Below are 56,270 nucleotides of genomic sequence, written 5' to 3' on the forward strand. Positions count from 1 at the left end.
GAGCAGCACGTTGGGGCCCGGCGACAGCGTCGTCGCGAGATAGGCGGCGGCAAACAGCATCCAGGTCTGAATGGACATGCGGTGCTCCGGGAGACGGTTTCTGCGATCGGGGTGACGCCGTGCATGATGCCACGGCGCGAATCACCCCGATCGCAGCGTCAACGCGCGTCGCGCACGCAGTAGGCGGCGATCGACGACGGCGCATCGATCGCGGCGGGCCGCGTCATCCACGCGATCCACGCCGCCCACAACCCGCAGACGATCAGTACGGCGACATTCAGCGGCGTCCGGTAACGGACGATCAGGTCGGCCAGCGGCAGGCGTTCTTTCATGTTCGTCTCCATCGGTCGCGGTGCCGGCGGCGTTACTGGCCGGTGTACGACGGCGCCTTCGCGTCGCAGGTCACGGACACCGTCGAGCCGTCGGCGAAATGCAGCCGGAACGGGATCTTCGCGCCGGGCGTGACGTTCTGGCGCGGTTGTTCGAGCATCACGTGATAGCTCTTCGGCTTGAACATCACCGTGCCGTGCGCGGGCACCTCGACCGTGTCGACGTGGACCATCTTCGCGGTGCTGCCGGCCGTCTGCGTTTCGTGCAGCATGGCCATCCCGAATGCCGGCGTGTCGATGCCCGTGAGCGTCGCGGGGGTGTCGCCGTCGTTCTTCAGCGTGAAGTAGCCGGACGACGGCACCGTCGCGGGCATCGCGCGGATCCAGCAGGCATCGGCCTGTACGGCCGGCGCGGCGAACGTGGCGGGAGCGTGCAGCGCGAACAGTGCGGACAGCAGGGCGGCCGGAATCGAGCGTTTCATCATGTGTTCTCCTTATCGAAAGTACGGGATGCGGATGGCGCGGCGATGCGCCCCTGGCGATGCGGGCATGCGCGTGTCACTTCAGCGTGAACGCGTAGTGCCCCTGGGTCCGGTGGCCGTCGCTGGCCACGGCGACCCATGCGACCGTGTAGGTGCCGGCCGTCAGGCTCGTCAGCGCGACGTGCATCCGCTTGCGGTTGCCGTCGTCGACGACGGCCTTGCCGGTCGCGACCGACTGGCCGTGGCTGTCGGTCACGGCGATCGAGCTGAATGCGGGTTCGAGCGCCTCGTCGAAATCGATCGTGACGGCTTGCGGTGCGGCGGTGAGCGTTGCGCCGGCGGCCGGCTGCTGCGTTTTCGGAAACGCATGCGCGTGGGCGGCCTGGACGATGACGAAGGTCAGGGCGGCGATGGCGCCGCGGAAAAGCGTGGATGTTTTCATGGCTTGGGAAATGCGTTGTGGATCGGGTTGGGGAAAATGCCGTCGAGATGCACACGAGCCCGCAGCAGGGGCGCGATGTGACCGTACTGGAGGTCGAACGCATCGCCGACGCTCGGGTCGTCGATGGTCATCGTGACGGGGCGCGCGCGATTTCCCGCGCTCGCGCTCGCATGCTCATGCGCGGCGACGGCGACGCACGCGCACGGTGCCATGCGGCGCGCGGCAATAAGGGTCGACATGATCGTCCTCGTGAACGTGACACGGCACGGGCGCCGGCAGGGCGCGCGCGAACGGCGCGATGCGTTCGGGCATCGCGCGCTGTGGCTGCGGTTCAGGCGGAGGCGGGTGGGGCGCGCGGCTGCGCGGCCGTGAGCGGCAACGCGCGGCGCAGGCTTTCGAAGCGGGTTGCTTCGCGATGCTGGACGACGCGCACATGGGCCGCGAACGTCAGTTCGGGCGCGGGCAGCGCGGGCGTATGGGCGAGCAGGCTGCAATAGCCGCACGCCTGCAAATGGGCTTGCAGGCTCTTCGACGACGAACGGGTTTGATGGTCGCCGGCGACCGGGCCGGTCGTACAGTAGCCGGCGAGCAGTGCATCGACGCGGCCTTGCGTCGTCAGCGCCTGCGAGATCGTCGGCGCGAGCGCCGTCATCAGGATGGCGAGCATCCCGATCAGACTGCCGATCTTCCGGAGGCGACGACTGAGCATGCGACGAACAGCGGCGTGAGGACTGCGATGGGGCGGATTATGCCATGCACCCCGCGAGGCCGGCATGCGTGCGTCCGCATGCCGGGGATGGCGGGCAAGCGCCGGTTACGCGTGCGTTGCCAGATATTTCGTGATCAGCGTCATCTGCGCGGCCCAGCCGTGATCGTTCATTTCGCGTGCCTTCGCGCGACGCGCTTCGATCAGCTGGTCGAACCCCGTTTCAGTGACCGTGAGCCGGGTGCCGCCGTTTTGCTCGGCGATCGCGAACGTGACGAGCGTCATCGGCTCGGCCGAGTAATCGAAGTTCGGATCGATCGCGAACGGATGCCAGCGGAACGAGAACAGTTGCTTCGGTTCGACGCGCTCGACGACGATTTCGAATACAGCGCCCGCGTAGGGCTCCTGGGCCTTGGCGACGTCGTCGTCGACGCGCGTCGGCGTGATGCGGCCGAACAGCGGCTGGCCTTCCGTGAACGGCCCGTCGAAGGCGACACCGAACCACGTGCCGAATTCCCCGGAATTGCTGATGGCTTCCCACACGCGCGCCGGCGGCGCGGCGAGCACGGCCTGTTTCTCGATGCGATCGGTTGACTGGGTCATCACATTCTCCCGACGGGCTTGCCCGTCACGGTTGCAGGACGGCGCGCAACGGCGCGTCGCGTTCAGTCGATCATCTCCGCGTCGGGCACGTCGAGCACGACATCCGACGTTGCGACGGCCACGCACGGCAGCGTATAGCCGTCGGCCTTTTCCTCGCGGCTCAACCCGGGCCATTCGATCGTGTAGCGTACGCTGCCGCTGACGATCCTGCACAGGCAGCTTCGGCACGTACCGTTGCGGCACGAACGCGGCAGCCTGACGTGCGCGAACGCGGCGGCTTCGAGCAGGGTCAGCGAATCGGGTGCGTCGAACGTCGCGCCGAGCGGCTCGATGCGCACGAGAGGCGGATGGTCGGGATCGGTCATGGGGCGAAACGGCGGCGGCGAGGCAAGCGCCAAGCATACCCGAAGCCGCATGCGGCCGGCGCCCGCTGGCCGGCGCGTCAATGGCGGCGCAGGTAGCGGTACACGGTGTTGCGGGCGAGCCCGAGTTCCCGCGCGGCCGCCGACACGTTGCCGCCGTGCCGCGCGAGCACCGCATCGATCACCGCGGCCTGGTGGCTTTGCAGCGTCGTCGTTTCGCTTGCGTCGGCCGGCGCGGCGGGCGACGCCGATGCATCGTCGCAGTCGAGCCAGAAATCGTCGGGCAGATGCGCGAGCGCGATCTCGGCTTCGTCTTCGGCGAGCATGCCCGCGGTGCGCAGCACGTTGGTCATTTGCCGCAGGTTGCCGGGCCAGCGGTGGCGCATGAACGCGTCGAGCACGTCGGGCGCGAGACGGCACGGCATCGGCTCGCTGCGCGCGAGCCGCGCGAGGATGCGCTCGACCAGCGCCGGCAGGTCGGTGCGGTCGGCCAGTGCCGGCAGCGTGACCGCGAGGCCGTTGATCCGGTAGAACAGGTCTTCGCGGAACGTGCCTTCGGCGATCATCGCGCGCAGGTCGCGGTGAGTCGCGCAGACCACGCGCACGTCGACCGGCACCGCGCGCGCGCCGCCGAGCGGCATCACCGCGCGTTCCTGCAGCACGCGCATCAGCCGGACCTGCTGCGCGAGCGGCATGTCGCCGATTTCGTCGAGAAACAGCGTGCCGCCGTCGGCCTGCGCGATCTTGCCGGGGCTGCCGCGCTTGCGTGCGCCGGTGAAGGCGCCGTCCTCATAGCCGAACAGTTCGGCTTCGATCAGCGAATCCGGCAGCGCCGCGCAGTTCACCGCGACGAACGGGCCGTCCGAGCGCGGCGACGCCTGGTGCAGCGCGCGGGCGAGCCATTCCTTGCCGGTGCCCGTCTGGCCGAGGATCAGCAGCGGCAGGTCGCGTCCGCGGATCTTCGCGACGCGTTCGAGCACCGCGGCCATGCGCGCGTCGCCGGTGTCGAGCGTCGCGAACGTGATCGCGTCGGGGTCCTGTGCGGGCACGCGCACGGCAGGGGCGGGCGGCGTGACGGCGACCGTCGTCTTGTGCGCTTCCGCGAATTCGCAGCGCGCGAGCACGCGCACGCCGGTCGGCAGCGTCAGGCGGAACGATGCGCCGGGCGCGCGCGCCGCCTGCTGGGCGAGCTGGCCGAACTGCATGCCGAACAGCGCATCGCAGCCGCGATGCTGCAAGGCATCGAACGTTGCGCCGAGCTGGAATTGTGCGCTGCGATTCGCGGCGATCAGCCCGCCGTCGGGGCCGAACGCAACGAGCCCGGCGAACAGCGAGTCGACGCAATCCTCGTGGGCGTGAAAGCGCAGCCGCAGCGCCTGCGCGCACTGGTTCGCGAACAGATGGTTCTCGATCAGCTGCGCGGACATCCGCACCAGCGCGAGCGTATGCGAGCTGAACCCGCGCGGGTCGCCGCTGACGTCGAGCGCGCCGAGCGTGCGGCCGAACGGATCGATGATCGGCGCGCACGAGCAGGTGAGGATGTGGTTGGCGCGCAGGAAGTGTTCGGGGCCGTGTACCGCGACGGCCTGGCCGGACGCGAGCGCGGTGCCGATCGCATTGGTGCCGCGTGCGCCTTCGGCCCACGACACGCCGTTGCACAGTGCGACGCGGTTTGCTTTCTCGATGAAGTCCGCGTCGCCGATGCTGTGCAGGATCACGCCGTCGGCATCGGTGAGCAGCACGAGGCTTTGCGTGTCGGCGATCTGTGCGTGGAGGTCTTCCATCACCGGGCGCGCATGTGCGAACAGTGCATGGTTCGTGTCGAGCAGTTCGCGCAGTGCGAGCAGCGACAGCGGCGAGAAATCGGGGTGCTCGTTCGCGCGCAGGCCGACCGCGGTCGAACGCGCATGCGCCTGCGCGAGCAGGTCGATGCGGCCCGTGGTGGCGGGCAGCACGAAAGATTGAGGCATGTCTTGTCTCCTGTCGACCAGAGTTAGCGCTTTAGCGCTTGCTCTGGTTCCATGCTTCGCGGTCGGCTGGAATGGATGCTTCAGCGCTTGCTTGGCCCCGACGCTTCGCACTCGGTCCCGGCCAGCGCTTCCGCACCGCAACAACCCAAACCCCGGCCGCCGCCTTGATATCGCACCATCATACAAGCGCCGCGTGCGTTGCGCGACCGCGAACAAAATCCCCTTGCTTTTAAGCGTATGCCTGCAATGATTGAAGTGGAGCACGCACGCGCCGTGTTCCGCATCGCAACATGCATGCGACGTGACATGCATCCGTTCGGGAGACGCATCATGGTTCGAACGGAACTGAGAGTCGTGCTGGCGGCCATCGCCACCTTCATCATGCTGGGCGGCATCGCCGTGGCGATCCACGGCCTGCTGTTCGACCTGGGCACCGCGGTGCGATACGGGGCCGCCGCCATCGCGGTGGGCGCCACGACCGCGGCGATCTCGCTGAACATCTGGCCGACCGACCCTCACTGACGCCGTTTGGCCCAGGGTGCCGGATGCCGCGCAGGTCAGACGAAATGCGCGTCGGAACGACGCACATCGCAAATTTTGCCTCCTGCGCGAAACCGTCTAAAGTGGAATGCAACCGGCATGCATTGTTCGCGCCATACCCCCGCGAACGGTGTCTCTGTCGGCGAGCCCGCGTACATTCTCGTCCGGCCGGTAGCGGACGATGGACGCGGTCATTCGCTTTCTACCGGCGATAGGCGGCTCCCATGCAGATCCATTTCACGAACGAGAAGCCCGAATATTCGGGGCGCGACTTGATGCTCGGGTTCATGGCGTTGGTCAATGGCGAGCGTGTCCAATGTCAGATTACAGCCGAGGCGCTGGAGGACCATTTCGGTGCGGCATCGCCGCGCTTCGAGGACATGGTCGGTGCGTACGATCAGCATCGCGAACGTATCGAGGCGGCCGCACGGCGGCTGCTGTCCGAAACGCGTGCGCAATGCGTGACGCTGCGTAGCGGCTACGTGCGCTTCTATGAGGCGAACTGGCGCTGAACCGGACGACCGGGCAGCGACTGAGCGGGCGCCGGTTACCGGCGCCCGTGTCGTATCGGCGCATGCGTGCCGGGCCGGACGCGCGCGCGACGATGCGCGCGTCGTTTCCCTCTTTCTCTGTCAGTCCGCCCCGGTGAGCGCATACGCGCCACCGGTTTCGCCGTGCGCTCGCGCGATGCGCGCGAAGCCCGTTTCGGCGAGATGCATTCCCGCGATCAGCAGATCGTCCGAAGCTGCTTCGGCGAGCGTGGCCGCGCGCGTCGCGACAGCCAGCGCCGGATCGTGATCGAACGCGATCGACACGTCCGGACGCGCGACCTGAATCGGCGCGAAATGCACGAGATCGCCCCAGATCAACAGACGCTCGTCATGCGATTCGACGCGATACCCCGTGTGGCCGGGCGTATGTCCCGGTAGCGGCACCGCGACGATGCCGGGCAGCACGTCGCCCGCTTCGATGGTGCGCAGCCGGGCGCGACAGGCATCGAACGCGCGCCGCGCGATCCGGAAATTGCCGCGGGCCCGTTCGTTGGCCTGCTCGAACGCCGCGTCGTCCAGCCAGAACGCCCGTTCCCGTTCGTGAATGCGCACCTCCGCGTGCGCGAAGGCCGGTTGCCCGTCCGGGTCGAGCAAGCCGCCGATGTGGTCGGGGTGCGCGTGCGTCAGCAGGATCGTGTCGATGTCGCGCGCGTCGATGCCGGCTTGCGCCAGCGACGGCATCAGCCGGCCGCCCCAGTTGCGGATGCCGCCGGCACCGGTGTCGACGAGCACGGTGCGGCCATGCCCGCGGATCACGTAGCAGTTGATATTGACGCTCGACGGCGCGGCGATGCCCGCGCGGTGCATGATGCCGGTCGCGTCGTCGGTCTCGATGTTCGACAGCAGGTCGAGGCCGGCGGTCAGTGCGCCGTCGCTGATGGCGACGACCGAGAAATCGCCGACCCGGCGGCACGGAAACGGGGGGCGGGGAAGGAGTTCGCTCATGGCTCAATGTCGGGCGTGAAGGTGGGCGGCGTCGTAGCCGAAGCAGCGGATGCGCGCGACGCATCCGGTGTGGCGAAGCATCTCGCGATCCAGCGAGACCATGAAGCGATCCATCAATTCAGGGGTGCGAAACGGTTGGATGCGATAGCGGATTTCGGCGCTGACGGGATGCCCGTGGCCGTGCCGGACCGGAACGTGGATGACGTGGACCGTGCCGGGCGCGGCCTGCAACACGTCGGTGCAGAGCGTCGCGCAGGCCGACGACAGCGCGTCGAGCGCGGCGTTCGACGGCATGTTCGCCTCCGCGATGAAAATCGTGACGCTGGGCATGGCCGGCCCCCTCAGCGCGCGGCCGCGCTGACGAGCTGTTCGCCCATCGGCGCATAGAGCCGGATCGCGGCGCCGCACGCGTCGGCCGCCTCGGACGCATGCGGCGTCTGATCGCGATCGAGAACGGCCAGCCAACGGGATGCCGGCTGGCGGTCCAGCGCGACTGCGTGAATGGCCGTGGCGGCGATTCCCGCTTGCGCGAACGGGGCCGCGTCTTCGCAAACGGCCAGCCATTGATGATCGGCGACGACCGGCGCGGATGCTGCGCTGTCGTACACGTTGCGTCGCCACTCGACGATGTGCGGCTGCCAGCGCGCGAAGTTGCCGCCGCCGTTGTCGCGATACGCGGCCGACGCCAGCACGTCGGCGCTGTCGATCGTGTGCAGCGCGAGGTAGACGGGGCCGTCGCCGCCGACGGCGCGCAAGCGTTGCGACGTGCGAAAGCCCGGCACCGAGATCAGCGCGGGAAGCTTGATCCGGCTGTAGAAGTCGTTCCATTCGGCTTCGGTCGCGGGATCGGCGAAGCTGCATTCAACGGCATAGATCATGACATCTCCAACGGGGTAGCGAGCGGCCTTCGGCATCGATCGCCGCTCGACGGGTTGAGTTTTTGTCATGATAATTAGCCGGGGAACGGGTGAAAAACGATGATTCGTCACCGTTCATTGATCTTTGGTCAAGCTTCGGCCAACCACTGCAGAACCGGGAGCAATCGTGACGCGACGCAGGATTCCGAGCAATTCGGCATTGATGGCATTCGAGGCCGCGGCGCGGCACGGCAGTTTCGCGCGCGCCGCCGACGAACTGGCGTTGACGGAAGGCGCGATCAGCCGCCAGATCGGCCGGCTCGAGACGTTCCTGGGCGTCGCGCTGTTCGAGCGCATCGGCAACCGCGTGCGGGTGGCGCCGAACGGCGTGCGCTACGCGGCGCAGGTTCGCGAAGTGCTGGACCGGCTCGAGCGCGACAGCCAGTACATGATGGGGCAGCCCGGCGACGGCGGCAGCATCGACATCACCGTGACGCCGACATTCGCGACGCGCTGGCTGATTCCCCGGCTCAAGCGGTTTCAGGCGCGGCATCCGAACATCACGGTGCATTTCGCCGATCGCGCCGAGCCGTTCGTGCTGGCCGGCAGCGGTTTCGATGCGGCGATTCATTTCGAGCATCCGGCATGGGCCGGCATGCATACGTACCGGTTATGCGAGGAGGTGCTCGTGCCGGTCTGCCATCCGTCGCTGCTCGCCGGCGGGGATCCGGATGCGCTGCTCGGCACGCTGCCGCGCCTTCACAAGCGCCAGACGCCCGATGCGTGGTCGGCATACGTGCACGAAACGGGGTTGCCGGTGAGCAACCCGGCCGCCGGCGCACGCTACGATCTTTACTCGATGCTGATCGCGGCGGCCGTGGCCGGGCTCGGCGTCGCGCTGGTGCCGCGGCTGTACGTCGACACCGAGATTGCGCAAGGCTTGCTCGCGGCGCCCTGGCCGGACGGGCGGGACGTGGTCAAGCGTTTCTGTCTCGTGCTGCCGGATGCGCTGGAACTCGGCGAAGGGCCGCTGCAGACCTTCGCGCGCTGGGTGCTCGGCGAGGCGGACTCGTGACCGGGCATCGTCGGCGCCGCGCGCGTATCCCAACGAAAACGCCACCCGGAGGTGGCGTTGTTTCATCGTGCATCGCGCCGCGGCGCGCGCATCACTCGCTGCCGAGATAGAAGAAGCGGAACAGGAACACGGCCGCGATGATCCACACGATCGGCTTGACCGAGCGGACCTGGCCCGTCAGCAGCTTGAGGCCGCCGTATGCGATGAAGCCGAACGCGACGCCGTTCGCGATCGAGTACGTGAACGGCATCAGCAGCGCGGTCAGCGCGGCCGGCACGGCTTCGGTCGCGTCGTCCCACGGCACGTCGACCATCTCGCGCAGCATCAGGCACGACACGTACAGCAGCGCGGGCGCGGTCGCGTAGGCCGGCACGACGCCGGCGAGCGGCGCGATGAACAGGCATGCGAGGAACAGCACCGCGACGGTGAGCGCGGTCACGCCCGTACGGCCGCCGGCCTGCACGCCCGACGCGCTTTCGATATACGCGGTGGTCGACGACGTGCCGAGTATCGAGCCCGCGACGATCGCGGTGCTGTCGGCGAGCAGCGCCTTGTTCAGGCGGTTCATCTTGCCTTCGACGAGCAGGCCCGCGCGGTTCGCGACGCCCATCAGCGTGCCGGTCGCATCGAACAGTTCGACGAGGAAGAACACGAGAATCACGTTGATGATGCCGGTCGACAGCGCCGCGTGGATGTCGAGCTTGAACAACGTCGCGTCGATCGACGGCGGCGCGGAGAACACGCCGTGGAACTGGTTGTCGCCGAAGAAGAACGACAGGATCGTGACGCCGATGATGCCGATCAGGATCGCGCCGCGCACGCGCAGGTGGTCGAGCGTGACGATCGTGAAGAAGCCGATGATCGCGAGGACCGTGTCGTGCTTGTGCAGGTCGCCGAGCGCGACGAGCGTGGCCGGGTTGCCGACGATCACGCCCGACGTCTTCAGCGAGATGATGCCGAGGAACAGCCCGATGCCGGCCGTGATCGAGATGCGCAGCGATCTCGGAATGCCGTTGACGATCGCCTCGCGCACGCGGAACAGCGTGACGAGCAGGAACAGGCAGCCGGAGATGAACACCGCACCGAGCGCGGCCTGCCACGTGAAGCCCATCCCCTTGACGACCGTGTAGGCGAAATACGCGTTCAGGCCCATGCCGGGCGCGCACGCGATCGGGTAGTTCGCATACAGCCCCATGATGATCGACGCCAGCGCCGCGACGAGGCAGGTCGCGACGAACACGGATTCCTTCGGCATGCCGGCGTCGCCGAGGATCGCGGGGTTGACGAAGATGATGTAGGCCATCGTCAGGAACGTGGTGACGCCCGCGAGTATTTCGGTGCGGAAGTCGGTGCCGGCTTCAGCGAAGCCGAAATACCGCTTGATGGATTCCATGAAGGCGTTTCTCCGGTCGGGTTGTCGTGTTGCTTGTTGTGCCGAATTGTTGTAGAGGCAGTGCGGCCGGCTTACTGTAACCAGCCACTATTGCCGGGCTATCGGCGGATTGTAATAGCGCGGATAGCTCGGACGATATAGTCGTGGGGCTCGATCGGCCGCGCTCGCGCGGACGGTCTGGCAGCCCTGCCGCGCGAGGAAGGCGCGCATTTTACCGGTTCGCGCGAAGCGGACGGGCGGAAACGATGGAAACGGTTCGAAAGCGGGGTTCGAAAGCGGGTGGCCGGCGCCGGCCGATGCGGGCGCAACGGAATGGAGCGTGGGTGTGGCGCGGCTGCCACGTGATGACACGCGACTGAAACGGAGCGCCCGCATGCTTGGCGGACGCGGTGCGCATGCGAGGTACGCGTGAACGCGCGAGCGTGGCCGCGGCGAATGCGCAGCGGCGTGCATCGGCCATTCGTCAGTCCAGGCGGTTGCAGCGATCGGGTTATCGTGCGCCGAAGCCGTGCCGTGCGCAACTGTCATTTCGCGATGCGGGTTCGACTGTGGTTTCTGTGTAAAAGATTGCAAGACCCCATCGCGTAAACCGGCAACTCTTTCTAGGATAGATACACCGCGCACACACGCCGGCCGGTTGTTGCCGACGCGGGGGAGTCGCAGTCCGTGCGGGTCAGGCGGTGAAGTGCGGTGACGGTCGTTGCGCGTTCGGGCAGGCGCGACCGATTGCGATTGCCCGATGCGGGTTCGTCCGTAATCACGGAGGTCAGCATGTTGAACTGGATCAGCCGTTGGGCGATGCGGCACGCCCCCACGCCGGAAAAAACCGCTGCGTCGATGCTCGTGACGGCGCGTATGGAACTGTTCGCAGCCGAACAGCGCGTCATCGATGCGAAATTACAGGCGGATTACTGGCGCGCACGCGTGTCATTTCTCGAGGAGGTGCAGAAGCAAGGCATCGACCCGTGGGTGACTTCGCAGGCTGCGCAACGCCCCGACCTCGATTCCACTCCCCGCAGCACGGGCCCGCGTCTCGCCGCCAGCACCTGATGCCCTCGATGCATCCGAGGGTTGCGCACGGCGCGCGATCGCTCGCGGCACGCACTCGCGTGCCGCGTCATTCGATACGCACCTGCGACGCGTTGCGCCGCGGGTGCGTCCGTTTCGGCGGGATGTGCACGCGCATGGCGTGACACCCGTTCTGCGCCCGAGCGCACATCGTCATTCCGTTCTTCGCCATCGTCCGACGAGCAAACGTTGCACGTGCGCGAGCGCGCGCTTGAGCCGTTCGCCGCGCCGCACGTAGGCGAGCGTGATCGACGCTTCGGCCGATCGCGCGTCGTCGGTGCCGAGCCAGATGCGATCGCCGCGTGCGATGCGCAGCACGTCGCCGGGTTGCACCCAGTAGTCGTCGATGCGCGGCGGACGCGTGATCCACAGCGGCGCGCCGTGCGCGCGGATTTCCGCATCGCCCGGCGCACGCCAGGCGAGTGTCGTGCGCGGCGCGACCGCGAAACGGATCACGACGGTCGGTAATGCGATCGTGCCGGTGCGGCGCAGATCGGGACGGTCGAACAACGGGCTTGCCTGGTCCATCGTCTTCTCCATTCATTGAGCCGGACGGATGACGGGCACCAGAACAAAAAGGCCTCATCCGTTTCCGGTGAGGCCTTGTGTGACATGCGGTACTGCTCGGATGCTAACGCACAAGCGCCTCCCGTGAACCATTCTTTCGAATGTTCATCGGGCAATGATTCGCGATGGCGAAGTGCTTGAACGTAGGCATGCGAACGAGTGTGTCGATGTCGTACGGCGTTGTCAACGACTATTTTCGAGACAGGCGGCGATCACGCGTCGCGCTGGGCGAGCCCGTTGACGAGCAGTTCGGACAGCAGGCCCGTCATCCCGTTCGGATGCGTGGCGGCGTGTGCCTTCAGTTGTTCGACGAGCTCGGCGTTCAGCTTGCACGCGAACGGCACGAGGCCCTGTTCCTGGTCGAGCTTGCGCTGCGCGCGGCGATCGAGCTTCGCCGCTTCGTCGGCACCCTTGCCGAAGCGCGCGGAGCTCGACTGCTTCATCGAGTGCGTCAGCTTGAGCGCCTTGTTCTTTTCTAGATCGGTTTTCTTCATGGCCATCGCGGCACCTCCGGGAAATGAAGCCGCGATTGTACGCATTTCGGCGGGCGCCGCTCGCCGGAACCGTCACGAAGGCGATGACGCAGCCGATCAGGCACCCGCTACGCAGCCGATTCCGTGTTCTTCGCCGTGCCCCAGTTGCCGCCGTGCGCGGCCGCCTGCGCGGCCGGCGAGCGTGCGAGATACGCGAGCGCCTGCTCGGTCGAGCCTTCGTGGTGCGGCGTATAGCCCGGCTTGAAATAGCGCAGCGCCGCGCCGATCACTTTCCAGAACGACGGCAGGTGCCCGCGCCGCGAACCTTTCCACCACGACAGCACGAAGCCGGGATAGCGGCCGGCGGCGGGATCGCGCCGGTACATGAATCGCGCGCCGCTCGTGATGAAGTAGAGCAGCAGCACGATCACGAACGCCATGTGCACGCAGCGCTCCAGGTAGGTGCCGCCCATGTGGTTGTAGATGTCGAACGCGACGGTCCGGTGTTCGACTTCCTCCGCGCCGTGCCAGCGCAGCAGGTCGACCATCGTCGGATCCGCGCGGCCTTCGTCGAGACCGTGCGCATTCAGCACCCAGTTGCCGAGATAGCCGAAGAAATGTTCGAGCGATGCGATCACCGCAAGCTGCTGTCGCAGCCAGAAGCGTGTGTGGCCGATCTTCAGCCCGAACGGCGCTTCGCCGAGCACGCGCGTGAACAGCCAGTTCAGCTTCTGCGTGAACGGCTTCGTGTCGATCCCGTGCCGGTCGTAGTAGTGCTTGAGCACGCCGCCGTGCGAGCGCGAATGCACGGCTTCCTGGCGCAGGAAACCTTCGGCTTCGTCGCGCAGGCGCGCATCGGTGATATGCGGCAGCGCCTTGTTGTACACGCGGCAGAACCACAGCTCGCCTTCCGGGAACAGCAGGTTCAGCGTGTTGATGATGTGCGTGCTGCCCGGATCGTTCGGCACCCATGTGACCGGCGTGTCGCTGAAGTCGAACTTCACGTGCCGGGCCTTGATCCTGTGATAGTCGGCGGTAGCGGTCATCTGTGTCTCCGTTACTGTGCGGCGGCCTGCGCCGTCAATGCGATGCCATGCTGATGCGGGCGAGCATCCGTCCAAGCCACGGCATGAAGCGGCCGACGAAGCGCAGCGCATGCGCTTCGGTGCCCACCGCGACCACCGGGCGGTTGCGCAGCACGCCGTCGACCATTGCCTGCGCAACGGTCTCGGGCTTCAGGCCGCGCATCTGGTACAGCTTCGTCGCGCGTTTGCGCAGCCGTGCCTCGTCCTGTGCGTTGGCGCCCGCGTATTGCGTCGACGCCATGATTCCGGTTTCCGCGAAACCCGGGCACACGGCCGTTACGCCGATGCCTTTGTCCGCGAGCTCGGCCCGCATGCATTCGCTGAGCATCAGCACGGCGGCCTTCGTCGTCGCATAGGCGGGCAGGTCGCGCGACGGCCCGAACGCGGCGGCCGATGCGGTATTGATGATGTGCCCGCCGGTGCCGCGCGCGGCCATCTGCTGCGCGAACAGCCGCGAGCCGTGAATCACGCCCCACAGGTTCACGTGCAGGATGCGCTCCCAGTGCGCGGCGCTCGTATCGAGCATGCCGCCGGCCATGCCGATGCCCGCGTTGTTGATCACGACGTCCGCGCCGCCGAGTGCGCTGCCGACCCACGTCGCGAGCGCTTCCATGTCGTCGGCGGACCCGACGTCCACGCGTTTCGCGTGGGCTTGCGCACCGGTCAGCCCGAGCAGCAGCGCGGTGCGCTCGGCGCTTGCGAGATCGATGTCGCACGCGACGACCGTCGCGCCTTCGCGGGCGAACGCGAGGGCCGCGCAGCGGCCGATGCCGCTGCCCGCACCCGTGACGACCGCGACCTTGCCGCTGAAGCGGCCGCTGGTTGCGCGGCGGCGTGCATTCGCGAGCGCGGGCGGCTCGTTGCCCGATTCGACCGTATCGATCAGTTGCTCGGCGAGGCCGGCGAAGCGTTCCGGGTCGGCGAGCGGCAGCCAGTGGCCGGCCGCGACTTCGCGTCGGTAGTACTGCGGCACCCAGCGCGACAGGTTCTCGGACAGCGCGGGGCTCACGTACTTGTCGCCGAGCGGCACGAGTGTCTGCACCGGCGCATGCGCGTAGCGTTCGCGCGGCGTGAAGAGGCAGCGGATGAAGTTCGCGCGATACAGGCGCACGCCGCGCGCGCCGTCGTCGGCCTGCGTCGCGCGTGCTGCCGCGGGCGTCTTCTCGACCCGGCGCAGCAGGCCCGGCCATGCCCGGCCGAGCCACAGCCGCCAGCCGAGCTCGGGGATGAACGGCAGGTGGAACAGGTACACGTACCACGAGCGCACGAGCTGGCCGCCGAGCTTGGCCAGCGACGCGGGCGTCGGATGCAGCACGCGTTCGCGCAGCCAGAAGCCGACGTGGTCGAGACACGGCCCCGAGCACGACGTGTACGACGCGATGCGGCCGGCGAGCCGCGGATCGGTGACGAATTCCCAGCCCTGGATCGAGCCCCAGTCGTGCGCGATCAGGTGCACCGCGCGCCCCGGGCAGAGCGCATCGATCACCGCGACGAAGTCGTCGGTCAGCTTGGCGAGGTGGTAGTCGGCCGTGCGTTTCGGCGCGCCGGACAGGCCCGCGCCGCGCACGTCGTACGCGATCACGTAGTGCTTGCGCGCGAGCAGCGGGGCGACCTGCCGCCACACGCTGCTGTCGTCGGGATAGCCGTGCACGAGCACGACCGGCGAGCGGGACGGGTCGCCCCAGGTCCTGACGGCGAGCGTCAGGTCGCCGGAGGCGACGGCCGTCTCGCTGTGGACCGATTCGAACAGGGCCAGCGGCGCTTCGTCGGAAAGAGGCTGCATCGTGAGTCCGTCGTTCAGGGATTCGGGGAAGGGCGCGCAGGCGTCAGGCGGCGGCCGGCACGCTCGCGACGGCCTGCGCGCGTTCGGCCTGGCGGCGCTGCCAGCGGCGCACGTGCGGCAGGTCGTCGTCGAGCCAGTACGCGTCGTCGTCGGTGATCACCAGCAGTTCCTCGAATTTCGCGCCGACGCCGGAGAAGCCGAGATGCGGTTCGACGGCCCACAGGCCCGGCACCGGCGCGTGCTCGGAGCGGCGGTCGATCGACCACAGCGGCGACCAGCCCTGCTGCCTGGCCGCACGGCCCTGGTCGAGCAACAGGTTGCGCGTCGCGTTCAGCCCGAAGCGCGCGACGAAGCGCGGCTTCGACAGCTTGTGGATCTTCGCGACGCGATGCGCGAGCACCTTGAACGGATAGGCCTTGTGGCGCGGCTCGACCCCCTGGCGGCGGCACAGCGCGTCGACCGCCTGCGCGACCTCGGCCATCGGGCGGCGCTCCTTCACGAGGCGCACGATCATGTCGCGATGGTCCATCAGGTCGTCCTGCAGTTGTTCGAGGATCGGGTTGTGGCCGAGACAGTGCGCATAGCCGACGTCGGCGACGACACCGTCGAGCACGGGCGCGACGTCGAGGATCACGGGCATGTCGGTCTCGAGCTGACGGCTGCTCGGGAAGAACGCGAGATTGAAACCCCCCATGTGTTTCAGGCCGGAGAAGCCTTCGAACGCGGTGCGGTCGCCGAACCACGCGAACGGCTTGTGCAGCCAGTCGTGCACGCCGTTGTCCTGCAGCCATTCGGTCAGCAGGCGCGCGGCTGCCTTCTCGGTGATGCCGGGATAGAGCATCGCGCCGACCGTTTCGACACAGCGGTAGGCAAGCTGCTGAACCGCGCGGAATTGCGGCAGCTCGTCGAGGTGGACTTCCGGCAGCGGGTGGTCGGCCATGATGCGTCTCCGTCTCCAGGTGGGGCGCTGATCCGGAACGCGCCCGCCGATGTCGCCGTCGCGGGTTATTCAGTCAGCATTTAATGTGTCATTGATTGATGTAAAGATCATAGACGGTTCCGCGTGCCGGGAAGTGAGGATTTGTCCTAATGGAAGGGGGAAATGGAGGGAGGGCTCTAGCGGGGCGGGGCATGCAAGTCGGGGGACCGATACGCCGCAGTTGCCTTGGCGTACCGGGCCGGAATGTCTTCGGCTGGCATGCGTGCCGGATTCCCGAGTCGATGATCCGGAAATCCCGACTGGTGAACGGATGACATCGGGCAGATGCCGCCGTCACCGTTCCGGTTTCGACCCCAGCCGATCCAGCAACGCCCCCAGCAGATCGACCGGCAGCGGAAACACGATCGTCGAATTCTTGTCCGCCGCGATCGTCGTCAGCGTCTGCAGGTAGCGCAACTGCATCGCCTGCGGCTGCTGCGCGAGCCGCTGTGCGGCCTGCAGCAGCTTCTCCGACGCCTGCAGCTCGCCTTCCGCATGAATCACCTTCGCGCGCCGCTCGCGCTCGGCCTCGGCCTGCCGCGCGATCGCGCGCACCATCGTTTCGTTCAGGTCGACGTGCTTGATCTCGACCGTCGACACCTTGATCCCCCACGCGTCGGTCTGCGCGTCCAGCGTCTTCTGGATATCCGCGTTCAACTGCTCGCGCTCGGCGAGCAGCGCGTCGAGCTCGTGCTTGCCGAGCACCGCGCGCAGCGTCGTCTGCGCGAGCTGGCTCGTCGCCTCGACGAAGCGCGCGACCTGGATCACGGCCTTCTCCGGATCGACGACGCGGAAATACACGACCGCATTGACCTTCACCGACACGTTGTCGCGCGTGATCACGTCCTGCGACGGCACGTCGAACACGACGGTGCGCAGGTCGATCCGCACGACCTGCTGGACGATCGGGATGATCAGCACGAGCCCAGGCCCCTTCACCTTCCAGAACCGGCCGAGCATGAACACGACGCCGCGCTCGTACTCGCGGAAGATGCGGATCGACGACGCGGCGAGCACGACGATGAAGACGATCAGGACGCTGCTGAAACCGAACGTGTAACCGATCATGAAGGTTCTCCCTGATGTGGGTCCTGCGGCCGCGTGTCGTACAGCGGCGCGACGGTGAGCATCAGCCCGTGCCGGCCGGTGACGCGCACGCGGCAGCCGGCGGCGAGCGGCTCGCTGCTCGCGACGCGCCAGCGTTCGCCGTGCACGAGCGCCCAGCCGGCGGCCGACGGTGCGGGGCCGGCGGCGCCATGCGGCTGATCCGGGTGGAGGCCGTCGTCGAGCACTTCGCCGATGCTGCCGAGCATCGCCTCGGCGCCGGTCACGACCGGCCGCCGCCGCGCGCGCAGCGCGACGCTCGACACGCCGGCAACCAGCAACCCGCCGCCGATCGCGAGGCCCGCGATCACCGGCCACGGAATCCCGTAGCCGGGCACGTCGGTGTCGATCAGCATCAGCGCGCCGATCGTGAACGACACGATTCCGCCGAAGCCGAGCACGCCGAAGGTCGGCAGGAACGCCTCGGCGACGAGGCAGCCCAGACCGAGCAGCACGAGCCCGAGGCCCGCATAGCTGATCGGCAGCAACTGCATCGCGAACAGCCCGACCAGCAGACAGATCGTGCCGGCGACGCCCGGCAGCACGAAGCCCGGGTTCGCGAATTCGAAGAACAGGCCGTAGATGCCGATCGTCAGCAGGATCAGCGCGACGTTCGGATCGGCGATGATCGACAGGAAGCGGCTGCGCCAGTCGGGTGCGAGCACGACGAGCGGCGCATGCGCGGTCGCAAGGTGCAGCGTGCCGGCGGTGGTCGTCACGGCACGGCCGTCGAGCTGGCGCGCGAGATCGGCGGGATCCTGCGCGATCAGGTCGACCACATGCTGCGCGCGCGCTTCGCTCGCCGACAGGCTCACGGCTTCGCGCACCGCGCGCTCGGCCCACGCGGCATTGCGGCCGCGCAACTGCGCGAGGCCGCGGATGTACGCGGCGGCGTCCTGCGTCGCCTTGCGGATCTCGGTGGATTGCGTGTCGTTCGGCAGCTCGGCCGGCTTCGCGGCCGCGCCGGAGGCGCCCGCGGTACCCGGCGTCGCGGAGGGTGTCGGTGGCGTTGCACCCGGCGCGCCGCCGCCGATCCCGAACTGCACGGGCGATGCCGCGCCGAGGTTGGTGCCGGGCGCCATCGCGGCGACGTGGCTCGCATAGACGATATAGGTGCCCGCGCTGGCGGCCCGTGCGCCGCCCGGCGCGACGAACGCCGCGACCGGCACCGGCGAGGCCAGGATCGCCTTGATGATCTGCCGCATCGACGTGTCGAGGCCGCCGGGCGTATCGAGCTGCAGGATCGCGAGCGGCACGTGTTCGCGCGCGGCGCGCTCGAGCGAGCGGACGATGAAGTCGGCGCTGGCCGGCCCGATCGCGCCGTTGACCGGAATCACGACGACGGGCGGCGCGGCGGCGGGCGCAGCAGCGGGGGGCGAGGCAGGCGGTGCGGCGACCGCCGCGCAGACGACGAGCAGCGCCGCGAACAGTGCGGCGCGCGCGACCCGCGCGGACAGCGGGTGACGGAGGCGGCCGTCGGGCGAAGCGGGCGGCGGCCCATGACGGTGAATGCGCATCGGGGCGTCCGGGCGGCGCGCGGCCGCACGCCGTCCGGCTTGCGGAAAGGGCGTTGGCCCGATGCTTGAAGCTTAGGCGGTTTCGGCGGAAAGCGCGAAGGCGGGGCCGCCGGCCGCGTGCTCAGCCCGCGCTGCCGCTCCCGCGCGCGAGCGCTTCCTCGCGATACTCGGCCGGGCTGCGCCCGCTCCACTTGCGAAACGCGCGGTAGAACGCACTCGGTTCCGCGAAACCGGTGGCGGCGGCGACGTCGGCGATGGTCCGCGACGGATCGGCCAGCGCCTCGAACGCGAGATCGCGCCGCAGCGTGTCCTTGATCGACTGGTACGCATGGCCCTCCTGGTGCAGCTTGCGGCGCAGCGTCGCTTCGGCCACGTGCAGCCGCGCAGCCATTCCGCCCGCGCCGGGCCACGACGCGGGCGGCATCCCGCGCAGCACGGTGCGTACGCGCTGCGCGAGCGCGTTCGGGTTGCGGTACTTGACGATGAAGCTGGCCGGCGCGTTGCGCAGGAACGCCTTCAGCGTCTTTGCGTTCTGCACGATCGGCAGCGTCGCGAATTCGGGATCGAAATCGACATACGAATCGGGCTGGTTGAACCGCATGTCGTCGCACAGCATCGACGGGTATTCGTGATCGGTGGGCGGCGTGTCGCAGCGGAAGCTCGCGTGCAGCACCGGGATCCGCCGCCCGATCAGCCAGCAGGTGAGCCCGTAGACGATGATGAAATAGGTCGCGTACGTGAACATCGCGGGCGCCGCGGCGCTGTTGCGGTGCACGAAACGCAGCCGCACGCGCTGCGGATTGGCGTCCAGCTCCGCGTGCAGGTCGTCGAGCACGCAGTGCATGAAGTTCACCGCGCGCGCCATCGCGTGCGCGCCGTCCTGCGCGGACAGCGCGGCCTGGCTCATCGCGATGAAGCTGCCGCTGCGCATCGGGTGGCGATCCTGCCCGAAAAATTCGTCGTCGAGCGCGCGCGCGATGGCGTTCCACAACGCGCCGTATTGCTGCGCGGACACCCGCGCACGCGGCTGCGCCAGCAGCGCGGGCGCGATGCCGGCCTGCGCGAGCAGCGGCTCGGCCGCGACGCCGCGCCGGGTGGCGAGCGCGAGGCTGTACGCGACGAGGCTGATCGCGACGGTTCCCTTGTCTTCCTGCTTCATCGACGCCGCCGGTATGGCAAAAACGCTCAGTGTAAATGAGCGGCGCGAGCATCGAACAGTCGCGCGTGCTTGCCTACACTTGTTGCATCGAAACGGAAGGTCGGTCGCGGCATGCGGCCTCGGGAGACAGCAGCACCATGGACGAGCTTTATACCGAAGACCAGCGGATGATTCGCGACGCCGCGCGCGCCTTTGCCACCGAAGTGCTGGCGCCGAACGCCGCGCAGTGGGACCACGACGCGAAACTGCCCGACGCCGTCGTCGCGCAGCTCGGCGAACTCGGCCTGCTCGGGATGATCGTGCCGCAGGAGCTGGGCGGCGCCTATACGGACTACGTCGCGTATGCGCTGGCGATGGAGGAGATCGCCGCCGGCGACGCCGCGTGCGCGACGATGATGAGCGTGCACAACTCGGTCGGCTGCGGGCCGATCCTCGGTTTCGGCACGCCCGCGCAGAAGGATCGCTGGCTCGCCGAGATGGCGGCGGGCCGCATCATCGGCGCGTTCTGCCTGACCGAGCCGCAGGCCGGCTCCGAAGCGAACAACCTGCGCACGCGTGCGGAACTGCGCGACGGCAAATGGGTGCTGAACGGCGCGAAGCAGTTCGTGACCAACGGCCAGCGTGCCGGGGTCGCGATCGTTTTTGCCATGACCGACCCGGAAGCCGGCAAGCGCGGCATATCCGCGTTCCTGGTGCCGACCGACACGCCGGGCTTCATCGTCGGCAAGCCGGAGAAGAAGATGGGCATTCGCGCATCGGACACGTGCCCGATCACGCTCGAGAACTGCGCGATCCCCGAGGAAAACCTGCTCGGCAATCGCGGCGAAGGGCTGAAGATCGCGCTGTCGAACCTGGAAGGCGGGCGCATCGGCATTGCCGCGCAGGCGCTCGGCATCGCACGCGCCGCGTTCGACAAGGCGCGCCGCTACGCGGGCGAGCGCGTGCAGTTCGGCAAGCCGATCGCCGAGCATCAGGCGATCCAGCAGAAGCTTGCCGACATGGCCACGCAGATCAACGCGGCGCGCCTGCTCGTGCATCACGCGGCGAAGCTGCGCACGGCCGGGCTGCCGTGCCTGTCGGAAGCGTCGCAGGCAAAGCTGTTCGCGTCCGAGATGGCCGAGCGCGTGTGTTCGGATGCGATCCAGATTCACGGCGGCTACGGCTACCTGGCCGATTACGAAGTCGAGCGTCATTATCGCGACGCACGCATCACGCAGATTTACGAAGGCACCAGCGAAGTGCAACGGATGGTGATCGCGCGACAGCTTTGAGTCGCCGAATTCGTTGCGCAGGCAACGATATGGCGAGCAGCGCACGAGGGTAGCGCGGCAAACGCGGCACGCAACGACGTGACCGTGCGCCGCGCGACAGGGAACCGGGCATGGGCTGCAGCGCATGCGCCGGTTGACCGCCGGGTTTGGAGACTGGAGACGGAGACGACACGATGACGGTACAGGCATTCCTGGACGCACGCGACTTCCTGCTGCGCCATCGCACCGACTACGAAACCGCTTACCGCGATTTCGAATGGCCGGTGCTCGACGCGTTCAACTGGGCGCTCGACTATTTCGACCCGATGGCGCGCGGCAACGACAAGCCCGCGCTATGGATCGTCGACGCGGCAACCGGTACGGGCGACCCGTATTCGTTCGCGCAGATGTCCGAGCGCTCGTCGCGCATCGCGAACTGGCTGCGCGGGATCGGCGTCGTGCGCGGCGACCGGATCCTGCTGATGCTGCCCAACCGCGTCGAGCTGTGGGACGCGATGCTCGCCGCGATGAAGCTCGGCGCGATCGTGCTGCCGGCGACCACGCAGCTGTCGGCCGACGACGTGCGCGATCGCGTGCAGATCGGCGGCGCGAAATACGCGATCGTCGACGAGAACGAAACCGCGAAGTTCGAACAGGCCGATCTCGGCCTCGCGCAGAAGATCGTCGCCGGCGCGCCGCGCGCGGGCTGGCTCGCGATGAACGACGGCTATGCGGCGAGCGCCGCGTTCGAGCCGGACGCCGTCACGCGCGCGAACGATCCGATGCTGCTGTATTTCACGTCGGGCACGACGTCGAAGCCGAAGCTCGTCGAGCATACGCATCGCACCTACCCGGTCGGGCACCTGTCGACGATGTACTGGGTCGGTCTGCAACCCGGCGACATCCACTGGAACATCAGCTCGCCGGGCTGGGCGAAGCACGCGTGGAGCTGCTTCTTCGCGCCGTGGAATGCGCAGGCGTGCGTGTTCGCATTCAACTACGCGCGCTTCGAGCCGAAGGTCGTGCTCGATGCGCTCGTCAAATACCAGGTGACCACGCTGTGCGCGCCGCCGACCGTGTGGCGCATGCTCGTGCAGCAGCCGCTCGCGTCGTTCGACGTGAAGCTGCGCGAGATCGTCGGCGCGGGCGAGCCGCTGAATCCCGAGATCATCGAGCGCGTGAAGAAGGCGTGGGGCATCACGATTCGCGACGGCTACGGCCAGACCGAGACGACCTGCCTGATCGGCAACTCGCCGGGCCAGCCGGTCGTCGCGGGCTCGATGGGCCGGCCGCTGCCCGGCTACCGGATCGCGCTGCTCGACCCGGACGGCGTGCCCGTCGGCGAAGGCGAGATCGCGCTGCCGATCGGCCCCGACGTGACGCGCCCGGTCGGGCTGATGAACGGCTACGCGAACAACCCCGACGCAACCGCGCATGCGATGCGCGACGGCCATTACCGCACGTCGGACATCGCGATGCGTGGCGACGACGGCTACTACGTGTACGTCGGCCGCGCGGACGACGTGTTCAAGTCGTCCGACTACCGGCTGAGCCCGTTCGAACTCGAGAGCGTGCTGATCGAGCACCCGGCGATCGCGGAAGCGGCCGTCGTGCCGAGCCCGGACCCGGTGCGGCTGGCGGTGCCGAAGACGTTCATCACGCTGCGGCAGGGCTACGAGGAAAGCCCGGCGCTCGCGCTGGAGATCTTCCGCTTCTCGCGTGAGAAGCTCGCCCCGTACAAGCGCATCCGCCGGCTGCAATTCGCGGAGCTGCCGAAGACCATCTCGGGGAAGATCCGCCGCGTCGAGCTGCGCCGCCGCGAGATCGAGCGCGGCGACGACGCGAGCGCGCGGATGCCCGGCGAATACTGGGAAGAAGATTTCGCCGCCGAACTGAAATGACCGGCCGCGGGCCGTGCGCGCCGCATTCCGCGGCCGCCGCCCGCCCCCGGATTGAACCGGCCGCGCGGGGCGATGGCGCTGCGCGGCCTACTGCAAGGAGAGTGCATCGATGAACGCGAATCCGACGCCCCGCACGGGGCAAGACGTGCCGACGGTCAAGCTGCTGATCGACGGCGCTTTCGTCGAGTCCACCACGAGCGAGTGGCGCGACATCGTCAATCCGGCGACGCAGGCCGTGCTCGCGCGCGTGCCGTTCGCGACGGTGGCGGAAGTCGACGCGGCCGTGCAGGCCGCGCACGCCGCGTATGCGACGTGGAAGAACACGCCGATCGCCGCGCGCATGCGCATCATGCTGAAGTTCCAGGATCTCGTGCGCGCGAACCAGCAGCGCATCGCGAAGACGCTGACGGCCGAGCAGGGCAAGACGCTGCCCGACGCCGAAGGCGACATCTTTCGCGGTCTCGAAGTGGTCGAGCATGCATGCTCGGTTGGCACGCTGCAGCTCGGCGAATTCGCGGAGAACGTCGCGGGCGGCGTCGACACCTACACGCTGCGCCAGCCGCTCGGCGTGTGCGCGGGCATCACGCCGTTCAACTTTCCCGCAATGATTCCGCTGTGGATGTTCCCGATGGCGATCGTGTGCGGCAACACGTTCGTGCTGAAGCCGTCCGAGCAGGACCCGCTGTCGACGATGCAGCTCGTCGAGCTCGCCGTCGAAGCCGGCGTGCCGAAGGGCGTGCTGAACGTCGTGCACGGCGGCAAGGAAGTCGTCGATGCGATCTGCACGCATCCGCTCGTGAAGGCGATCTCGTTCGTCGGTTCGACCAACGTCGGCACGCACGTGTACAACCTCGGCAGCCAGCACGGCAAGCGCGTGCAGTCGATGATGGGCGCGAAGAACCACGCCGTCGTACTGCCCGACGCCAACCGCGAGCAGGCGATCAACGCGCTGGTCGGCGCCGGTTTCGGCGCGGCCGGCCAGCGCTGCATGGCGACCTCGGTCGCGGTGCTGGTGGGTAACGCGCGCGACTGGCTGCCGGACATCGTCGCGAAGGCGAAGGCGCTGAAGGTCAACGCGGGCTCGGAAGCGGGCACCGATGTCGGGCCGCTCGTGTCGCGCGGCGCGAAGGCGCGGGTTCTCTCGCTGATCGACGCGGGCATCAAGGAAGGCGCGACGCTCGAACTCGACGGCCGCGGCGTGAAGGTCGCCGGCTTCGAGGAAGGCAACTTCGTCGGCCCGACGATCTTCTCGGGCGTGAAAACCGACATGTCGATCTACACGCATGAAATTTTCGGGCCGGTGCTGGTCGTGATGGAAGTCGACACGCTCGACGAAGCGATCGCGCTCGTCAACGCGAACCCGATGGGCAACGGCGTGGGCATCTTCACGCAGAGCGGCGCGGCCGCGCGCAAGTTCCAGAGCGAGATCGACGTCGGCCAGGTCGGCATCAACATCCCGATTCCGGTGCCGGTGCCGTACTTCAGCTTCACCGGTTCGCGCGGCTCGAAGCTCGGCGATCTCGGGCCGTACGGCAAGCAGGTCGTGCAGTTCTACACGCAGACGAAGACGGTCACCGCACGCTGGTTCGACGACGACACGACGGCTGCTCCGGTGAATACGACGATCCGGCTGCATTGACGACGACGTTCGCGATCGGCGCGCCGCGCCGATCGCGAGCGAAGCATGGGATGGGAGACACGCAATGAAAATCGGTTTTATCGGTCTGGGCCACATGGGCGCGCCGATGGCGCTGAACCTGTTGAAGGCCGGTCATGACGTGCACGCGTTCGACCTGAGCGCCGACGCGTTGCGCGCGCTGCAGGACGCCGGCGCGCAGGTTGCCGCGTCGCCGCGCGACGCCGCGTCGGGCGCGGCGTTCGTGATCACGATGCTGCCGGCCGCACCGCACGTGCGCTCGGTGCTCGCCGGCGAGAACGGCGTGCTGGCCGGCCTCGGCGCCGGCGCGACCGTGATCGATTCGAGCACGATCGATCCGGCGAGCGCGCAGGCGTTCGGCGCGCTCGTGCGCGAGCACGGCGGCGCGTTCGTCGATGCACCCGTGTCGGGCGGCACCGGCGGGGCGGCGGCCGGCACGCTGACCTTCATGGTCGGCGGCAGCGACGTCGACTTCGAGCGCGTGAAGCCGGTGCTCGCCGGGATGGGCAAGAACATCGTCCATTGCGGCGCGACGGGGATGGGGCAGGTCGCGAAGGTCTGCAACAACCTCGTGCTCGGCATCTCGATGGCGGCCGTGTCGGAGGCGATGTCGCTCGGCGTCGCGCTCGGCATCGACCCGAAGGTGCTGGCCGGCATCGTCAACACGTCGACGGGCCGCTGCTGGAGCTCGGACACCTACAACCCGTATCCGGGCGTGATCGCCACGGCGCCGTCGTCGCGCGGCTACAGCGGCGGCTTCGGCACCGACCTGATGCTGAAGGATCTCGGCCTCGCGAACGATGCCGCGAAGCAGGCCCGCCAGCCTGTGTATCTCGGCGCGCTCGCGCAGCAGCTGTACCAGACGATGAGCAGCCGCGGCGACGGACAACTCGATTTCTCGGCGGTGATCCGCCTGTATCAACCGCCCACGAAGAAGGACGCCTCATGATCGAACTGGACTACGTCGACGACGGCGCGATCGCGTGCGCGACGCTCAAGCGTCCGCCCGCGAACGCCTTTACCGCCGACGGTCTGCGGCAGCTGCAGCAAACCGTCGCCGAACTGAACGCGAACCCGCGCGTGCGCGCGCTGGTGATCACCGGCGACGGCCCGAAGTTCTTCAGCGCCGGCGCCGACCTGAACACGTTCGCCGACGGCGACCGTGGCGTCGCGCGTGCGATGGCCGCGCGCTTCGGCGCGGCGTTCGAGGCGCTGCATGACGCGCGCGTCGTGACGATCGCGGCGATCAACGGCTATGCGATGGGCGGCGGTCTCGAATGCGCGCTCGCGTGCGACCTGCGCATCGCCGAGACGCATGCGCAGATGGCGCTGCCCGAGCCGTCGGTCGGCCTGCTGCCGTGCGGGCTCGGCACGCAGACGCTGCCCTGGCTCGTCGGCGAAGGCTGGGCGAAGAAGATCATCCTGGCCGGCACGCGCGTCGATGCGGCCACCGCACTGCGGATCGGCCTCGTCGAGGACGTAGTCGAGAGCGGCGCGGCACACGATGCGGCGCTGGCGCTTGCGCGCAACGTTGCGCGGCAGAGCCCGCACGCGGTGGCATACAGCAAGGAGCTGATCGGCCTCGCGCGCCGCGGCGTGCCGCGCAGCGCGGCGCTTGCCGTCGAGCGCGAACGCTTCGTCGACCTGTTCGATACGAACGATCCGCGCGAAGGCGTGGCCGCGTTTCTCGGCAAGCGCGCGCCGCAATGGCATCCCGACGGAGAGGCGCAACGATGAGCGCGTCAGCCACGACTCATGACAGCGTCGCGCAACCGGCACCGGAGGTGCTGTTTCGCGTGGTGAACCGCGTGGCGCTGATCACGCTGAACCGGCCGGCCGCGCTCAACGCGTTGTCGTATCCGATGATCGGCGAGCTGGCCGCGCTGCTCGAACGCTGCCGCACCGACGACCAGATCGTCGCGGTGGTGCTGCGCGGCGCGGGCGAGAAGGGTTTCTGCGCGGGCGGCGACGTGCGTGCGCTGTACAGGATGGTCACGCAGCGCGAGACCTGGCTGCCGTTCTTCGTCGACGAATACCGGCTCGACTACGCGATCCATGCGTTCCCGAAGCCGGTCGTCGCGCTGATGGACGGCGTGACGATGGGCGGCGGGATGGGGCTCGCGCAGGGCGCGGCGCTGCGCGTCGCGACCGAGCGCAGCAAGATCGCGATGCCCGAGACGCGCATCGGCCTCGTGCCCGACGTCGGCGCGACGCATTTCCTGTCGCGCATGCCGGCCGAACTCGAACTGTACGTGGGGCTGACGGGAGCGATGCTGTCGGGCGCCGACGCGCTGAGCGCGAAGCTCGCGGACCTGTGCGTGCCGTCGTCGTGGCTCGATACGTTCGAGACGCGCATCGAAGGCGTCAAATGGGACGGCGACGCGTTGGCGGCGCTGCGCAAGGTGTTCGAGCCGCCGTGCAACGTCGTGCCGCACGCGGCGCTCGACAGCCAGATGCCGTGGATCGTCCGTCACTTCGACAAGCGCTCGACCGTCGAGCGGATCGTCGCGACGCTGAAGCAGGATCTCGCGCGCGACGAGCTGTCGCGCGAGCACCGTCAATGGCTGCAGGCGACGCTCGATGCGCTCGCCGGCCATTCGCCGACGATGCTGTGCGTGACGCGTGAAGCGCTGCTGCGCGGCCGGCAGATGACGCTCGCCGAGTCGTTCCGGATGGAGCTCGGCATCGTTGCGCGCGCCATCGAGGAAGGCGACTTCCGCGAAGGCGTGCGTGCGCATCTCGTCGACAAGGATCGCAAGCCGCGCTGGGCGCCCGCGTCGCTCGTCGAGCTGCGCGCCGAGCGCGTGCGGCATTTCCTGACGTCGCCGTGGAAGGTGTTCACGCATCCGCTCGCCGATCTCGGCGCGGCGTGATGATCCGACGCGCCCGCGCGGCGCGTCGGTTCCAATCCGTTTTCTTTCTTCGCGTTGCCGGTCAGCGCTCGATCATCGGCGGCACCGCCTGCACGAGCGCATCGATCACGCAGCGCGTCTTGCGCGGCAGATAGCGCGTTTTCGGCCAGATCGCGTGAATGTCGCCTTCGCAGACGAAGCAGCGATCGAGCACGACGACCATCTCGCCGCGCTTCACGTAATGGTCGAGCAGCCAGCTCGGCAGCCACGCGATCCCGAACCCCGACGCGCCGGCCGCCGCGATCGCCTGCACGTCGTCGAAACTCAGTTGATGCGGCATGTCGACGCGCACCGTCGAGCCGTCCGGCGCGCGCAGGTCCCACGGCTGCGCGACGCCCGAGCGTGAATACGCGATCGTCCGGTGATGCTTCAGGTCGTCGAGCGTTCGCGGCATGCCGTAGCGCGCGAGATACGACGGCGCCGCGCCGAGGCTGCCGTATTGCGTGCCGAGCCGCCGCACCGCGAGGCTCGTGCTGTCCGCGAGCGTGCCGATGCGCACCGCGAGATCGATCCCTTCCTCGACGAGATCCACGAAACGATCCGTGATCGACACGTCGATCCGCAGATGCGGATAGGTGCGTGCGAGGTCGAGCACGATCGGCGTCACGCAGTGGTGCCCGAACGCGAGCGGCACGCTCAGCCGCAGCTTGCCGCGCGCTTCGTTGCGGCCGCAATCGAGATCGGCTTCGGCCGCTTCGAGCTCCGCCAGCGCGCGCACGCAGCGGTCGTAGTACGCCTGACCGTCGTCGGTCAGGCTCTGGCTGCGCGTCGTGCGCTGCAGCAGCCGCGCGCCCAGCCGCTTTTCGAGCCGCGCGATCGCCTTGCCGACCGCCGAACGCGTCATGTCGAGCCGTTCGGCGGCAAGCGCGAAGCTGCCGGATTCCACGACCTGGACGAAGGTCGTCACGCCGTCGAGTCTGTCGGTCATGATGGTTGGGTTGATTGCGTCCTGTGATTCCCCAGTTTCGAGAAATACAGGCGTCAATGGGGAGGGGAATTCTCACTATAGTACCGAATCCCGTGCCGTGTGCGTTGCCGGCCGCGCGCGGCGAACCCTTCTTATCTGGAGGCGCGCGGCCTGTTGCGGGCCGTCGCGCAAGACGCATGACGCTATCCGACTCCCGCAGGAATGCGGTCGCGCTCGCGGCCGTTTGTCTCACGTCGCTGATGTTCGGCCTCGAGATCTCGAGCGTGCCGGTGATCCTGCCGACGCTCGAACACGTGCTGCACGGCGACTTCAACGGCATGCAGTGGATCATGAACGCGTACACGATCGCGTGTACGACGGTGCTGATGGCGGCCGGCACGCTTGCCGACCGGTTCGGCCGCAAGCGCGTGTATGTGATCGGCACAGTGCTGTTCGGCGCGACGTCGCTGCTGTGCGGGCTCGCGCCGAACGTGCCGGTGCTCGTCGCCGGCCGGCTGCTGCAGGGTGCGAGCGGCGGCGCGATGCTGATCTGCCAGATCGCGGTGCTGTCGCACCAGTTTCGCGAAGGACGCGAGCGTGGCCGTGCATTCGGGATCTGGGGGATCGTGTTCGGGATCGGCCTCGGCTTCGGGCCGATCGTCGGCGGCGCGATCGTCGCGCTGGCGAGCTGGCCGTGGGTGTTCCTCGTTCATGCGCCGCTCGCGGCCGTCGCGCTCGTGCTGATCGGTGGCGCCGTGCAGGAGTCGCGCGATCCGCATGCGGGCATGCTCGACGTCGCCGGCATCGTTACGCTGTCGCTCGCCGTGCTCGGGCTCGCGTTTTACATCACGCAAAGCGCGGAGTTGGGGCTCACGAGCGCGGCCGGCCTTGGCGTGCTCGGCGCGACCGTGCTTGCGGCGGCCGGCTTCGTCGTCGCGGAGCGCGTGAGCGCGCGGCCGATGTTCGACTTCTCCGTGTTCCGGATCCGCGCGTTCACCGGCGCGATTTTCGGTTCGATGGGGATGAACTTCAGTTTCTGGCCGTTCATGATCTACCTGCCGATCTGGTTCCAGGTCGCGCTCGGCTACGACAGCGTGACGGCTGGCCTCGCGCTGCTCGCGTATACGCTGCCGACGCTCGTCGCGCCGCCGTTCGGCGAACGGCTCGCGCTGCGCTACGGGCCGGGCGTCGTGATTCCGGGCGGCTTGTTCACGATCGCGGCCGGCTTCGCGCTGATGCGGATCGGCAGCGGCGTCGATCACGCGAGCTGGTTCACGATGCTGCCGGGCTGCGTGGTCGCCGGCATCGGGCTCGGGCTCACCAACACGCCGGTCACGAACACGACGACGGGCGCGGTGCCGAGCACGCGGGCCGGGATGGCGTCCGGCATCGACATGAGCGCGCGGATGATTTCGCTCGCGCTGAACATCGCGGCGATGGGCTTCGTGCTGGTCGCGGGGATCGTCGCGAGCCTGAAGGCCGGCGTCGCGGGGGCGGTCGATGCGGCGGCGCTGCGCACGCTTGCGCAGGAGATCGCATCGGGGCACACCGACGGGCTGCAGGCGATCGCGCCGGCGCTTGCAAAGGCCGATCCGGGCGGCGTGGCGCTGCACGCGGCGCTCGTGCACGGGTTTGGTTGGGTGATGGTGTACGGCGCGGCCGGCGTGGCGTTGCTTGCGACCGCGAGTGCGGTGGCGTTTGCGCCGGCGCGGCGTGGGGCGACGGTGTGTGAGTGATGGGGCTGTGTCGGGTGCGCGGGGACGCTCGCGATCAGGAGCGCCGCGTGCCGCCGTCAGGTGGCTCCGTGCGTGACGATGACGATCGCACGACCGGGCGCGATCATATCGTGTAGATGTCCCGGCCCGTTCGGCTCTGGGCGCCGGGTTTCTTCTATGCCGTTGATGTGCTCGAACTACGACTTCCCGCTATCGTTCGAGCCGCGCACCCATGACCAATGCGTCGTGCCCCACGAGCTGCCTTTGATCACCGGCATGACGTCGCCGAGGTCGAAGTACTGCTCGCTGCCAGCCTTGGCCGGCGTGTGCCAATAGCCGGCTTCGGGGCAGGGCTCGCCGCCGCGAACGCTGCGGCGTCGCGGCCCGCGGGGTTCCGGCACGATCGTGGGCGGCTCGGGGATTGGCGGCGCATCCCATGGATCGAAGCGCGCTTGCCATGCGCGCGCATTAAGGGCATTGGCGTTAGGCAAGTTGGGGTCGTGGAGATGCAGGCCATCCGGCTTCGGGTTGCGCAACACGCGCAGCACCTTGTTGACGAACACGTATGGCTCGGGCAGACCCTCTTCGGGAGCGCCGAGGCGCGGGAACGGACCGGCGCGCACGAGCACGCAGTCATTGATACGCTCGACGAGGATGTCGTCGCGATCGAGGGCAGTACGGAGTGCGGCATCGCCGCCGAGACGTTCGACGAACAGGTCGCCGAGAATCGTGTACCAATTCACCCCTTTAATGAATCCCCAACGCCCGACAGTTGCACCCGGATGTAGATAACCGAATACGGCCGTTAGCGCATAAGGCTCGCCGTAGTGGGAAGTGGGATCGTATTCGTCAATGCCCAAGTGAGCGCAGGCGTCAATCTCGATACCGCTGAAGCGTTTTGCAATAGCCCATTCCTGAGCTTGCCAGTTGTGATAGTTGTACGCAGTGACCGCGGACAATCCTCCATAGCCGCCCCGCACATCGAGTTGTTCGCAGACGTAGCGCAAAAATTGCTCATACTGGGCTTGGCCTTCCGGGCGGGTAATCAACTCCATCGGCACGCTGAACTTCAGAAAAGAGAGTTCCATTTCCTCCCCTTTCGACACCTTGTAGCCGGTCGGGGATTCGTAATCGATAGGGCTGGCCCGCCCTGTAAGCGTCTGAATTTGATAGTCGGGTGCGACGGTGGGTATCGGCGCGCTTGAGCGCATAACGCTGACCTGCTCGTATTCGGGGGAGTCCGCGATCGCTTTGCGGATTTTCTCTACGCCTTTCGCTGCTTTCTTGCTGAATTTGGCGAGGTCTTCATCCTTTCCCGAAACGAGGTGCGCTCCGAACAGTTCGTCGAAGCGATCGAAGCAGGCGAGCAGGCCACGTCGCCCTTCGGGTTTCGAGCCGCCGGCAAAGTACACGGTCCCGATGCCCCCCGGTTTGACAGCAAAACTGTTGTCAGCCAGACGAACGCTCAGATCTTCGAAGTAGCGCGCGTAGGCCGCGAACGGTGTCAGCACAACAGGTCCCTTTGTTTCGAGGTCGCTCATTAGTAGATGATTCCCTTCTACGTTGACAGTGTCAGGCGGTAACGATCACGCAGCGGCAGCGGCAGCGGCAGCGGCAGCGGTCGCGCCGAGCGCTATTGCCAGTGCGGCTACGGTTTCGGTGGCAGCTGTTGCAACAATTGCCGCGATTGCGAGTAAGACAGCAATCAGGGTTTCGGCAAGCACAATGACGATGACGGTACCGGCGACAACAGCGGCGACGAACACGAGCCCCTTGATAATCGACGTGCCGATCTGCGACCAGTTGATTTGCTTCATCAATTCCCATGTCATGTCAGTGGTGCGCACGATCGCATCCCAGCCCGCTTTCAGTTGTGCCGTCGTATAACGGAAAATCTCGCGACCAGACTCATCCACCCATTGCCATGTGGCGGTCGCCTTATCGGCGACCCATTTGCCAGTAGTCAGCGCCCACGACGCATGTTGCTGGAGCCACGCTTCCATCTCGGTCGACAGATAGTGTGCCCCTGTATTGACTGCATCCCATACGGCCGCAACCGTTGCTTCGCCGGCTTCTTCAGCCGTGCGAATCCAGGCTTCGTACCAAGCCGGTTCGGGAATGGGCTCGATCGTACGAATCGGTGCGCGTAGCTGCCGTTCGCGCCGCTTGTAGCGCAATTCCGCCTGGCGTTCGTCTGGCGAAATAGCGAGCGTTTGTTGACGGGCTTTTTCCAAGTCGCCGTTACAGTCGCTGACATCGATCACGGTCATGCGGTATTTGTACTCGCCAGGTGCGCCAGAGATTTTTTGGTAAGCCCTCTCTTGTCCCGAACCCCAGGCATCTCCGGGAAACTTGACTTCGACCAGACGCAGCGAATTATCGACATGCGCGTTGCCGTAATGGTCAATGCGGCTTCGACCAGACCAGCGATCGGCAGAATTTCGCACGACGATGACGTCGGGACGCCGAAGAAGCCCAGGCCTGAATCCCTTGGGAAATGGATTCAGACTATGGCGGCGACCGGGACCATCCTCAGTTGCAGTGCTAAGAAAGGGAATCGGCGCTTCGGTGCCTCGCGAGGTAAAGTCGGGCCACATGTCGAAACTGACCTCCGATTTGTACTGCCATCGGAAATCATGCAACGTCTCGTCAATCCGGATCGCCGCCGTCATCACGATTTGCTTGAGCATCGAAATCGTATGCGAGCCATCCGGCAACTTGATGTTGACGATGTCCGGTGCTTTGAGCGCGTATTCGATTTTCTCTTGCAGATAGCCTTTCGTGCCCGGCGGCAATTCGGCATACGTCTTTCTGTCTTCGTTGACCGTCGTGCAAGTCGCGACTGTTTCCATCGTACTGGCCATGCGTCAATCCTCCAGATAGTCGCGTTGAATCTGCAGCCTGTCCGAGCCTGCGAACTGCCACGACTCGACCGGTGCTGGCCCGGACTTCACGGTCTGTAGCGGTACGTCGTTCACGGCGTCGTGAAGATAGGAGCGACTTCGCCGTTGGGGAATCGACACTCGGTTTCTTCCATGGCGTCGTCACGCCGGAATTAGGACTGCCTGTCATCGTCCGAACCGCGCGCCCATGACCAATGCGTCGTTCCCCACTGGCTTCCTTTGACCACCGGCATTACATCGCCCACGTTGAAATACTGTTCGCTGCCGGCCTTGGCCGGCGTGCGCCAATAGCCGGCTTCGGGGCAGGGCTCGCCGCCGGGGATGCTCGAGCGGCGCTTTCCGCGTGGCTCTGGCACGATGGTCGGCGGTTCGGGAATCGGTGGCGCATCCCATAAGTCGAAGCGTGCTTGCCACGCACGCGCATTCCTGGCGTCGGCGTTCGGCAGGTCAGGTTCGTAGAGATGCAGGCCGTCCGGCTTCGGGTTACGCAACACACGCAGCACCTTGTTGACGAACACGTAAGGCTCGGGCAAACCTTCCTCGGGGGCGCCGAGGCGCGGGAACGGGCCGGCGCGCACGAGCACGCAGTGATTGATCCGCTCGACGAGGATGTCGCCGCGATCGAGCGCGGCACGGAGTGCGGCGTCGCCGCCGAGACGTTCGACGAACAGGTCGCCGAGCAGGGTGTACCAGTTCACGCTCTTGATAAAACCCCACGAGCCGACCTTTGAGCCGGGACGCAGATAGGGATAGATCGCCGTCATGCGCACCTGAGTGCCATCATACGAACTGGTATTCCACTCGTGTTTCGACAAGTGCGCACATGCGTCGATTTCGATGCCGCTGAACCGACTCGCGATTGCCCATTCCTGAGCTTGCCAGTTGTGGTAGTTGTAGGCGGTTACGGCGGACAAGCCGCCATAGCCACCGCGTACGTCGAGTTGTTCGCAGACGTATCGCAGAAACTGCTCGTATTGTTCTTGTCCTTCCGGACGCGTGACCAACTCCATTGGGACGCTGAACTTCAAATACGAATAGCCGGCCTCCTGCCCTTTCGGAGCAGTCCAGCCTTCGGGAGAGACATAATCTTCTGGATTTTCGATGTCGGTCAATGTCGAAATTTCGTAGTCTGGAGCCGATGTCGCGTTCGGTGCACTGGACCGCATCACGCTGACCTGAAGAAATTCTGGCGTATCGACAATTGCCCTCCGGATTTTTTCGACGCCCTTTGCATTTTTCTTGCTCAAGTGCGCGAGGTCTTCATCCTTTCCCGAAATGAGGTGTGAGCCGAACAGCTCATCGAAACGATCGAAACAGGCGAGTAGGCTGCGTCGACCATCTGGCTTCGCGCCATGCGCGAAAAATACAGTCCCGATCACTCCCGGCTTTATCGAAAAACTGTTGTCTCGCTGACGCACGCTCAAGTCTTCGAAATAACGTGCGTAAGCCGCGAACGGTGTCAACACAATCGGTTTCGTCGCTTCCGTGGTGCTCATGTTTGGTTGATTCCCTTCTGAATGAGTTGATTCGGAACGCGTCATTACGCTGCGGCGCCGGTAACACCCAGCGCAATGGCAAGTGCCGCTAATGTTTCGGCCGTGGCAGCAGCAACAATCGCGGCAAGCGCGAGGAGGATCGCTAGCAGAGCCTCGGACAGCACGATAATCACGGCGATACCGGCAACAACAGCGGCGACTGCGACCAGCCCCTTGATGATCGAGGTGCCAATCTGCGACCAATTGATTTGCTTCAGCAGATCCCACGTCATATCGGTTGTGCGCACCAGTGCGTCCCAGCCTGTCTTCAATTGTGCGGTCGTGTAGCGGTAGATTTCTTGACCCTTTTCGTCGACCCGTCGCCATGTTGCCGTCGCTGTATCAACGACCCACTTGCCAGCGATCAGCGTCCAGGGCGCATGCTGCTTTAGCCATCGCTCCATTTCGGCCGACAGGTGTTGTCCTCCTTCGTTGAGCGCATCCCAGACCGCAGCGACGGCAACGTCGCCCACTTCTTCCGCTTTTCGAATCCATGCTTCGTACCACGCGGGATCGGGAATCGGCTCGACGGAGCGAATCGGTGCACGCAGTTGCCGTTCGCGGCGGCGGCGACGAAGTTCTGCTTCACGTTCTTCCGGTGACATCGCGAGTGCGTGTTCACGTGCCTTTTCCAGTGCACCGCTGCAGTCACTAACGTCGATGACCGACATGCGCTTTTTGAATTCGCCGGGGGCGCCGGCTATTTGCTGGTACGCGGCTTCTTGCCCCCGTCCCCATGTGTCGCCGGGGAACTTCACTTCAACCAGCCGTAGCAAGTTGTCGACATGGGGATGGCCTTCGCGGTCAATCAGACCGCGTCCCGGCCAGCGGTCGCCGGGATTTTTGACGATGATCACGTCAGGACGACGTAATCGCCCGAGCTTCGCTCCAAACGGAAAGGGGCTCTGGCCGTGGCGACGTCCAGGCCCATCTTCGATCGCGCTGCTCAGGAACGGAATCGGTGCTCGTTGTCCACTGGACAGTACAGCTTCAGTCATATCGAAGCTGACTTCCGCTTTGTACTGCCAGCGGAAATCATGGATCGTCTCATCGATGCGGATCGCCCAGCTCATTACGATCTGTTTGAGTGCAGAAATCGTGTTCGAACCGTCAGGCAGCCGGATTTTGACTATATCCGGGGCTTTCAACGCATCTTCGATTTTCTCCTGCAAATAGCCTTTCGTGCCCGGTGGCAGTTCAGCGTATGTGATCGTGTCTTCCTTGACCGTCGTGCAAGTTGCGACTGTTTCCATCGTACTGGCCATGCGTCAATCCTCCAGATAGTCGCGTTGAATCTGCGGCCTGTCCGAGCCTGCGAACTGCCACGACTCGACCGGTGCTGGCCCGGACTTCACGGTCTGTAGCGGTACGTCCTGCGCGACCGCCGTAAAGACGGGCGCGGTCTCGCCGCGTTCATTCGTGAAGCTCTGAATCGTGCGACCGGCGGGTGTCTTGATGGCGTACGGGCATCGAATCAGCGGAGCGCCGTTCGTCGCATCCCTCAGTACGTATTGCGCTTGATGCGACGGCCTGAACGGCCTCAAGTCGGTCGCCGAGCTTGTCGGCCCGCTCCAGTCGTGACCGCTCCCCTTGATCGAAATTTTCCCCGGCATATGAAGGTTTGCGTTGCCGTTCGCGTCCATCTGAAACAAGCCGCTGCCACATCGCAACTCGATACCCTTGCTGGCCGTGAGACGAATGACGTCGGTCGTGGACATCAGCTCCAGCGCCTTATGCGCGGCGAGGCGAATCAGGTCGTCGTGAGATTCGAACTGCATCGGTCCATGTGCCGTCGTTGCTTTCATACCCGTGCCGGCGTGCATTTCCATCCTGTCGCGCGCCGATGTGTGTACGTTCTTGCCCGCTGTCGTCTGGACGTTCTGCGCGGCCGCATGGTCGATGTTCTCGGCCGCGAACACGCCGTAGGTCTTTGGCGTGAAATGGCCGATACCACCTTTTGCAGCGAATGCCATCATGTCGCCGTCGTTCGCACCGGGTTCCGAACGCCACTCGCGCAGCTTCTGCGCGAGCCGAGCGAGCCCGTTCGCGTCGGGCCCGTGCAAACCATGTTGATGGGCGAAGTCGCCCATCGATTCGAACAGCTCGGCGAACTGGCTCAACAGCTCGAGCAGTTCCTGCCGATCGAGCAGGTCCCCGCTCGCGGCTGCACGCGCGTAGGTCGTAAGCATCAACCCGCGCGCGGCGCGTGCCACGAGCGACGCGTCGGTGCGTGCTTCCACGCCGTAGCCGCGCGATTTTCCGGGGCCGCTGTCGCTTGGATGCGCGAGATGACCGACGTTGACCTGCGAGTGCGATTCGTCGCTCGCGAGTTGCGCGCTGATGAGGCCGTTCCAGTCGCTCATCACGAGCTGGTTGCCGCGGCCGCCGCCGATTTCGCGGCTGCGTAGGCCGAGCACGTGTGGATTGCCCGGTAGTTTCGTCACGTTCGAGAATGCGGTCGGCATATGTCGCGCATCGTTGAGCGTGCCGCTGATGTACAGGCGATCCGGGTCGCCGTAGAGACTGTCGAGAACCACATACATTCCGGCGCGCAGTGGGAACGAGAATCCGTAGCGGTCACCTGCCCACGGATTCATCACCAGCAGCGGCGCGCTGTCGGCCGGCGTGCCGGTCGTGCCGCCCGAGTTCTCGTGGTCGCCGGGGTTCAGCCCGAGCAACCGGACCCATGCGCAACCGTACGCGTTGGTGTGCACGGTGATCCCTTCCGGCGCGACGACACGCCCGAGAATCGGCGGTGTCGGTGGCAGATCGATACGCGGATCGTAGCTCGGTGCGAGCGGCACGCCGCGCCGCACGCACGTAAGCGCGATTTCGTAACGGTCGCCAGTCGTCGCCGGCAGATCATCACGAAAGGCCGGGTGACGCTCCGACGTGCCGAACCGGCGCTGGCTCGCCTGGAACAGGGCACGGGCGCGTTCGTCCAGTTCCTTCGGCATGTTGTTCCACATGCGACGATGGATGTCGACGGGTACGAACTGGCGATCTTTTTCGGGCTGCATATCGAGGTGCACGTAGCCCGTCAGGTCGAACCACTCAGCCAAACCGATGTCGCGCACGGTGCCGAAGAAATCGACCTGGTCCGCGCGGCGATCATGCGACAGCATGCGCGCGCGTGCGAGTCGATCCAGATCGACGGCCGAGTCGCCCGCATGCGGACCGTAGATGCGATAGTCGGCGAGCATGTCTGCCAGACCGTTCCCGGCGGCACCGTGATCGAGGTCGCTCGTGCGAGCCCCGGTTGCGACACGCGCAGTCTTGTAGTCGGGAGACTGGATGGTGGCGCGGCGCGCGGTGACGGCGTGCGACCAGGCAATCGACATGATCGTGTCGCCGGTGTGCATGCCTGTGTGCCCGCCGTAGCGTAGCGTTTGCGCGCGCGTGCGCCGAATGTGACTCGCACTGTCAATCATCACGATCGTATGCATTGGCGTGTCGCGGGCCTTGCCCTTACCGTCGCCCGGCCGCGCGTAGTACGTGATGCCATCCCGGCGCGCGAGTCGGTCGATGAATTTGCCGTCTGGTTCGTCGGCTTGCCTTACGAACGCCCGCGCGGGATAGTGCTCGACGTTGAGCGGCGATAGATCGAGATCAGCGGCGGCCGCGAATGCCGAATTGCGGCGGTATTGAGCGAACAGGGTGTGGAAGATATCGGGCAGCCGCTGACTTTTGAAGATGCGGGAATTGAACTTGCCGTGCAGCAACTGTATGGCATCGACGATCGTGAGTCGATAACAGGTCAGCTCGCCGTCGGACGCGCCGACATCGACGTGCGAGACGATGCCACTGATCACACGCGGCGGGCTTGCGTTGGCTGTGTGCAGTTCGAGCCCCACCGGCAGACCCTTGAACATCGACGGCGGCAGGTCGGGGCTGGTTGACACATACACGAACCGGCCCGTCACACCGGTCATCAGCCCTTCATGAGTTTCGGCGTACAGCAGGGCGAGCATGCGGTCGAACCGCTTCTGGCGATCGCACCCCCAGTTGGTACGGATCGGACGTTCACCAAAGCCGGGCATGCCTTCGGCGACGGTGCGAATTTTGTCGGACAACGACATGGCTGGCCCTCACGTTCTTGGAGTGATCGGGGCGCGCTCTGTTCGAATGGTCGATCGATGTTGTCGCCCCCTTCCCGCGGAAATATGCGGGTCGACCCTAACGACCGGTCGGGGCGGCGTCAACGTGTGTAACAAGCGAGACCGGGACGGCATGGAATTTCCGTCAGCGCTTTTTTTGTATTTTCATTCGGCCTCAGCAGGGCGATCCGGGAAATTGCGAAGACGTATCCAATGGGGCCGAAGGACGCGGGAGATAAGCCTGAGTGCGAAATGCAACGAGCAATTCTGGAAATCGGGGATTTCGCGAAATTTTGGTGATGCCTGGTGATCTCGACTGCCTACGGATTGCTCGGAATGGCGCATGCAAGATGCCATCCGGGGCAAGGGGGCGGGGTGTTATCGGCTCAATGTCCGTAGCAGGTATCGTGCGATGCTGCCGTCCGCTATTTTTTAATGGCGCTGCCCGGAACAGATTTCTCGGACTGACTATAAAGGTCAATTTTTTTCATCAACGTTTCATGTTGTGCCCAATGCCGTTGCTGGGGAATTTTTCAAAAAAGAGAATTGTTGCGGACTGTCATTTCTAAACATGGATGTTCCGCGTCATGCGCACGTACTTACGCGTCGGCGTTGCGTGCATCGATCCTGCTTCGGGTGTCCGCATCGATGATCGAGCGGATCGCCGCGAACAGCGGCGCGGCGTCGGTGTAGCGCCGGCCGTAGCCGAGATTGAACGCGTAGTCGAAGTCGGGCGGGTTGCTGCCCTGGTTGTGCTGCAGAATCGTCTCGAGCTTGTCGAGCGCCTTCGCGGCACGCGCTTCCGGCGACGCGGCGGCCTCGTATTCGTCCCACAGCGCGACGATCTCGTCGCGCGGCGCGCGATCGAGGCCGGCCGTCAGCGTCAGCAGGTCGTCGCGTTCCTGCGTGCTCTTGTCCGGATGCGCGGCCTGCTCGATCGCGGGGATGTCGCCGTGCAGCGCTTCGCCGAGGTCGTGCACGACGCACAGCTTCAGCAGTTTCAGCGTGTCGACGTTCGGCAGCGCGTCGGCGAACACGAGCGCCATCAGGCACAGCCGCCAGCTGTGCTCGGCCGTGCTTTCGGGCCGGCCGGACGATGTGTGGCCGCTGCGCAGCACGTCTTTCAGGCGTTCGGCTTCGCGCAGGAAAGCGAGCCGCGCGTGGAGGGTGTCGAGGGTCATGGCCGATGGATTGCTTGAATCGAGCCGCCAAGCGTACGCCGTGCGGACGCGATGCGTCCACGCATGAAATATGCGTGCGGCGTGCCGAGTGCCGCGGCTGGCGTGAGCGCTACAGCGTTTCGACGAGCCGCGCGGCCGAACCGTCCGACAGCATCATCCGCGTCCACCGGCAGGTGCTGCCGCGGATCGGCACGACGCGCGACGCATTGGTGCCGGTCGCGAATTCGACGCTCGGCGGCCCGGCGCGATCATGCCAGCCGAGCGGATCGAGCGTGGCCTCCATGCGGACGATCTCCGGCGACGCGTAGCGCCACAGCGACGTGCCGAGCAGCATCGACAGCGGCCGCGAGAACTCGGCCGCGCGCGACGGCGAGCACGCGAGCAGGCGATGCGTGAGATCGCAGACGAGGTGCATGCGCCCAGCGCTGCCCGCGATGAGCCGCGCGAGCGCCTGGTCACCCGCCGAATCGAGCCGCGCGGCAAGCAGCCGCTCGGCGGTCGCGCGCTCGTCGGGCGACATCTGCTGGATGCCGGCTTCCCAGCGCGAGATCGTCGATTGCGCGACGCCGAACAGTTCGGCCGCATGGCTCTGCTTCACGCGGCGCAGCGCGCGCCAGCGCTTCAGCTGCGGGCCGAGCGGCGGGGTGTGAAGCGGCGAGGGCGTCATGGCGATGCTCCGGTTTGCGTGCGTGGTGCGCGTGCGGGCATGGCGGCCGTCGACGGTGGCCGTTACATGATCCGCAGGCCGCCGTTCGCCTGGATCGCGACGAACGCGATCGGCACGAGGACGATACCGCCCAGCACGAGCACGCCGTCGGCGGCGACCGTCACCGGCGTCGCGAGGATTCGCAAGCCCATGCCGACCGCGGACGGCGATTCGGTGATGTACACGACATAGCGCTGATTGAAGGCTTGCGCCGTCTTGTCGTTGACCTTGTCCTTGGCGGCGAAGCCGTCGGTCGAGTAGCGCTTGCCGCTGATGTCGCCTTCGAGCACGAGACCGGCTTGCGCGACGGTGAAGCCGTCCGCGGTCGCGGCCTGTTGATCGTCCGCCGATGCTTCCTTCGGCAACACGATCCGGTAGTGGCCGGTCACGCTGCTGCCGCTCGCGTGGAAACCGGCGAACGCGGTGTGCAGCGCCTTCCGGTAGCCGGACATCAGCACGGGCCGCAGCGACGCCGGAAGATCGAAGATGTAGTGGTAATCCGTGCCGAGGACGACGAGCTTCTTGCCGTCTTCGGTGATCATGAACCCGGAGACCTGTTCGTGGTACTGGCTGTCCTTGTACAGCTTCGGCGTGAAACAGCCGGACAGCGGGAGGCAGGCCGCAGCCATGCCGGCGGCCAGCAGGCGCCGGCGTGCGATCGATATGCGCATTTCTTGTTGTCCCGTCTTTGCGGTTTGGAGCGGCTTTCGCCCTCGGAGCCGCGATTCTCGCGTATCCGGCGCGCGTTGTCGAACGGGAAATCTGCCGCGGCAGCGAACGGCGTGCGGCGCGAACCGCGGGTTCGGCCGCGTGCGAGAACGATCGGAGGGGCGCCCGCGCAGCACCGGGATTGTTTTCGGCAGGCTTTCAACCGGCGCCTCCATATCTTATTATTCGGCCAGAGCGGCGCGCGCCGGCCGCGATCGGTCATGTCGACGCATGACGCGCCGGCAAGCATTGCCGCTTTTCGATTGCCGCGCCGTACGATGCGCGGTCGACAAGACAGGGAACGCGTGACCAGCGAGTATCCCGAAAAAACATGCGAGGGCGCGATGGTACGACTGGTCTTGCTGCTGCTGGGCATCGAATATCTGCGAACGCGCTGGCGCGGGCTGACCGTGCTGGGCTGGCTGTGGGTTGCCGCTGGCGTGGGTATCTTCGTCGATGCGCTCGACGGCGCGCTGTATTTTCCGATCGAGCTGTTCGCGTGGCTGTTCCTGATCGAGGGGCTCGCGACGCTCGCGGTGGCCGGCAGCGGCGTGGGCGGCCAGCGCATCCTGCGCTACGTGAAGGGCATCGTCGTGGTGGCGGCGGCCGGGCTCGTGTTCGCGGGGCATCATCACGGCCAATTCCTGCTTTCGATGATCTTCGGCACGCTGTTCCTCGTCGACGGGGTGCTGCAATGCACTTCCGCATGGATGGTGCGTTACCGGCGCTGGAACGTCGCATTCGCATGGGGTGTCGTCGAGATCCTGCTCGCGATCTTCTTCTACCAGCCGTACCCGACGCACTATGCGGGCACCGTGCCGTATTGCCTTGGCTTGCTGCTGATGTTCGGCGGGATGCACATGCTGAGCCTCGCCGCACGCGTGCGGCGGCTGACGCGCAACCCGGCGTTCGTCACGTCGCCCGCGCCGTCGATCGTGCCCGACATCGACGCCGCACCCGACATCCCGCGCTTCACGCAATCCGAATGGGACGGCCCGCCGGCCGATCACGAGCGCGCGCTCACCGTGCACGTGTGGACGCCGACCGGCACGTCGAAGGCCGAAGCGCAGCGCTATCCGGTGATCGACCGCTACATCGCGGCGGTGGACGTCAACGGCGTGATCTCGACCGGCCATGCGGCGCTCGAGTCGCCCGAGGGCATCTACATCAGCCTGTATCCGGCCGTCGAAATCGATCGTTCTCCGGACGAGTTCACGCGGATCCTGCGCGCGACGCGCGAGAACGACGTGCCCGGCCTGTTCCAGCCCGACTACGCGACCGAGTCGAAGGCGTGGTGCCCGTCGACCGTGCGCGTGCGGATCCGCAACTACGATCCGGCGAAGCTCGACGCATTCTGGTCGTCGTATCGGCAGACGGAGATGTACAACCTCACGCACCGGAACTGCTCGAGCACCGTGTCGAACGCGCTCGAAGCCGCGCTGGATGGCGCGGTGTGGCGGCTCAAGGGCACGCGGGCCGGGTGGGGCGCGTTCGTGCGGCTGCTGCTCACGCCCGAGCTGTGGGTGGCCGCGCAGATCCGCAAGCGCGCGGTGACGATGGCATGGACGCCCGGGCTCACGCTCGACTATGCGCGCGCGCTCAGCATGCTGGCCGATCCGCGGCCGTTCGCGTGGTGGAAGGTCGCGCGCTCGGCCGTGAAGGCGATCATGGCGTCGCGTCGCGCGTGGCGCGAGCAGGACAGTGCGGCGTTGTCGCCGGGTGGATCGGAAGCCGCGTCGATGAAATAATCACGTGGCGCCGGACGAGGGCCCGGCGCGACAGGGGCCGCCGCCGGGCGATTCAGCGTTGCGGCCCGCCATCCGAACCTGCATGACGAACAACAATGAACACGACGCGCGCATTCCGCATCCTGATTCCCGTTTCCCTGGCGCTGGCGGGCGCCGGTCGCGCGCATGCGGATGCCGACGAGGTGCCGCGCATGAGCGATGACGTCTACCGCACGTCGGTGTCGTTCTGCTCGAACGTCGCGGCCGACCAGAAGATCGAGTGCCAGGGCGACATGATCGCCGCGGGCAGCCGGATCGTCGCGGTGATCGGCGGTTTGCCGCCGTCGTCCGCCGTCACGATCGACGAGGCCGCGCGCGGCAAGCTGCCGGCCGCGGAGCGCAAGGGGCTCGCGCCCGTCGAGTCCGGCGCGATCGACAAGGACGACGATCTGGCCGGGCTGGCCGGCATGGTGCGGCTGTGCGACGTGTACGAATCCGAACCGGCGTCGCGCGCGCGGCATCACGCCGCGCTCAAGCAGCAGGCGCCGGATGCGGCGCCGCGCGTCGAGGCGTTGCTGGCCGATTCGTCGACGGCAGCGCGCCAGCGCGTGAGCCTCGGCGTGTGGCAGATCCTCGCGCTCGAAGGCCCCGAGTCGGCCGCGCGTGCGTGCACGCAGCTCGGCAGCGGGTCGTGACGTGGCGGCACGCGTGAGTAGCGTGCCGCGTTCGGTGATGCGGGGAACGGGGCGCGGTGTCGGTGCTCCGCGCCGGTGAGCGTCGAGCTGACGAAAACATTTCGTTACCCTTCATATTCATGCCATGTGGCGCCGGCCACAATCGCGGGCAGACATTCGACAATCTTGCGGCGCATCCTGCGACCGCAAGCCTTTTCCGAGGAAACGCCATGCTCAAGACGCTCGCCCGCGCCGCGGCCGCACTCGCCGTTGCATCCGCCTCGCTCCATGCCGCCGCTCAAACCAGCTACGACTACCTGCTGCTCGCGGCATCGTGGGAGCCCGGCTTCTGCGCGTCGCACGACACGCCGGAGTGCGCGAACCTCGCCGGCTCGTATGCGGCGACGAGCCTGTCGCTGCATGGTCTGTGGCCGAACAAGTACGACGGCAACCAGCCGTTCTACTGCGGCGTGCCGCAGAGCGACGTCGATCTCGACAACGGGCACCAGTGGTGCAGCATGGACGCGTATCCGGTCAGCGCCGCGACCCGCAACACGCTGTCGACGTACATGCCGGGCGTTGCGTCGTGTCTCGACAAGCACGAATGGTTCAAGCACGGCACCTGCTCGAATTCGGCATCGCCCGATACGTACTGGAGCCAGGCGACCGGCATGATCAGCCGGCTCGGCAACACGTCGTTCAACGCTTACCTGCAGGCGAACGCGGGCAAGACCGTGACGCGTAATCAACTGCTGTCCGCGTTCGAAGGCGCGTTCGGCAGCAATACGCGCAGCGCGGTGTCGCTGAAGTGCACGAAGATCAGCGGCGTCAGTTACTTCACCGAAGCATGGATCGCGGTGAAGACGAACGCGATCGCGCAGTTTCCGAGCGCGGTATCGCTCGTGACGGACGGCAATACGCAGGGCACGTGCCCGACGTCGGGCGTGTATATCGCGAAGTGATGCGATGCGGAATGCGCCGGGCGGAGGGGTTCCGGTCGGCGCAGCGCGGGCGTTCTGTGGCTATGCGAGCAGCCGAAGTGCGTCCGCGAGTGACAGCACCGTCGTGCGTGTCTCGAACGCGGTAGCGAACAGATGCTCGTGCACGACCTCGTCCGGGTCGTAGCAGCAGTCTTTCACCGTATAGAGCCGGAAATCCGCATCGCTTGCGTGCGCAACCGACGACAGCACGACGCCCGTCGATGCGATCCCGACCAGGATCAGCGTGTCGATCCCTTGCGCAATGAGCCGCGGCTGCAGGTCGGTGCGGAAGAACACGCTCGCGCGATGCGCGGCGATCAGCGGCTCGCTGTCGAGACGCCCGAGCGCCGGGCACGGGCCGTCGTCGACGAACAGGCCGAGCTGCTTGATCCCCTGGCCGTTCTTGTTGCGCGGACTGACTTCCGGATAGCCAGGGCTGAAGTGGAGATTCGCGAAACAGACGTGGACGCCGGCGGCGCGCGCCGCGTCGCACAGCTCGCGTGTGTTGGCGAGCAGGGTGGGGGCGACTGACGGGAAGAGGCCGAGGATGTCGGTCTGGTAGTGCATCACGATCAGTGCGGTTTGGGCCGGCACGATCGGGGGAAGCGGCGCGGGTGCGCGGCTGTCGGTGTTGGTGTGGTCGTTCGTTGTGAAATCTGAAGCAGGTTCCGGCTGCATGACTGATGCTCTCCCATGAGTCGCTTCGGTGTTTTCAGAAAATCGGCTGCTGCGTGTACGTCGTCAAACATTCGAGCGCCAATGCGCTGGGGTATGAGGCACGCTTGTGCCCCCAGCGCTCAGTCAGGGCATTGATCTTCATTGAAATCACAAATCTCGTGGGAAAAGTAGATCCAACTTCCATTAGCTCGATGCCGCTTCAGGAAGGGTTTCATGCCCGGATATACGGTCCGGAGACGCATGCCGCGACGCAGGCCCAATGCAGTCATGTCGCGTTCGCTCAGATGATGCGCCACAAGTAGCATGCCGTCGGGAGCAAAGGAGATAAATCCTCTGTCGAAAAGCTTGTCGAGATTTGGACTCAGTAATATGCCGTTGTCCACACTAAGGCGTGCCTTGTTTGTTTCACATAGTCGCCAAGCATGTATGTGTGAGGCAACCAGTACATCGATTGGACCACAGCCGAGCACACCGCAGGTCTTCCAGCGTTTCTTCAGAGCGTCTCGGAACTTTCCCTGACCCACGCGCGCGAGCCGCAGTTGCGCTCGCTCCGTGGCACTGGGCGCTGAGTCGGCGGATTCTGTCTCGTTTTGCGAACCATCTTCCCCGTAGCCTGTTGCAATCATCTCATCGACGACAGAATCGGGCAGGTAGTTGAGAAACGAACCATCACTGTTGGGGGGAGCGGTAACAGGTACAGGCGAGTTTTTGGCGATATTTAGGCGTCCACGGTACACCAATGGACACCCTTCATGGGCCGGTCGGTGCTCAAAATGGGCTCGATTCCTGCCGCCGTTACTCAGCTTCATTAGAACAATGGGTCCATGACACTCGTAGCAGCGTACCGTTGCCATATGTTTGACTTCATATGCAGCGAGAACGGGCCAGATCTCCCAGCGAGCGCCTGTCCAAATCTCACAATAAGTTTTGTCGGTAGCCTTGGAGGCGATCGAATCTGACAGATGATCTCGTCCGGCATCCGTAATTGCGAATCGGTAAGTCCCCCTGTTACCGCTCCTACTAACAAAGCCTCGCTCAAGGTAATCCTTTAGCGCGCGGTCATACCCGCTTTTTAACCTTAACTCTTTATCAAGCTCGGAGCGAGTCGCTCCATTGGACATGCTCGCTAATGTGCGGAGGATAGCTCTGTTCTTCGGGGGCATTGTGGGGATTTTTTGTGCAATGGAAACACTACGCGGCCGCCCCCTATTATTGTCCGTTAGGAGGAACGTCGAAGGTATTAGTAGAGGATGTTTACCTCTGAGTAGCCATCGGATTCGTTCGACGAATGGTGACCATCATCTTACCTCCGTGGGACTGCCTTTCTCGGCGCGAGTGGACGTTTTGGGTCGATTGCTTCCGAATGACGATTTCACCGTTGAGTGTGTCGATATTCGCCTGCCACCATAGCGCTGGAGGGGGTACGCTGAACTCCGCCCCATCAAAAAATCGACCGCCCCGTATACGTCGTCAACCATTCCAGCGCCAACGTCCCCGCCAACGAGTTCCCGTTCGCATCGAGCCCCGGCGCCCACACGCACACGGCCATATCCCCTGGCAGCACCGCGACGATCCCGCCGCCGACGCCGCTTTTCGCGGGCAAGCCAACGCGATAAACGAAGTCGCCCGCCGCATCGTAAGTGCCGCAAGTCAGCATCAGCGCCGACAGCCGCTTTGCCGAACTCGCGTCCACGATCCGCTCGCCGGTAACCGGCGCGACACCGCCATTCGCGAGAAACAGCGCAGCCTGCGCGAGCTCGACGCAGTTCATCGTGATCGCGCATTGCCGGCAGTACGCATCGACCACCGTATCGGGCGGCATCTGCATGTTGCCGAAACTCGCCATGAAATGCGCCATCGCGCGGTTGCGTTCCGCGTGCTGGAGCTCCGACAGCGCGACGCGCGAATCGTAGTCGATGTCGACCGCGCCGATCAGGCGCCGCACGAATTCGACGAGCGCCGTCTCGGCTTTCACGAACCGGCGGCACAGCACGTCGGTGACGACCAGCGCGCCGGCATTGATGAACGGATTGCGCGGCTTGCCACGCTCGCTTTCGAGCTGCACCAGCGAGTTGAACGCGTTGCCGGACGGCTCGCGGCCGACCCGTTCCCACAGCGCGTCGCCGAGCATCTGGAATGCGAGCGTGCATGCGAACAGCTTCGAGATGCTCTGGATCGAGAAACGCTCGCGCGCGTCGCCGACCGTGTAAACGTTTCCGTCGAGCGTCACGACTGCCATTCCGAACTTGTCGGCGGACACTTTCGCGAGTTCGGGAATGTAGTCGGCGACGCGCCCCTGGCCGATCCAGGGGGCAAGTTCGGTGTGGATGCGTTCGAGGATCGGCTGGTAGTTCATCACGTGAGGCAGGGTGGGCGCGCGGCCCGGATTCCGGGGAGCCCGTATGGAACCGTTTCGGCGCCGATTCGTCAAGCGCGGTCGAATGCGGTGGTAATCGCGCCCTAATTTTTCAGATCTCCGAACGGGCGAACGGCGGGCGCAGTATCATGCGGTACGTTTCGGCCGTTGGCCGGCAGCCGGTGCAAGCCGTCGCCGCCGCCGCCACGGTCTCCCCGTATGATCCGATCGCTGCCCATGTCTTTTCGCATCCTGCTCGTCGAAGACGACACCCGCTTGTCCACGCTGATCGCCGGCTACCTGCGCAAGAACGACTATGAAGTCGACACTGTGCTGCATGGTGACGCCGCCGTGCCGGCGATCCTGTCCACGCGCCCGGATCTCGTCATTCTCGACGTGAACCTGCCGGGCAAGGACGGCTTCGAGATCTGCCGCGAGGCGCGCAAGCAGTACGACGGCGTGATCATCATGGTGACGGCCCGCGACGAGCCGTTCGACGAACTGCTCGGCCTCGAATTCGGCGCGGACGACTACGTGCACAAGCCGGTCGAGCCGCGCATCCTGCTCGCGCGGATCAAGGCGCAGCTGCGCCGCGCACCGGCCCGCGCGGCGGAAGGGGCGGCGCCGCAACCGGAGCGCTACACGTTCGGCCAGTTCTCGATCGACCGCACCGACCGCTCGGTCGTGCTGCCCGACGGCGACTCGCCGGACCTCACGTCGGCCGAGTTCGATCTGCTTTGGGTGCTGGTCTGTCATGCGGGCGAAGTCGTCAGCCGCGACGACCTGATGCTGCAGTTGCGCGGGGTCGAATTCGACGGCCTCGACCGCACGATCGACGGCCGCATCTCGAAGCTGCGCCGCAAGTTGCGCGACGATGCGAGCAACCCGCAGCGGATCAAGACGATCCGTAGCAAGGGTTACCAGTTCAGCAAGCACGCGTGGGAATGACGCCGCCCGCGTGCTGCGCCGTCAGCCGCCGCGCGCGTGCGTTGCCCGCCCCCCCTGACCGGAAGCCGCGATGATCCGACGCACCCGTTCGCACCCCGACGCACCGCCGCTTTCGACGCTACGCTATGTGAAATGGCGCTGGCTGCATTTCCGCCGTGCGTGGACGGACACCCGCGCCGACCGCATTCCGAGCTGGTCGCGCCTGTACGTGCGCACCTACCTGCATCTGCTCGGCCTCGTGTTGCTGACCGCGCTCGTGCCGGCGCTCGCGCTGTGCGTCGTGCTGTCGCCGGAGGTCGTATGGCACGCGTTCGACGCGCTGCCGGGCGACATCTGGATCGTGCTCGCGTTCGTGTTCACCGCGCCCGCGCTGGCCGCGTATCGGTGGATGCGGCCGGTGTGGTCGGATCTCGTGATGGTGCGCGAGCGCGCGATCGACTTCACGGGCGGGCGCTTCAACACGCGCGCGCGGGAATCGCACAGCGTGATCATCGGGCCGCTCGCCCGCACGCTCAATGCGCTCGCAATGCGCATGGAACGACTGATCGCCGCGCAACGCGATTTGACCAACGGGATCTCGCACGAGCTGCGCACGCCGCTCGCGCGCGTGCGTTTCGCGCTCGAATTGCTGCGCGAACCGGGCTCCGCGGCGGAATACCACGGTGCGCTGGAGAGCATCGCGCAGGACGTGACCGAGCTCGAAGAACTGATCGACATGAGCCTCACGTATGCGCGTCTCGAGTACAGCTCGCTGCAGTCGAACCTCGAACTGACCGGCCCCGTCGCCTGGTTCGAGCATCAGGTCAACGACGCGCGACTGCTGTATCCGGAGCGCGCGATCGAGTCGCGCATCGCGCTCGAATCCGACCTGCGCGTGAAGATGGACCGGCGGCTGATGTCGTACGCGATGCGCAACCTGCTGCGCAATGCGAGCAAATATGCGGCGTCGCGGATCGTCGTCGGGATCTCGATCGACCACGGCAACATCGCGATCTTCGTCGAGGACGACGGCCCCGGCGTGCCGGAGAGCGAACGCGAGCGGATCTTCGACGCATTCGTGCGGCTGGACCGCCGCACCGGCGGCTACGGGCTCGGCCTCGCGATCACGCGGCAGGTGCTCCATGCACACAACGGCCGGATCGCGGTCGTCGATCCGGTCGAGCTCAGCGGCGCGCGGTTCGAGATCAGCTGGCCGATCTAGCGATACGCCGCGCGCACGGGTCGACCGCGCGGCGGCAACGATCATCACGACTATCATCCGCAGCGGTGTCGCCGCGCGTCGCCGACTTTCCCCGCAAGACCTTCCTCGTCCCGTGACCGCATGAAGTTGCATTTGCAACTCATGCGCGCTTTGCTATACGATTGCATTTGCAACTATTGGTGCGGGCACCCCCCTGAAAGCAGGAAGCCGGCGGCCTGCGCAGCAGCAAGCGGTGAGGCCGGGGCGGCCGCGCTGGCCGTCCTTCGTTCATGCATTTCTGTCGGGATCACGCATCATGCGGCTACTGAATATCGTTTCCTCTCCCCGCGGCGCAAGGTCGGCTTCGATCGCGGTCGCCAACGCATTCGTCGACGCGTGCCGCAACACGCACGCGTCGGTCGACGTCGATACGCTGAACGTGTGGGAAGAAGACTTGCCGGATTTCGGCAGCGACGCGATCGGCGCCAAGTACAAAGGCGTCGCGAACGCGCCGATGGATGCGACCGAGCAGGCGACATGGCAGCGGATCCAGGCGCTCGTGAAGCGGTTTCAGGCGGCCGACCGGATCGTCGTCGGCGTGCCGATGTGGAATTTCGGCTATCCGTACAAGCTCAAGCAACTGATCGATCTCGTCAGTCAGCGGAACCTGCTCTTCACGTTCGACGGCAACGCGTACGGCCCGCTGCTGAAGATTGCGCGCGCGCTGGTCATCCATGTTCGCGGACAGAGCCAGGAAACCGGCGCGGATGCCGGCAATCCCGGATTCCGGCATCAGGCGGACTACATCGAATTCTGGCTGAAGTTCATCGGTGTGCGCGAGGTCAGCAGCCTGAGTGTCGAACACACGTGGAATGCCCGGGCGCAAGACAGCATCGAACGCGCGCAAGCGCGCGCGGTGGCGATGGCCGCGGATTTCTGATCGAGGCATGCGCCGGCGCGCCGCACGCGCGGATGCCGCGGCGGCGGCATCCGCGATCGCTCAATACGTGCGGCCGAGCTGCAGGTAGATGTTGCGCCGCCCGCCCGGTGCGAGCGCGACGCCCATGTACACGGGGCCGAACGCGGTCGACAGGCTCGTGAAGAACGTATAGCTCTGCTTGAGCGTGCCGCCGCCGATCTGCTCGCCGCTCGACCACACGTTGCCGACTTCCGCGCTGGCGCCGATCGACAGCGCCTTGACCGGCGACGCGTTGAAGGTCATCAGCTGATTCATGTAGGTCACGTTGCCGTAGGCGAGCGCGTTGCCGTTCAGCTGGTCGGCGGCATAGGCGGCCAGATGCTGGAAACCGCCGAGCGTGAAGTTGAACGCATTGATCAGGTTGGTGCCGCCGATGCTCTTGCCGCCCTCGATCGTCGCGCTGATGCTGTGCCGGCCGAACTTCTGCGCGATCATCGCCTTGCCGTAGAGCTCGGTGTAGGGCCGGTTGTCGCCGCCGAACAGCATCGCCGACTCGCTGTTGTGCGACAGCAGCGAGCGCTCGGCGCGGAGCTCCGTGTAGTACCCGCGGCGCGGGAACATCGGATCGTCGAGCTGGTCGATGACGAGCCGCGCGCGGGCGGTCAGCGCCTGCGACGTGAAGCTCGGCCACAGCAGCGTCGGGCCGCCGCTGACTTCGTCGGTGGAGAACGGCAGGTTGTAGTTCGGCGAGCCGTGGCCGGTCGCGTAGCCGAGGCCGATCCGGAAGTCGCCGAGACGGGCGAGCGGCAGGCCGAAGTCGATCCCGGCGCGCGCCGTCTGCATCAGGTACTGGTTCAGTTTCACGTCGCCGCTGTCGTCGTACAGGTTCGCGTAGCGGCGCTGATATTCGGCGTACGGCGAGAGATAATAGCCGTACGTCGACGACAACGGCTGGCGCAACTCGACGCGCGCCGACTGCAGGTCGCTGCCGATCGTCGTATCCGCGCGGAATTCGAGGCCCGATTCGGTGAGCCACGGCCGCCGGTAGCCGACGTGCAGGCGGAAGCCGCCTTCGTCGGTCGAACTGCTCGACATCCCGACGCCGAACAGCAGGAAATTCGGCCCCCAGTATTTCTCGCGCGCGTTGATTTCGAGCACGTTGTCGTCGCCGTGGCTCACGATCTGCTGCGTCACGCTCTCGAAATTGCCGCCGGTCGTCAGCCCGAGCAGATCCTGGCTGACGGTTGCCGGATCGTAGGTGTCGCCCGGCTTCACGTGCAGCGCGTCGGCGACGACGCGCTTCGGCACGTCGCCGGTCGTCTTGATGTCGATGCGCGTGATGCGGATCGGCGGCGGCAGCGGCTGCGCATGCGCGGAGCGGTACACCGCGTACTGTTCCGGCGTGAGCGCGAAGCGCTTGAGCCGCGGCAGCGCCGCGGTCGCGGCGGCCGCGCCGGCGGCGATCGCCTGGCGCGCGTTCTGGAAGTCGGTGAAGGCGAGCGAGCCAAGGTCGGGCGTGAGCAGGATGTCCTGCGCGTCGAGTTGCTTGCGCTGCGACGTCACGTTCTGGCGGATCAGGATGCCGACCATCTGCTGCATCACGTCGGCCGGCGACGCGAGCGCGTCGAGCGGGCGCAGCTGCGAGCCGATGTCGACGGCGATCACGACCTTCGCGCCCATCTGCCGTGCGGTGTCGACCGGCAGGTTGCTGACGAGGCCGCCGTCGACGAGCGCGCGGCCGTTGATCTCGGCCGGCGCGAACAGGCCGGGCATCGCCATGCTCGCGCGGATCGCGAGCGGCAGCGAGCCGTGGTCGAGCACGACCATCTGGCCGGTCTGCAGGTCGGTCGCGACCGCGCGATACGGAATCGGCAGCTGGTCGAACGGCTGGTTGGTCGGCACGGCGGCCGTCCAGTTCGCGAGCAGCGCCTGCAGCCGGTTGCCCTGCACGAGGCCGACCGGCGCCTTCACGCCTTTCCTGCCGAAACCGAGCGTGAGCCCGTTGATGTAAAGGCGCTCGTCTTCGCGGCTGCTTTGCGGCAGGTCCGCGCGATCGGTCACGTCGAACGCGATATCCGCGAGGTTCACCTCCGACAGCTGCTTCTGCATTTCGTCGGCGGCCATCCCGCTCGCATACAGCCCGCCGACCACGGCGCCCATGCTGGTGCCCGCGATGCAGTCGATCGGAATGCGGTTCTCTTCCAGCACCTTCAGCACGCCGAGGTGCGCGTAGCCGCGTGCACCGCCGCCGGACAGCACGAGGCCGATCGACGGACGTCCGGCCGGGCCGCCGTCGGCCGTGCAGGTCGGCGCGGGCGCGGCGGCGCCGGGTGCGGTTGCCGGCGCAGTGGCGGCGGTGGCGGCGGTGGCGGTGCGGGTGGCAGTGTCGGCGGCCGGCGAGGGCTGCGCGGCGACGGTGCAGCACCAGAGCGCGACGAGTGTCGCGCCGAGCTGGCGCACCCCCGGCCAGCGGAGAGAAGCGGTCGCTGTCATGGTGGAGTATCTGGCGTGATCGGCATGGGACGCCTGCCGGGGAGCAGGCAAGACCGAGAGATTACCGTGTTTTACGGACGCAACGCGAGGGGCGCGATGCGTAGTCGGGCATGCCGTAAAACGCGATTTCGGCAATTTCGTCGCGAAAAAATCATCGGAATTGCCTAAAGTATCGGAACGATTTGCCGCTAAGCGGGATGGGCGGCAAAGGCGCGCCGCGGGGATGCGGCCTGGCCGTTGCGGCCCGTTTGTCCAAAAAAAGGCTTGATATGTCGACACCGCTGTTCGGAAAGTTGTTTGCGCAACCCGTTGCGATCGACCCTGGAACGGCAAGTACGCGGATCTATACGCACGAGCGCGGCGTGGTGCTGAACCAGCCGTCGGTCGTGTGCTTTCGCAAGGCCGGCGCGTCCGACGCGCGGCCGACGCTCGAAGCGGTCGGCGAACTCGCGAAGGCGCTGCTCGGCCGCGAGCCGGGTCATCTGGAGGCCGTGCGGCCCATGCAGCACGGCGTGATCGCCGACGCGCACGCCGCCGAGCAGATGATCCGCCGCTTCATCGACATGTCGCGCACGCGCTCGCGCTTCGGCCGCCGCGTCGAGGTCACGTTGTGCGTGCCGTCGGACGCGACGGCCGTCGAGCGCCGCGCGATCCGCGAAGCCGCGTTCGCGGCCGGTGTATCGGATGTCGAACTGATCGAGGAATCGCTGGCCGCGGGGCTCGGCGCGGGCCTGCCGGTGACCGAGCCGGTCGGCTCGATGGTCGTCGACATCGGCGGCGGGACGACCGAAGTCGCGGTGATCGCGCTCGGCGGCATCGTATACCGCGAGGCGATTCGCGTCGGCGGCAACCAGTTCGATGCGGCGATCGTCAACCATGTGCGCAACCTGTACGGCGTGCTGCTCGGCGAACAAACCGCCGAGCACGTGAAGAAGACGATCGGCTCGGCCACCCGCACGGTGCCGCGCACGTCGACGCGCGCGGTCGGACGCGGCGTCGAGGACGGCTTGCCGCGCTCCGTCGAGCTGTCCAATCACGATGTGGCGGAGGCGCTCGCCGCGCCGCTCAAGCAGGTGATCCGCGCGGTGAAATCGGTGCTGGAAAACGCGCCGGCCGAACTCGTGACCGACATCGCGCATCGCGGCGTGGTGCTGACGGGCGGCGGCGCGCTGCTCGCGGATCTCGAACGCCTGCTGTACGACGAGACCGGCCTGACCGCGCGGATCGCGGACGAGCCGGCCACTTGCGCGGTGCGCGGCGCCGGCGAGGCGATGGGGCGGCTCGCGATATGCCCGGTGGATTGAGGCGGGCGCCGCCCATCGCACACTCCGCACGCCCGGCAACATTCGTTCAAAGTCTTTCGAACACCGCACATCCGGGCGCCCGAACGGCACGGGCTTCGTCCGGCATCGCGGCTTCCCGCTGACATCGATACCTGGACACGCGCGAGCGCGCCGTGGCAGCATGCCGGGCCGCGCGCCGGACGCGCACTTTTCCAGGAGTCTGGCCATGTTGAACGAGCGTCGCGGGCGGGGCCGCATAGCCCGCATCGGCCGTGCGCTGGCCGTTTGCGCGTGCCTGTGGGTGGTCGCGGCCGTCGCGCTCGTCGGATACGGGATGCGGATGCCGAGCGCGCCGTGCGATGTCGCCGTGATCTTCGGCAACGCGCTCGACGACAGCGGCGCGCCGAAACCCGTGCTCGCGGCACGGCTCGACGTCGGCGTGCAGTGCTATCGCACCGGGCAGTGTCCGGCGTTTCTCGTCAGCGGCGCGATCGACGGCCCCGGGCTGAACGAGGCGACCGCGATGCGCGACTACCTGGTCGCGCGCGGCGTGCCGGCCGGGCGGATCGCCGTCGACGACCAGGGCGACAACACGCTCGCGACCGCGCAGCACACGCGCGCCTATCTGCAAGCGCATGGCCTGTCGCGCGTGCTGATCGTCAGCCAGTATTACCACCTCGCACGGGCGCGCCTCGCGTTCGAGCGGGTCGGCATCGCGCGCGCGGACATCTCGGCCGCGTATCCGCGCCGCTTCCAGTTGCGCGATGTCTATTCGAGCTGGCGGGAAGTGCCGGCGTATGCGATCTATGCGCTGCGCCTGTGGCTGAACCCCGACGCGCGGCCGATATCGTTCCGGCCGATCTTTACCTGATGCGCCTGTTTTCATGAGGCGGTGCCTGCCGGGATTCGGGTTGCGTCGACTATTGCGCTTCCGTTTCGCGTCTTTTCGCCTTTTCTGCGTCGATTCCGCCGTGACTTTTCATTCTGCGGAAGTTCTGACCGGCGCGTAACCCGCGCGCGCATGCGGCGCCCCGCGACGCGCGGTGCGTCGCTGCGCGCGCCCCCCGTTCTGGCCTATCCTGTGCGAAACACGCGACGCGCGACGCGCGTTGCGCCTCGACACAGGAGCATCGATGCCGAATCACGCCGAAGCCACCACGACGCAGGCGCCGCAAGGCGCGCCGGTCCCCCCGACCCAGGCGTCGGGTCCCGCCTTCATCGCGCCCGAAGCCGACCCGCAGGCGCTCGCGCGCAACAACCAGTACGTATTGAAATCCGGCGACGCATTCGTGGTCAGCGATGCGCTCGGCGACATCGGCGGTCACGACGACGGCCTGTTCGTCGACGACATGCGCGTGCTGTCGAAATGGCGCCTGACCTTCGGCGGCCGCGCGCCGTCGCTGCTGTCGGGCGCGACGAGCGCCGACAACGCGTCGTTCACCGCGCACCTGACGAACCGTCCGCTGCCGCCGCTCGGCGGTCACGAAACGCCCGAGGGCGTGATCCATATCGAACGGATGCGCGTGCTTGCGGGCGACGTGCTTTACGAAGCGCTGACGCTGACGAACTA

Annotated in this window: 53 protein-coding genes and 1 pseudogene (2 of these 54 only partly in view); 20 read left to right on the forward strand and 34 right to left on the reverse strand. The window is 66.4% G+C overall.

Translation table 11 applies throughout. The features are described from left to right. The 9 genes from BME24068_RS19830 to BME24068_RS19870 form a co-directional block, all read right to left on the reverse strand. On the reverse strand, positions 1–78 hold the 5' portion of the coding sequence (locus BME24068_RS19830) for a LysE family translocator (protein ID WP_174927104.1). 552 nt of this gene lie to the left of the window's left edge; only the first 78 of its 630 coding nucleotides appear in the window; it begins with the start codon at positions 76–78; the stop codon falls past the left edge of the window. Positions 79–158: 80 nt separating this feature from the next. Next, on the reverse strand, positions 159–332 hold the full coding sequence (locus BME24068_RS19835) for a hypothetical protein (RefSeq protein WP_172441881.1): 174 nt from the start codon (positions 330–332) through the stop codon (positions 159–161). Between the two features lie 32 nt (positions 333–364). Further along, complete coding sequence (locus BME24068_RS19840) at positions 365–811, reverse strand: copper chaperone PCu(A)C (RefSeq protein WP_174927152.1); 447 nt, start codon at positions 809–811, stop codon at positions 365–367. A gap of 76 nt (positions 812–887) precedes the next feature. Beyond that, complete coding sequence (gene copC / locus BME24068_RS19845) at positions 888–1,253, reverse strand: copper homeostasis periplasmic binding protein CopC (RefSeq protein WP_174927105.1); 366 nt, start codon at positions 1,251–1,253, stop codon at positions 888–890. Further along, the gene (locus tag BME24068_RS19850) at positions 1,250–1,492 is read right to left on the reverse strand and encodes a hypothetical protein (protein ID WP_174927106.1); all 243 of its coding nucleotides are present in this window, start codon (positions 1,490–1,492) and stop codon (positions 1,250–1,252) included. The genes copC and BME24068_RS19850 overlap by 4 nt, the downstream gene beginning before the upstream one ends. 92 nt (positions 1,493–1,584) lie before the next feature. Further along, positions 1,585–1,962 (reverse strand): DUF2946 domain-containing protein, encoded by a 378-nt coding sequence (locus BME24068_RS19855; protein ID WP_174927107.1) that lies wholly within the window; start codon positions 1,960–1,962, stop codon positions 1,585–1,587. 105 nt (positions 1,963–2,067) lie between these two features. After that, the gene (locus BME24068_RS19860; RefSeq protein WP_174927108.1) at positions 2,068–2,562 is read right to left on the reverse strand and encodes an SRPBCC family protein; all 495 of its coding nucleotides are present in this window, start codon (positions 2,560–2,562) and stop codon (positions 2,068–2,070) included. Positions 2,563–2,624: 62 nt separating this feature from the next. Beyond that, positions 2,625–2,927, reverse strand: a complete 303-nt coding sequence (locus tag BME24068_RS19865) for a 2Fe-2S iron-sulfur cluster-binding protein (protein ID WP_011659384.1) — start codon at positions 2,925–2,927, stop codon at positions 2,625–2,627. A 77-nt stretch (positions 2,928–3,004) separates the two neighbouring features. After that, positions 3,005–4,894, reverse strand: coding sequence for a sigma-54-dependent Fis family transcriptional regulator (locus BME24068_RS19870; RefSeq protein WP_174927109.1), 1,890 nt, complete (start codon positions 4,892–4,894; stop codon positions 3,005–3,007). A 330-nt stretch (positions 4,895–5,224) separates the two neighbouring features. Between BME24068_RS19870 and BME24068_RS19875 the strand changes: the two genes are divergently transcribed. Both BME24068_RS19875 and BME24068_RS19880 read left to right on the forward strand, forming a co-directional pair. After that, positions 5,225–5,416 (forward strand): DUF2964 family protein, encoded by a 192-nt coding sequence (locus BME24068_RS19875; RefSeq protein WP_096502023.1) that lies wholly within the window; start codon positions 5,225–5,227, stop codon positions 5,414–5,416. A 242-nt stretch (positions 5,417–5,658) separates the two neighbouring features. Beyond that, positions 5,659–5,946 (forward strand): DUF1488 family protein, encoded by a 288-nt coding sequence (locus BME24068_RS19880; RefSeq protein WP_096501666.1) that lies wholly within the window; start codon positions 5,659–5,661, stop codon positions 5,944–5,946. 120 nt (positions 5,947–6,066) lie between these two features. Here the strand turns inward: BME24068_RS19880 and BME24068_RS19885 are convergent, their stop codons facing one another. Genes BME24068_RS19885 through BME24068_RS19895 form a run of 3 tightly spaced genes read right to left on the reverse strand, consistent with a single transcriptional unit; the run spans position 6,067 to position 7,808 of the window. After that, complete coding sequence (locus BME24068_RS19885; RefSeq protein ID WP_096501664.1) at positions 6,067–6,930, reverse strand: MBL fold metallo-hydrolase; 864 nt, start codon at positions 6,928–6,930, stop codon at positions 6,067–6,069. 3 nt (positions 6,931–6,933) lie between these two features. Further along, on the reverse strand, positions 6,934–7,260 hold the full coding sequence (locus BME24068_RS19890) for a hypothetical protein (RefSeq protein ID WP_174927110.1): 327 nt from the start codon (positions 7,258–7,260) through the stop codon (positions 6,934–6,936). An 11-nt stretch (positions 7,261–7,271) separates the two neighbouring features. After that, positions 7,272–7,808, reverse strand: a complete 537-nt coding sequence (locus tag BME24068_RS19895) for a sugar ABC transporter (RefSeq protein ID WP_174927111.1) — start codon at positions 7,806–7,808, stop codon at positions 7,272–7,274. A gap of 202 nt (positions 7,809–8,010) precedes the next feature. Here BME24068_RS19895 and BME24068_RS19900 point away from each other — a divergent pair, with 202 nt between their 5' ends. Next, positions 8,011–8,862, forward strand: a complete 852-nt coding sequence (locus BME24068_RS19900) for a LysR substrate-binding domain-containing protein (RefSeq protein ID WP_174927153.1) — start codon at positions 8,011–8,013, stop codon at positions 8,860–8,862. A 91-nt stretch (positions 8,863–8,953) separates the two neighbouring features. Here the strand turns inward: BME24068_RS19900 and BME24068_RS19905 are convergent, their stop codons facing one another. Further along, positions 8,954–10,255, reverse strand: a complete 1,302-nt coding sequence (locus BME24068_RS19905) for an NCS2 family permease (protein WP_096501656.1) — start codon at positions 10,253–10,255, stop codon at positions 8,954–8,956. Positions 10,256–11,026: 771 nt separating this feature from the next. Between BME24068_RS19905 and BME24068_RS19910 the strand changes: the two genes are divergently transcribed. Continuing rightward, positions 11,027–11,305: a hypothetical protein gene (locus BME24068_RS19910; protein ID WP_096501652.1), complete on the forward strand. Its 279-nt coding sequence runs from the start codon at positions 11,027–11,029 to the stop codon at positions 11,303–11,305. Positions 11,306–11,476: 171 nt separating this feature from the next. Here BME24068_RS19910 and BME24068_RS19915 read toward each other — a convergent pair whose 3' ends face one another. From BME24068_RS19915 to BME24068_RS19950, 8 genes are all read right to left on the reverse strand, one after another. Then, a complete protein-coding gene (locus tag BME24068_RS19915) occupies positions 11,477–11,851 on the reverse strand; it encodes a DUF2917 domain-containing protein (protein WP_096501650.1) in 375 nt (124 codons plus the stop codon). 251 nt (positions 11,852–12,102) lie between these two features. Continuing rightward, positions 12,103–12,390, reverse strand: coding sequence for a hypothetical protein (locus tag BME24068_RS19920; protein ID WP_096501648.1), 288 nt, complete (start codon positions 12,388–12,390; stop codon positions 12,103–12,105). 101 nt (positions 12,391–12,491) lie between these two features. Beyond that, positions 12,492–13,409, reverse strand: a complete 918-nt coding sequence (locus tag BME24068_RS19925; RefSeq protein ID WP_096501646.1) for a metal-dependent hydrolase — start codon at positions 13,407–13,409, stop codon at positions 12,492–12,494. Positions 13,410–13,443: 34 nt separating this feature from the next. Beyond that, positions 13,444–15,231, reverse strand: a complete 1,788-nt coding sequence (locus BME24068_RS19930; protein ID WP_174927112.1) for an SDR family oxidoreductase — start codon at positions 15,229–15,231, stop codon at positions 13,444–13,446. A 43-nt stretch (positions 15,232–15,274) separates the two neighbouring features. Continuing rightward, positions 15,275–16,171, reverse strand: coding sequence for a M24 family metallopeptidase (locus BME24068_RS19935; RefSeq protein WP_174927113.1), 897 nt, complete (start codon positions 16,169–16,171; stop codon positions 15,275–15,277). A gap of 333 nt (positions 16,172–16,504) precedes the next feature. Beyond that, positions 16,505–17,278, reverse strand: coding sequence for a slipin family protein (locus tag BME24068_RS19940; RefSeq protein ID WP_174927114.1), 774 nt, complete (start codon positions 17,276–17,278; stop codon positions 16,505–16,507). After that, positions 17,275–18,831 carry an NfeD family protein gene (locus BME24068_RS19945; protein ID WP_174927115.1) on the reverse strand — a complete coding sequence of 519 codons (1,557 nt, stop codon included), beginning with the start codon at positions 18,829–18,831 and terminating at the stop codon, positions 17,275–17,277. The genes BME24068_RS19940 and BME24068_RS19945 overlap by 4 nt, the downstream gene beginning before the upstream one ends. A gap of 121 nt (positions 18,832–18,952) precedes the next feature. After that, the gene (locus BME24068_RS19950; protein ID WP_096501636.1) at positions 18,953–19,990 is read right to left on the reverse strand and encodes an AraC family transcriptional regulator; all 1,038 of its coding nucleotides are present in this window, start codon (positions 19,988–19,990) and stop codon (positions 18,953–18,955) included. A 137-nt stretch (positions 19,991–20,127) separates the two neighbouring features. On the opposite strand from BME24068_RS19950, the gene BME24068_RS19955 reads away from it, so the two are divergent. From BME24068_RS19955 to BME24068_RS19980, 6 genes are all read left to right on the forward strand, one after another. Then, positions 20,128–21,261 carry an acyl-CoA dehydrogenase family protein gene (locus BME24068_RS19955; RefSeq protein WP_096502021.1) on the forward strand — a complete coding sequence of 378 codons (1,134 nt, stop codon included), beginning with the start codon at positions 20,128–20,130 and terminating at the stop codon, positions 21,259–21,261. 173 nt (positions 21,262–21,434) lie between these two features. Then, positions 21,435–23,141 carry an AMP-binding protein gene (locus tag BME24068_RS19960; protein ID WP_174927116.1) on the forward strand — a complete coding sequence of 569 codons (1,707 nt, stop codon included), beginning with the start codon at positions 21,435–21,437 and terminating at the stop codon, positions 23,139–23,141. 109 nt (positions 23,142–23,250) lie between these two features. Continuing rightward, positions 23,251–24,780: a CoA-acylating methylmalonate-semialdehyde dehydrogenase gene (locus BME24068_RS19965; RefSeq protein WP_174927117.1), complete on the forward strand. Its 1,530-nt coding sequence runs from the start codon at positions 23,251–23,253 to the stop codon at positions 24,778–24,780. Positions 24,781–24,844: 64 nt separating this feature from the next. Further along, positions 24,845–25,747, forward strand: coding sequence for a 3-hydroxyisobutyrate dehydrogenase (mmsB, locus tag BME24068_RS19970; protein ID WP_096501630.1), 903 nt, complete (start codon positions 24,845–24,847; stop codon positions 25,745–25,747). Next, the gene (locus tag BME24068_RS19975; protein ID WP_174927118.1) at positions 25,744–26,535 is read left to right on the forward strand and encodes an enoyl-CoA hydratase; all 792 of its coding nucleotides are present in this window, start codon (positions 25,744–25,746) and stop codon (positions 26,533–26,535) included. The genes mmsB and BME24068_RS19975 overlap by 4 nt, the downstream gene beginning before the upstream one ends. Next, the gene (locus BME24068_RS19980) at positions 26,532–27,671 is read left to right on the forward strand and encodes an enoyl-CoA hydratase/isomerase family protein (RefSeq protein ID WP_174927119.1); all 1,140 of its coding nucleotides are present in this window, start codon (positions 26,532–26,534) and stop codon (positions 27,669–27,671) included. Before BME24068_RS19975 ends, BME24068_RS19980 begins: the two co-directional genes overlap by 4 nt. A 61-nt stretch (positions 27,672–27,732) precedes the next feature. On the opposite strand, the gene BME24068_RS19985 is transcribed toward BME24068_RS19980, so the two are convergent. Then, positions 27,733–28,638, reverse strand: a complete 906-nt coding sequence (locus tag BME24068_RS19985) for a LysR family transcriptional regulator (RefSeq protein ID WP_174927120.1) — start codon at positions 28,636–28,638, stop codon at positions 27,733–27,735. A 176-nt stretch (positions 28,639–28,814) separates the two neighbouring features. Between BME24068_RS19985 and BME24068_RS19990 the strand changes: the two genes are divergently transcribed. Continuing rightward, positions 28,815–30,353: an MFS transporter gene (locus BME24068_RS19990; RefSeq protein ID WP_174927121.1), complete on the forward strand. Its 1,539-nt coding sequence runs from the start codon at positions 28,815–28,817 to the stop codon at positions 30,351–30,353. 176 nt (positions 30,354–30,529) lie between these two features. Here the strand turns inward: BME24068_RS19990 and BME24068_RS19995 are convergent, their stop codons facing one another. From BME24068_RS19995 to BME24068_RS20030, 8 genes are all read right to left on the reverse strand, one after another. Further along, entirely contained in the window at positions 30,530–31,873 is a 1,344-nt protein-coding gene (locus BME24068_RS19995; protein ID WP_174927122.1) for a type VI immunity family protein, read from the reverse strand. 45 nt (positions 31,874–31,918) lie between these two features. Then, a complete protein-coding gene (locus BME24068_RS20000) occupies positions 31,919–33,196 on the reverse strand; it encodes a VRR-NUC domain-containing protein (RefSeq protein WP_174927123.1) in 1,278 nt (425 codons plus the stop codon). A 191-nt stretch (positions 33,197–33,387) separates the two neighbouring features. Then, the gene (locus BME24068_RS20005) at positions 33,388–34,731 is read right to left on the reverse strand and encodes a type VI immunity family protein (RefSeq protein ID WP_174927124.1); all 1,344 of its coding nucleotides are present in this window, start codon (positions 34,729–34,731) and stop codon (positions 33,388–33,390) included. 44 nt (positions 34,732–34,775) lie between these two features. Then, complete coding sequence (locus tag BME24068_RS20010) at positions 34,776–36,035, reverse strand: VRR-NUC domain-containing protein (RefSeq protein ID WP_174927125.1); 1,260 nt, start codon at positions 36,033–36,035, stop codon at positions 34,776–34,778. A gap of 3 nt (positions 36,036–36,038) precedes the next feature. Next, positions 36,039–38,849 (reverse strand): type VI secretion system Vgr family protein, encoded by a 2,811-nt coding sequence (locus BME24068_RS20015; protein ID WP_174927126.1) that lies wholly within the window; start codon positions 38,847–38,849, stop codon positions 36,039–36,041. 617 nt (positions 38,850–39,466) lie between these two features. Next, positions 39,467–40,048, reverse strand: coding sequence for an HD domain-containing protein (locus BME24068_RS20020; protein ID WP_174927127.1), 582 nt, complete (start codon positions 40,046–40,048; stop codon positions 39,467–39,469). A 109-nt stretch (positions 40,049–40,157) separates the two neighbouring features. After that, the gene (locus BME24068_RS20025) at positions 40,158–40,715 is read right to left on the reverse strand and encodes a helix-turn-helix domain-containing protein (protein WP_174927128.1); all 558 of its coding nucleotides are present in this window, start codon (positions 40,713–40,715) and stop codon (positions 40,158–40,160) included. A gap of 62 nt (positions 40,716–40,777) precedes the next feature. Further along, the gene (locus BME24068_RS20030; protein WP_174927129.1) at positions 40,778–41,425 is read right to left on the reverse strand and encodes a hypothetical protein; all 648 of its coding nucleotides are present in this window, start codon (positions 41,423–41,425) and stop codon (positions 40,778–40,780) included. 381 nt (positions 41,426–41,806) lie between these two features. Between BME24068_RS20030 and BME24068_RS20035 the strand changes: the two genes are divergently transcribed. The 3 genes from BME24068_RS20035 (at position 41,807) to BME24068_RS20045 (ending at position 44,825) form a co-directional block, all read left to right on the forward strand. Beyond that, on the forward strand, positions 41,807–43,210 hold the full coding sequence (locus BME24068_RS20035) for an HdeD family acid-resistance protein (RefSeq protein ID WP_096501606.1): 1,404 nt from the start codon (positions 41,807–41,809) through the stop codon (positions 43,208–43,210). A 95-nt stretch (positions 43,211–43,305) separates the two neighbouring features. After that, complete coding sequence (locus BME24068_RS20040) at positions 43,306–43,884, forward strand: hypothetical protein (protein ID WP_174927130.1); 579 nt, start codon at positions 43,306–43,308, stop codon at positions 43,882–43,884. A gap of 209 nt (positions 43,885–44,093) precedes the next feature. Beyond that, the gene (locus BME24068_RS20045) at positions 44,094–44,825 is read left to right on the forward strand and encodes a ribonuclease T2 (RefSeq protein WP_174927131.1); all 732 of its coding nucleotides are present in this window, start codon (positions 44,094–44,096) and stop codon (positions 44,823–44,825) included. A gap of 60 nt (positions 44,826–44,885) precedes the next feature. On the opposite strand, the gene BME24068_RS20050 is transcribed toward BME24068_RS20045, so the two are convergent. The 3 genes from BME24068_RS20050 to BME24068_RS20060 form a co-directional block, all read right to left on the reverse strand. Continuing rightward, a complete protein-coding gene (locus BME24068_RS20050; RefSeq protein WP_174927132.1) occupies positions 44,886–45,521 on the reverse strand; it encodes a cysteine hydrolase family protein in 636 nt (211 codons plus the stop codon). A gap of 119 nt (positions 45,522–45,640) precedes the next feature. Further along, a complete protein-coding gene (locus BME24068_RS20055; RefSeq protein ID WP_174927133.1) occupies positions 45,641–46,330 on the reverse strand; it encodes an HNH endonuclease in 690 nt (229 codons plus the stop codon). A gap of 632 nt (positions 46,331–46,962) precedes the next feature. Further along, entirely contained in the window at positions 46,963–47,877 is a 915-nt protein-coding gene (locus BME24068_RS20060) for a glutaminase (RefSeq protein ID WP_174927134.1), read from the reverse strand. A gap of 237 nt (positions 47,878–48,114) precedes the next feature. On the opposite strand from BME24068_RS20060, the gene BME24068_RS20065 reads away from it, so the two are divergent. The 3 genes from BME24068_RS20065 to BME24068_RS20075 all read left to right on the forward strand — a co-directional run bounded on the left by BME24068_RS20065 (position 48,115) and on the right by BME24068_RS20075 (position 50,945). Next, positions 48,115–48,825 carry a response regulator gene (locus BME24068_RS20065; protein WP_174927135.1) on the forward strand — a complete coding sequence of 237 codons (711 nt, stop codon included), beginning with the start codon at positions 48,115–48,117 and terminating at the stop codon, positions 48,823–48,825. A 70-nt stretch (positions 48,826–48,895) separates the two neighbouring features. Next, positions 48,896–50,026, forward strand: coding sequence for an ATP-binding protein (locus BME24068_RS20070; protein ID WP_096501592.1), 1,131 nt, complete (start codon positions 48,896–48,898; stop codon positions 50,024–50,026). Positions 50,027–50,321: 295 nt separating this feature from the next. Next, complete coding sequence (locus tag BME24068_RS20075) at positions 50,322–50,945, forward strand: FMN-dependent NADH-azoreductase (RefSeq protein WP_096501590.1); 624 nt, start codon at positions 50,322–50,324, stop codon at positions 50,943–50,945. Positions 50,946–51,005: 60 nt separating this feature from the next. On the opposite strand, the gene BME24068_RS20080 is transcribed toward BME24068_RS20075, so the two are convergent. After that, on the reverse strand, positions 51,006–53,417 hold the full coding sequence (locus BME24068_RS20080; RefSeq protein ID WP_174927136.1) for a patatin-like phospholipase family protein: 2,412 nt from the start codon (positions 53,415–53,417) through the stop codon (positions 51,006–51,008). A 269-nt stretch (positions 53,418–53,686) separates the two neighbouring features. Here BME24068_RS20080 and mreB point away from each other — a divergent pair, with 269 nt between their 5' ends. From mreB to BME24068_RS20095, 3 genes and pseudogenes are all read left to right on the forward strand, one after another. Then, the gene (gene mreB, locus BME24068_RS20085; RefSeq protein WP_096501586.1) at positions 53,687–54,721 is read left to right on the forward strand and encodes a rod shape-determining protein; all 1,035 of its coding nucleotides are present in this window, start codon (positions 53,687–53,689) and stop codon (positions 54,719–54,721) included. 205 nt (positions 54,722–54,926) lie between these two features. Next, positions 54,927–55,588 (forward strand): annotated as a pseudogene (locus BME24068_RS20090) (YdcF family protein). 245 nt (positions 55,589–55,833) lie between these two features. Continuing rightward, positions 55,834–56,270, forward strand: partial view of an amylo-alpha-1,6-glucosidase gene (locus tag BME24068_RS20095; protein WP_174927137.1) — the 5' end (the start) only. 1,789 nt of this gene lie beyond the right edge of the window; only the first 437 of its 2,226 coding nucleotides appear in the window; it begins with the start codon at positions 55,834–55,836; its stop codon lies off the right edge, out of view.

It is taken from the genome of Burkholderia anthina, assembly GCF_902498995.1.
Lineage (GTDB): Bacteria > Pseudomonadota > Gammaproteobacteria > Burkholderiales > Burkholderiaceae > Burkholderia > Burkholderia anthina.

Bases quoted from the DNA above. Each gene is read 5' to 3' on its own strand.
- BME24068_RS19920 (WP_096501648.1), bottom strand. From the start codon at position 12,390: ATGGCCATGAAGAAAACCGATCTAGAAAAGAACAAGGCGCTCAAGCTG.
- BME24068_RS19975 (WP_174927118.1), top strand. From the start codon at position 25,744: ATGATCGAACTGGACTACGTCGACGACGGCGCGATCGCGTGCGCGACG.
- BME24068_RS20000 (WP_174927123.1), bottom strand. From the start codon at position 33,196: ATGGCCAGTACGATGGAAACAGTCGCGACTTGCACGACGGTCAACGAA.
- BME24068_RS20055 (WP_174927133.1), bottom strand. From the start codon at position 46,330: ATGAAGCTGAGTAACGGCGGCAGGAATCGAGCCCATTTTGAGCACCGA.
- BME24068_RS19840 (WP_174927152.1), bottom strand. From the start codon at position 811: ATGAAACGCTCGATTCCGGCCGCCCTGCTGTCCGCACTGTTCGCGCTG.
- BME24068_RS19860 (WP_174927108.1), bottom strand. From the start codon at position 2,562: ATGACCCAGTCAACCGATCGCATCGAGAAACAGGCCGTGCTCGCCGCG.
- BME24068_RS19980 (WP_174927119.1), top strand. From the start codon at position 26,532: ATGAGCGCGTCAGCCACGACTCATGACAGCGTCGCGCAACCGGCACCG.
- BME24068_RS19945 (WP_174927115.1), bottom strand. From the start codon at position 18,831: ATGCGCATTCACCGTCATGGGCCGCCGCCCGCTTCGCCCGACGGCCGC.
- BME24068_RS20030 (WP_174927129.1), bottom strand. From the start codon at position 41,425: ATGCGCATATCGATCGCACGCCGGCGCCTGCTGGCCGCCGGCATGGCT.
- BME24068_RS19870 (WP_174927109.1), bottom strand. From the start codon at position 4,894: ATGCCTCAATCTTTCGTGCTGCCCGCCACCACGGGCCGCATCGACCTG.
- BME24068_RS19960 (WP_174927116.1), top strand. From the start codon at position 21,435: ATGACGGTACAGGCATTCCTGGACGCACGCGACTTCCTGCTGCGCCAT.
- BME24068_RS19995 (WP_174927122.1), bottom strand. From the start codon at position 31,873: ATGAGCGACCTCGAAACAAAGGGACCTGTTGTGCTGACACCGTTCGCG.
- BME24068_RS19925 (WP_096501646.1), bottom strand. From the start codon at position 13,409: ATGACCGCTACCGCCGACTATCACAGGATCAAGGCCCGGCACGTGAAG.
- BME24068_RS20040 (WP_174927130.1), top strand. From the start codon at position 43,306: ATGAACACGACGCGCGCATTCCGCATCCTGATTCCCGTTTCCCTGGCG.
- BME24068_RS19965 (WP_174927117.1), top strand. From the start codon at position 23,251: ATGAACGCGAATCCGACGCCCCGCACGGGGCAAGACGTGCCGACGGTC.
- BME24068_RS19915 (WP_096501650.1), bottom strand. From the start codon at position 11,851: ATGGACCAGGCAAGCCCGTTGTTCGACCGTCCCGATCTGCGCCGCACC.
- BME24068_RS20065 (WP_174927135.1), top strand. From the start codon at position 48,115: ATGTCTTTTCGCATCCTGCTCGTCGAAGACGACACCCGCTTGTCCACG.
- BME24068_RS20050 (WP_174927132.1), bottom strand. From the start codon at position 45,521: ATGCAGCCGGAACCTGCTTCAGATTTCACAACGAACGACCACACCAAC.
- BME24068_RS20025 (WP_174927128.1), bottom strand. From the start codon at position 40,715: ATGACGCCCTCGCCGCTTCACACCCCGCCGCTCGGCCCGCAGCTGAAG.
- BME24068_RS20075 (WP_096501590.1), top strand. From the start codon at position 50,322: ATGCGGCTACTGAATATCGTTTCCTCTCCCCGCGGCGCAAGGTCGGCT.
- BME24068_RS20080 (WP_174927136.1), bottom strand. From the start codon at position 53,417: ATGACAGCGACCGCTTCTCTCCGCTGGCCGGGGGTGCGCCAGCTCGGC.
- mreB (WP_096501586.1), top strand. From the start codon at position 53,687: ATGTCGACACCGCTGTTCGGAAAGTTGTTTGCGCAACCCGTTGCGATC.
- BME24068_RS19900 (WP_174927153.1), top strand. From the start codon at position 8,011: ATGGCATTCGAGGCCGCGGCGCGGCACGGCAGTTTCGCGCGCGCCGCC.
- BME24068_RS19865 (WP_011659384.1), bottom strand. From the start codon at position 2,927: ATGACCGATCCCGACCATCCGCCTCTCGTGCGCATCGAGCCGCTCGGC.
- BME24068_RS19835 (WP_172441881.1), bottom strand. From the start codon at position 332: ATGAAAGAACGCCTGCCGCTGGCCGACCTGATCGTCCGTTACCGGACG.
- BME24068_RS20005 (WP_174927124.1), bottom strand. From the start codon at position 34,731: ATGAGCACCACGGAAGCGACGAAACCGATTGTGTTGACACCGTTCGCG.
- mmsB (WP_096501630.1), top strand. From the start codon at position 24,845: ATGAAAATCGGTTTTATCGGTCTGGGCCACATGGGCGCGCCGATGGCG.
- BME24068_RS20015 (WP_174927126.1), bottom strand. From the start codon at position 38,849: ATGTCGTTGTCCGACAAAATTCGCACCGTCGCCGAAGGCATGCCCGGC.
- copC (WP_174927105.1), bottom strand. From the start codon at position 1,253: ATGAAAACATCCACGCTTTTCCGCGGCGCCATCGCCGCCCTGACCTTC.
- BME24068_RS19930 (WP_174927112.1), bottom strand. From the start codon at position 15,231: ATGCAGCCTCTTTCCGACGAAGCGCCGCTGGCCCTGTTCGAATCGGTC.
- BME24068_RS19985 (WP_174927120.1), bottom strand. From the start codon at position 28,638: ATGACCGACAGACTCGACGGCGTGACGACCTTCGTCCAGGTCGTGGAA.
- BME24068_RS19885 (WP_096501664.1), bottom strand. From the start codon at position 6,930: ATGAGCGAACTCCTTCCCCGCCCCCCGTTTCCGTGCCGCCGGGTCGGC.
- BME24068_RS19950 (WP_096501636.1), bottom strand. From the start codon at position 19,990: ATGAAGCAGGAAGACAAGGGAACCGTCGCGATCAGCCTCGTCGCGTAC.
- BME24068_RS19880 (WP_096501666.1), top strand. From the start codon at position 5,659: ATGCAGATCCATTTCACGAACGAGAAGCCCGAATATTCGGGGCGCGAC.
- BME24068_RS19905 (WP_096501656.1), bottom strand. From the start codon at position 10,255: ATGGAATCCATCAAGCGGTATTTCGGCTTCGCTGAAGCCGGCACCGAC.
- BME24068_RS20060 (WP_174927134.1), bottom strand. From the start codon at position 47,877: ATGAACTACCAGCCGATCCTCGAACGCATCCACACCGAACTTGCCCCC.
- BME24068_RS20010 (WP_174927125.1), bottom strand. From the start codon at position 36,035: ATGGCCAGTACGATGGAAACAGTCGCAACTTGCACGACGGTCAAGGAA.
- BME24068_RS19850 (WP_174927106.1), bottom strand. From the start codon at position 1,492: ATGTCGACCCTTATTGCCGCGCGCCGCATGGCACCGTGCGCGTGCGTC.
- BME24068_RS19990 (WP_174927121.1), top strand. From the start codon at position 28,815: ATGACGCTATCCGACTCCCGCAGGAATGCGGTCGCGCTCGCGGCCGTT.
- BME24068_RS19855 (WP_174927107.1), bottom strand. From the start codon at position 1,962: ATGCTCAGTCGTCGCCTCCGGAAGATCGGCAGTCTGATCGGGATGCTC.
- BME24068_RS20020 (WP_174927127.1), bottom strand. From the start codon at position 40,048: ATGACCCTCGACACCCTCCACGCGCGGCTCGCTTTCCTGCGCGAAGCC.
- BME24068_RS19935 (WP_174927113.1), bottom strand. From the start codon at position 16,171: ATGGCCGACCACCCGCTGCCGGAAGTCCACCTCGACGAGCTGCCGCAA.
- BME24068_RS19940 (WP_174927114.1), bottom strand. From the start codon at position 17,278: ATGATCGGTTACACGTTCGGTTTCAGCAGCGTCCTGATCGTCTTCATC.
- BME24068_RS19955 (WP_096502021.1), top strand. From the start codon at position 20,128: ATGGACGAGCTTTATACCGAAGACCAGCGGATGATTCGCGACGCCGCG.
- BME24068_RS20035 (WP_096501606.1), top strand. From the start codon at position 41,807: ATGGTACGACTGGTCTTGCTGCTGCTGGGCATCGAATATCTGCGAACG.
- BME24068_RS19910 (WP_096501652.1), top strand. From the start codon at position 11,027: ATGTTGAACTGGATCAGCCGTTGGGCGATGCGGCACGCCCCCACGCCG.
- BME24068_RS20070 (WP_096501592.1), top strand. From the start codon at position 48,896: ATGATCCGACGCACCCGTTCGCACCCCGACGCACCGCCGCTTTCGACG.
- BME24068_RS19895 (WP_174927111.1), bottom strand. From the start codon at position 7,808: ATGATCTATGCCGTTGAATGCAGCTTCGCCGATCCCGCGACCGAAGCC.
- BME24068_RS20045 (WP_174927131.1), top strand. From the start codon at position 44,094: ATGCTCAAGACGCTCGCCCGCGCCGCGGCCGCACTCGCCGTTGCATCC.
- BME24068_RS19890 (WP_174927110.1), bottom strand. From the start codon at position 7,260: ATGCCCAGCGTCACGATTTTCATCGCGGAGGCGAACATGCCGTCGAAC.
- BME24068_RS19875 (WP_096502023.1), top strand. From the start codon at position 5,225: ATGGTTCGAACGGAACTGAGAGTCGTGCTGGCGGCCATCGCCACCTTC.